This is a genomic window from Antarctobacter sp., from assembly GCF_048262615.1.
Lineage (GTDB): Bacteria > Pseudomonadota > Alphaproteobacteria > Rhodobacterales > Rhodobacteraceae > Antarctobacter.
In genome coordinates this window covers 56,904-112,721 of the sequence record NZ_JBLXFB010000007.1, presented here as the reverse complement: position 1 = coordinate 112,721, position 55,818 = coordinate 56,904, and the positions used below count along the sequence as shown (strand labels likewise).

The following is a 55,818-nucleotide window of genomic DNA, read 5'->3' as shown; positions in this document are numbered from 1 at the left end:
TGGCGGCAGGTCGAGGAATTGCGGGCCAATGTCGCCCATCAGGACCACCGGCCATTCGACCAGCCCGGCGACCTCTTGCAGCAGGCCGGGGTCTTCGACCACCTCCAGCCCCTGCGCAAAGGCCATGTTGGTGGCGTCGTGCCAGATCGCATCGGCGCGGGCCGCTGCCGAGAGGACAACCTTGGAGCGTTTCAGCCGGGTCTCGTAATCCTCAAAGCTGGTCACGTCAAAGGCGCCGTCGCCCATGAAGCGGTGGCCTTCGGTGGTCTGGCCCGCCGTGATCCCGTCGATGGTCAGGTCGACCGGGTGGTCGCCCGCCTCATCGGTCAGGAGGCACAGAATGCGGTGCAGCGGGCGCACCCAGCGCAAGCTGCCCGCGCCCCAGCGCATCGATTTGGGCCAGGGGAAGGTGCGCACGGTCTTTTCCAGCACCTCGGCCACAATCACGGCCGCCGGGCGGCCCGGTGTCACCACGGTGGCGTAGTAAAAGCTGCCCTTTTTCTCGGCCCGTTCTTCAAGCTGGTCGCGGGTCACACCCGCGCCGCGCATAAAGCCCTCCAGCGCCTTGTCCGGTGCGCCCACCTTGGGGCCGCGGCGTTCCTCGCGCTGGGTGGGGCTTTGCCCTGTCAGCCCGTGTACGGTCAGCGCAAGACGGCGCGGGGTCGAAAAGGCCTCGGCCCCGGCATAGGTCAGACCGGCCTCGACCAGACCGTCGGTCATCAGCTTCTTGAGGTCCTCGGCGGCCTTGGCCTGCATCCGGGCGGGGATCTCTTCGGAGAAGAGTTCGATCAGCAGATCGGGCATTTACTTGTCCTTCTCGAAACTGGCGCGGTCCGGGCAGTCATCGCCCAGGGGCGTCCCGTCATAGGCCTTGTCGCCGCAGTCGTTGATCTCGTGCCAGACGTATCCCTGGCCGCCTTCGGTGATCGCGACGACGCGGTCGATACCGTAGTCGATGTTGCGCTGGCCGACAAAGACGCGCGTGGTGCCCGCGTCGATGCCGTCGGCGATGGCCTCGGCGTCGAAACAGTCGAACCAGCCGGGGGCGACTCTGGGATCAGCTTTGTCATAGGGTTCAAAGGTTGTCCCGGCCTCTGCCGGGGCGATGTCGGTGGTGAAACAGGCGCGGTAGCGGATGGGTGAGCTGTTGGCGTCGATGGCGCGGAAATCCCCGTGGGGCAGGGGGGTGCGGTCGCCGTCCAGTGTTGTCACCATCACGTCACGGGGGCCGGTGGCGGGGATCTCTTTGTAGAAGTGATAGACCTGAAGGTAGTACATCGACACCCCTGCGATCAGGCCGCAGAGCACGATCAGTCCCACCATGAGTTTGCCAGCGGTCACGCGGCACCCCCGGCTTCGGTCATGACAAAGGCGTCGGCGCACATCTTGGCCAGCGCCCGCACGCGTCCGATATAGGCCTGTCGTTCGGTGACAGAGATCACGCCGCGCGCGTCCAGCAGGTTGAAGACATGGCTGGCCTTGATGCACTGGTCATAGGCGGGATGCGCCATGACGATGCGCTTGCCGGTCTTGGGATCGTCGCGGGGGGCGTCCAGAATGCGGGCGCATTCGGCCTCTGCCTCTTCAAAGTGGCGCAGCAGAACAGCCGTGTCGGCCACGTCGAAGTTCCAGCGCGAGTATTCCTCTTCCGTCTGGCGGAAAACGTCGCCGTATTTCAGCGCGATGGGCGATTGCGGGTCGTTGAACGGCATGTCCATGACGTGATCGACACCCAGCACGTACATCGCCAGACGCTCCAACCCGTAGGTCAGTTCGCCGGACACCGGCGTGCAATCGTGCCCGCCGACCTGCTGGAAATAGGTGAACTGCGACACTTCCATACCGTCGCACCAGACCTCCCAGCCCAGACCCCAGGCCCCCAGCGTCGGGCTTTCCCAGTCGTCCTCGACAAAGCGCACGTCGTGCAGGGCCATGTCGATGCCGATGGCCCGCAGCGAGCCGAGGTAGAGATCCTGAAGGTCGGGCGGCGAGGGTTTGATCAGCACCTGATACTGGTAGTAATGTTGCAGCCGGTTGGGATTCTCGCCGTAGCGGCCATCGGTGGGACGGCGCGACGGCTGCACATAGGCGGCGGCCCAGGGTTTCGACCCCAGCGCGCGCAGGGTGGTGGCCGGGTGAAAGGTGCCGGCGCCGACCTCCATGTCGTAGGGTTGCAGGATCGCACAGCCCTTGGCCGCCCAATAGGTCTGAAGGCGCAGGATGATTTCCTGAAAACTGCGTGGCTTTTGCAGGCTTTCGGCCATGTCAGCGCTCCCTTTTCTCGGCTGGCGTCTGATTAGGCCGGTGCGCCGACAGGGTCAATCTGATACGAGGGCCGCGCCTCACGCCCTTTTTGCGTGCATGTGCCGGGTCTTCTGATAAGACTCGGTCGGTGGATAAGGTTGAGATTGTAAACCCAAGGGGTCCATAACACCCATGATACAAAGACTTTTTTCGGTTCTCTTCGTGCTGGTTCTGAGTGCGGCGGGGGCTATGGCTCAGGATGATCCGGCGTCACAGGCGGCGGGTGGTATCGTCTACATTCAGGTTGAGGCGCGCACTTCGTTGGCCAGCGCTCAGATCAGCGTGCGTGAGTATGCCGATCGGGTGGACGATGTGAACGGCTTTTCGCTGGGCGGCGGATGGTACGGTGTGGCGCTTGGCCCCTACACGCGGCCACAGGCGCAGGCCAAGCTGACAGAGCTGTTGCAGGCGCGGCGCATCCCGGTGGACAGCTATATCGAGGCACGTGAAGCCTATGGGCAGCAGTTCTGGCCGGTGGGCGCGCGCAACGATGGCGCGCCGGTGGTGCCGGTGCCGCAGGACCCGACGCCCGCGCCGGTTGTCCCGGAGGCGGTTGTGACGGCCCCTGTGGCCACGCCCGATCCGGCCCCCGTGCCTGACCCGGAACCGCAGCCGGTGCCAGAGGAGACCCTGCAACAGGCGCGGCAGTCCGAGGCGCAACTGACGCGGGACGAACGCGACGCCTTGCAGATCGCGCTCAAATGGGCCGGGTTCTACGATGGTGGCATCGACGGTGCCTTTGGCCCCGGCACCCGTGCGTCGATGTCGCGCTGGCAGGAGGCGAACAATTTCGACCCGACCGGCGTGCTGACCACCGGGCAGCGGGCGGAACTGCAACGCCAGTACAATGCCGTACTGGAGGGCATGGACCTCCAGATGGTCGAGGACGCGCGCGCCGGTATCGCCATGCAACTGCCGCTGGGCGTGGTCGAACTGGACCGCTACGAGTCGCCTTTTGCGATCTACAAACCCAAGACGGATCTGGGCGCGCGGGTGATCCTTGTCAGTCAGCCGGGCGATGAGACCAGCCTTGCCGGTCTGTATGAGATCATGCAGACGCTGGAGATTATCCCGGTCGAGGGGGAGCGCGCACGCGACCGGCGCGGGTTCAACATCATCGGAGAGAACAACCGCATCGTCGCCCATTTCGAGGTCGGCCTGCAAAACGGCGAGATCAAGGGCTTTGGCCTGATCTGGCCCGCCGGGGATGAGGAACGCCGCAGCCGCGTGCTCAAGATCATGCAGGACAGCTATCGCCGGATCGACGGCATGTTGGACCCCGCGCTGGTCAGCGATGACGGGCAGGCGATCGACCTTGTGTCCGGCCTCAAGGTGCGCACCGCCAAGGCCAGCGCAACCGGCTTTTTCATCGAGGCGCGCGGCACGGTCCTGACCTCGGCCTCGCTGGTGGCGGGATGTGAGCGTGTCACCCTGAACGGGGTGCATGACGCGCGGGTTCTGGCCACGGATGCGGCGCTGGGCGTTGCGGTGCTCAGCCCGGTGGAGCGGCTGGCCCCGCGCCGGGTGGCGCAGTTCCGCTCCGGTGAGTTGCGGTTGCAGTCCGAGGTGGCGGTGGCGGGCTTTTCCTTTGGCGGGGTGCTGACCGCGCCGACGCTGACCTTTGGCACGCTTGAGGATCTGCGCGGGCTCAACGGTGAGGACGGGGTCAAGCGGCTGGCGCTGTCGGCGCTGCCCGGTGATGCGGGCGGGCCTGTCTTTGACAGTGGCGGCACGGTACTGGGCATGCTGTTGCCCAAGGATCAGCCGGGCGGTCGCGTGCTGCCCGAGCAGGTCAGCTTTGCCACCAAGGGAGAGCGTATCCTTGATTTCCTGCGCAACAACGGCATTCAGCCGGTGGCGCGCGGCGGGCTGGAGCCGCTGGCACCCGAAGACCTGACGGCGCAGGCCGCCGAGATGACGGTGCTGGTAAGCTGCTGGTAAACATGGGCTCTACGCAGCCGAAACGCCGCCCCGGTCAGATCGACCGGGGCGGTTTTTTTGTGCCTTGCCCATTGGGGCCATGTAAGGCCGGCGGCCGCCGGAAACGGATCACCTGCGCCGGGGTGCCAATCCCGGCCCTTGGGGGCGTCTGACGCCCCATACTGCGCAGATCGAACGGACCCCGAGAGGGTGGGGTGCTGATCCGGTTTCATGGTCGACCGCCACGGGTTTTGCCGCAGCAGGGTTAACAGCACCCTGCGGCGGCGCACGGTGCCTTACTCGCGCAGGCGGTGGTGCAGCAGGATCGGCACCACCAGATCCTCTTCGTCGGTGAGGTGCCGGTTCAGGAAACCGCCCAGCGTTTCGGCCATGTCGCGCACGGGGCGGGCCTCTTCGCCCATCTGGCGCGGGTCCAGTGTGGCCAGTTGCACGGTCCGGTTGGCGGCCCGCGTGAACCGGTCCAGCAGATCGTCCAGCGCCACGTGATCGCTTTCCAGCATCTCCAGCCCATCGGCAAAGCGCGGGTCGGCGCCTTCGAGTTCGGGAAAGAACTTGCGGTCTTCCCACGTGTGATGGCCGTGCAGGTTGCGCACCAGCAGGTTGCCGAAATGCGCCAGCCGCCCGGCGTAGGCCTGATCCTCGGTCTGGCCGTCCAGAAAGGATTCGGTGTCTTCCAACACGATCTGTCCCAACTGGCGGAACCCCTGATGGGCGCGCATCCAGTTGCGGGTGCTGTCGGCGAGATGCGGATGCCTGTGCCAGCCATCGCGTGGCAAGGTCCGCAGCAGCAGCTGCATGTCTTCGGGCAGACCGCTGCGGGTTTCAATGTCGTAAGTCATGCGGAAAAGATGGGGGAGGTGTTATGCTATAACAGTCCGCAGGCCCGCACAGCAAGGGCGCGGGGGCGCACCGCCCCCGCGCCCGGCGTGTCACAAAACGAAGTCGTCCGCCGTCAGGCCGGTCACGCCCGCGACGCGAATTTCCGCGTCGATGGTGCCGTCACCGTTGTTGTCGATCTGCACGATGGTCGACCCGGTGGCGGTTTCGTTCAGGCGCAGTTCCGGGTTGCCGGAGGGATCAAAGGCCGCCGTGCCCCGGAACTCGAACACCCCCGGTGACAGGCCCGCGACCACAATCAGATCCACGCCCTGTTCGAAATCAAGGATCTGGTCGCGGTTGGCCCCGATGCCCGCATCCGCAATGCTGCGGAACACAAAGCTGTCTGCGCCCTGACCCCCGGTCAGGAAATCACGGCCCTCACCGCCCGCCAGTTCGTCCTCGCCATTGCGACCGCGCAGGATGTCGTTGCCGGTGCCGCCTTCCAGAATGTCATCGCCATTTCCGCCGTCAAGGGTGTCATTGTCGGCGCCGCCGTCCAGCGTATCGGACCCGTCCTGACCCACCAGGATGTCATTGCCTGCGTCGCCGAACAGTTCATCATCGCCCGCGTTGGCGTTCAGCGTGTCGTTGTCCGTGCCACCTTCGAGCAGGTCATTGCCCGCGCCACCAAGCAGCACGTCATTGCCGGTGCCGCCGGACAGGTCATCATCGCCACCGCGTCCGACCAGCAGGTCATCGTCACTTCCGCCGTCCAGAATGTCGGCCGCATCGCCACCGGCCAAGGTGTCATTGTCAGCCTCGCCAAAGACCGTGCCGATGGCCAGACCGCCGCTGGCCTCATAAGTGTCGGTGCCCGCCCCGAGACGGGTATTCCCCAGGATCGTACCGGAGTTCCGGATCAGGTCATTCCCGCCTTCGAAATTTATGGCATCGCCAAATGTGCCGTTGTGTTCGATCAGGCCAGAGTTGTTGAGCAGCACGTCGGTGGCACGGTTGGTAGAAAGAGCGGCAACCCAGCCGCTGATTGTGCCGGAATTGGTGATCTGTGCGCCGCCAGTGTCACCAAAGTTGAAGAGGACTGCGGTAGACGCCAAGCTTTTGATCTTGCCGGAGTTTATGAGGACATGGTTTGAGGAGTCGGATATGTCGTTTGCTAGGGAAAGGGCGTTGCCTTCGCCGACGATTTCGCCAGAGTTTGAGATGTACATATAGCCGGTGCCCGTATCTACATCGACCGTGTTGCTATCCTGAGACGTGATGCTGCCCGAGTTGGTCAGCTGGAAATTGGCACCGCCATCAGAGTCGAGGAAGTCGATAGCATTGCCGTTCGACGAATAGATGGTCCCGTGATTGACGATCTGACCCAGTGTGGACAAATTCATGTCGATGGTGCCGGAGGAGGGGTTTTCGGCGCTGATTACGCCGTCCGGGCCGTTCAGCAGTTCGAACACGCCGCCATCGGCGTTGATGGCCGCATTGCCGCTGTTATAGGTGTAGATATAGCCGTCATTGGTCAGCCAGTTGGTGCCGGAGGTGGCGGTGACCGCCGCCGTGGTATCCGAGTAAATTCCGCCAAGACGGGTGATCAGTCCAGACTCGCTGCCGTTCAGTGTCTGGGCAGTGGTTGTGACGCTGGTGCGTAGAAAGTCAGCCATTCTATTGGTGTCCTTGTGATGTCATTGGATCGAAAATCTGTTGATGCGGGCAGTCTTTGCCTGCGTTGCCCGCGCGGGTTAACTTTTCATTAATAGATTTTGTCGGTCAATGGTTGTGATTTGCCCCGTGAGGCAGGTGGTCACGGGGCAGGGAGGTTACAGCACGAAATCATCCGCCGTCAGGCCTGTGACTCCGCCCACGCGGATCTCGGCATCGGCAATGCCGTCTCCGTCTGCGTCGATCTGCACGATGGTTGATCCGGTCGCTGTTTCGTTCAGGCGCAATTCGGGGTTGCCGGAGGGATCAAAGGCTGTGGTGCCCCGGAACTCGAACACACCCGGCGACAGGCCCGCCACGACGATCAGGTCCAGACCCTGCTCGAAATCGAGGATCTGGTCGCGGTTCGCGCCGACCTCGGTTTCCGCCAGCGCGCGAAAGACAAAGGTGTCCGCGCCGGTGCCGCCGGTCAGGAAATCGCGCCCCAGCCCACCGGCAAGATCATCCTCGCCATTGCGACCGCGCAGGATGTCGTTGCCGCTGCCGCCTTCAAGGATGTCGTCGCCATTGCCGCCGTCGATGGTGTCGTTGTCCTCGCCGCCTTCCAGTAGGTCGCTGCCGTCCTGGCCGACCATCAGGTCGTTGCCCGCGCCGCCCAGCAAGGTGTCGTCGCCCGCGTTGCCGTTCAGCGTGTCGTTGTCCGCGCCGCCTTCGAGCCGGTCATTGCCGTCGCCGCCCAGCAGCGTGTCCAGACCATTGTTGCCGAACAGGCTGTCGTCGCCGCCGCGGCCAATCAGCAGGTCGTTGTCGTTGCCGCCCCGGAACACATCGGTCGCGGCGCCGCCTGCGGCCGTGTCATTGCCGTTGCCCGCAAAGAATTCGCCGCGCAACACGCCGGGGCCTTCGTACCGGTCATCGCCCGCCCCGGTGAAAATGTTGCCATCCATGATCCCGGAGTTGAAAATGAGGTCACGTCCTGTGCCGGTGCCCGAGGTGAACGCACCCACCTGGCCCAAAATGATCCCGGTGTTGTTCAGGTAGGTCGTTCCCGAAGACGCCGTGTCCATCCAGTTGGACCAAATCGCGTAACTCGTCGCCTGGATCGTGCCGGAGTTCGAAATGTACTGGTTCGCAATGCCGCCATCGACCCGAATGCCATCAAACCCGGCAACAATCTTGCCGCTGTTGACCAGTTGGTTGCTGCCGCTGCCTTCGGCCACGCGCACATCGATGGCGTCCTCGTACGCCATGACGGTGCCAGCGTTCACCAGCCGAAAGGTGCCGGTGCCCCGGATGTCGAATGCGTCGTCTTCCAGCGAGGTGACAGTGCCTGTCGGCCCGACAAAGGCATAAAAGTTTACACCGGTGTGATCGACGGCATTGCCGTTGCCGCTTGTGCGCGCCACGATCGAGCCGTTCACGTACAGGTGGTTGGTCCCCGACGTCGAAGAAACCGCGTCGCCATTGACGACAAGGTTCGCATCCTGATCGGTCAGGATGCCGGTTTCGGCCCCGGTCAGGGTCTGCGCCGTGGTCGAGGCACCGGTAAGTGTGAAATTGGCCATCGGAAGTGTCCTTTCAGTTCAATCTATTGATCCGAAACAAGACACAACGAGGATAATTCGGAAAACGATCCGCTGAAAGGCGGATGAACAAAAGACCAGCTTTTGCAAGCACGGTCATGTTTCGGACGGCGTACCCCACCATTAGCATATGTGCAGACGGGTGACGAAACCCGTGTCTGTGGCGCGACCGGTTTAAGACACGACATCATCCGCCGTCAGGCCGGTCACGCCGCCGACACGGATCTCGGCATCGGCAATGCCGTCACCGTCGGCGTCGCTCTGCACGATGGTCGACCCGGTCGCGGTTTCGTTCAGGCGCAGTTCGGGGGTGCCGGACGGGGCAAAACCGGCGGTGCCGATGAACGCGAACACACCCGGTGACAGACCCGCCACGACGATCAGGTCCAGACCCTGCTCGAAATCGAGGATCTGGTCGCGGTTCGCGCCGACCTCGGTTTCCGCCAGCGCGCGGAACACAAAGGTGTCCGCGCCGATGCCGCCGATCAGCCTGTCATCGCCGCCGCACCCGAAGGCCCCGCCGGTGGTGGCGCTGTCGCCGGTTGCGGCATGGGTGACGTCTTGCTGCCCTTCGGCTCAGGTGGTCGTTTTGAGGCTCCGCTGTGCAAACCGCAAAACCGGACCGGCGCAGGGACGCCGATCCGGCCTCTGGAGGGGGGGGGCAGGCCGACGGTTGCCGGCCTGCATCACATTTGCAGGGTCACGCACATATGTTCTGATCACCGCCCACGGCGGTCAGAGCACAAAATCGCTGGCCAACAGTCCGGTGACATCTGCCACCCGGATTTCCGCGTCGATCACACCGTCGCCGTTGTTGTCGATCTGCACGATGGTCGAGCCGGTGGCGGTTTCGTTCAGGCGCAGTTCCGGGTTGCCGGAGGGGGCAAAGGCGGCGGTGCCGCGGAACTCGAACACACCCGGTGACAGGCCCGCCACCACGATGGTGTCCACACCCTGCTCAAAGTCGAGGATCTGGTCGCGTGTCGCGCCGATGCCCGCGTCGGCGGTGCTGCGGAAGACGAAGTTGTCCGCGCCCGATCCGCCGGTCAGATAGTCCAGCCCCTCGCCACCGGCCAGATCGTCCTCCCCGGCGCGGCCGCGCAGGATGTCGTTGCCGGTGCCGCCTTCCAGCGTGTCGTCGCCGTTGCCGCCGTCCATCGTGTCGTTGTCCGTGCCACCGTCAAGGTAATCGCTGCCGTCCTGACCGACCAGCAGGTCGTTGCCCGCGCCGCCCAGGATCTCGTCCGATCCGGCGTTGCCGTTCAGCGTGTCCGCATCGGCCCCGCCGTCCAGCGTGTCGTTGCCGTCGCCGCCCAGCAGCGTGTCCAGACCGCTGTCACCAACCAGCAGATCGCTGCCGCCGCGCCCGACCAGCAGGTCGTCGTCGCTGCCGCCCTCCATATCGTCCGCCAGATCGCCGCCGACCAGCGTGTCGTCGCCCGCAGCGCCCAGAACCTGACCGGTCACAACGCTCTGACCCTGACCGAAATAGCTGTCCGCGCCGTCGCCCAACAGGACATCGCCGTCGATCAACCCGCTGTTGGAGACGATGTCGTCCCCGGTCTCAAGGATCAGATCGCCAAGGATGTCGGCGCTGTTGCCGATGGTGTCGGCATAGCGGCCGGTGTGGATGTTGCCAAAGATCTCACCCGAGTTCATGACATGCGCCCGGACATACGCGAGGGTGTCCAGATAGCCGTCCATTTCGATGGCCCATTGTCCGCCACCAACGCCTTCGTCGCGGTGCGCCCCGATCAAGGTCCCGGAATTGATGATGCGGATCGGGGCGTCCAACGCCGAATTGCCGTAGGAATAGGTGACGATCGCCGCATCGAATACGGAGATTCCGGTGCCTGTAATGGTGCCGGTGTTGTCTACGGTGGACCCCGGTGCACTGTACAAATAGACACCGCGCGCCCCGAAGATCTCACCGGCGTTCTGGATGGCGGCAAAGTCGGTATAGGTACTGATGCCGGAATTGCTTCCATAGGAGCCGATGACCCCCGTCGCGCCGTTGAACAGATTGAACCCGGTACTGACGTTATAGGAGATCGCGATCCCCGCCGAGGCGATGTAGCCGTGATTGGTCACGCGCAGACTGCCGCCGTCGCTGGTGGACCCGGATTGGGCTATGGCGGTCGATCCGTTTGTTGTGATCAATTCGACGCCCTGCCGGATCAGAAGGTTTTCGTCATTGGCCGCGACGGCGGAGTGGATGGTGGTGCCCTGTACGGCATCAGTCGAAAAAACAGTGTACGTTGTGGCCATAACGGCGGTCTCCTTGGACAATACTGTCCCGCCGTATGTGCGACGGGAGAAAAACATCTGCTCGCAAAAGAAAAGGTTAACGACCGTCTTGCGAAAAAGCGAGTTGGTTCGTTACAGGCGGCCCGGACGTGTGCCGGATCGCCGAAATCACTGTTGGGCGGCGCAGCCGTTTACAGCACGAAATCATCCGCCGTCAGGCCGGTGACCCCGCCGACGCGGATCTCGGCGTCGATGGTGCCGTTGCCGTCGGCGTCGATCTGCACGATGGTCGACCCGGTGGCGGTTTCGTTCAGGCGCAGTTCGGGGTTGCCGGAGGGATCAAAGGCTGTGGTGCCCCGGAACTCGAACACGCCCGGCGACAGACCGGCCACCACGATCACATCCACGCCCTGTTCAAAGTCGAGGATCTGGTCGCGGTTGGCGCCGACCACCGTTTCTGCCAGCGACCGGAAGACAAAGTTGTCGACGCCGGTGCCGCCGGTCAGGAAATCGCGCCCCAACCCGCCGGCAAGGTCATCCTCCCCGGCGCGACCGCGCAGGATGTCGTTGCCGTCGCCACCTTCAAGGATGTCATCGCCGTTGCCGCCATCCAGCGTGTCCTCGTTATTGCCTCCGTCCAGAAAGTCGCTGCCGTCCTGACCGACGAGAATGTCATTGCCAAGGTTGCCAAAGATGGTGTCGTCCCCGGCATTGCCGTTCAGCGTGTCGTGGTTGGTGCCGCCGTCGATGTCGTCATTGCCAGCGCCGCCAAGGATCATGTCATTGCCGGTGCCGCCGTCCAGCACGTCGTCGCCGCCGCGCCCGACCAGCAAATCGTCGTCGCCGCCGCCGTCCAGGGCGTCGGCATTTTCCCCGCCGGCTAGCGTGTCGTTGCCGCTTTCGCCAAAGACGGTGCCATTGACCACGCCGCCGGTGCCATCGAACAGGTCGTTGCCGGCACCCATGAAGACATTGCCAATGATTTGGCCGGCGTTTCGGATGACATCGGTGCCACCTTCGATATCGACCGCATTGCCCGTTCCGATGCTCTCCAGAATGCCCGTGTTCAGAATACGCACGGTGTTGTCGCGGATGGATTGGATCGCCTCTGACCAACCAGTGATCGTCCCGCTGTTGGTGATCTGCAGCGCCGCAGCTGTCGCGATCGCAAAACTCGCTGCGTCGTCGCCACTGCCACTGATGTGGCCATAGTTGATCAGGATATGGTTGCCGAAAGCCCCGATGTCCTGGTCGACATCAATCGTATGGCCTTCGGAGGCAATCAGACCGGAATTGACGATCCGAAAGGTGCCCGCTCCAACATTGAGATCCAGCGCAGTGACGGAGTTGGCGGTGATCTCGCCGGTATTGATCAGGCGAAAATTGGCACTGCCGTCGGACTCGGTAAATTCGATCGCATCCGTGTTCGACGAATGGATAACCCCATGGTTAACCAGCTGTGCATGGGTGCTCACGTCCAGGTCGATCGTGCCTTGGCTGGGGTTTTCGGCATCGATCACACCGTCCTTGCCGTTGATCAGTTCAAAGACGCTGCCGTCCACATCAATGGCTGCAAAACCGCCACCATAGGCATAGATAAAGCCGTGGTTGGACACCCAGTTTGTGCCAGTTGTCACTGTGATTGCGTCACTGCCTGTAACGTAAAGTGTGCCGTCACGATCAATAAAGCCGCTTTCGCTGCCGATCAGCGTTTGGGCTGTTGTCGAAAAAGAACCAAGTCCAAAATTTGCCATACCTATAACTCCTGACTGGATGTGCGTTTTGGTCGACGATTTTTGGACCGCCTGGTGAAGATGCCCCCAACGCGTTGTTTTCAATAAATTTGTGCGGGCTCAAACAAGCCCGCACACGTGCATCAAAGAAAACGTTAACTAAGATGACAAATCCGCGCAACTTTTAAATTTCCCCTTGACAGGTGCCGAATTGCGACAATTTCGGGCCGGTGATTTGTGCCTTCGATTTGTCTGAACGGTTCTTTCCTTCCAGTCCTGTCAGGTCAGAACGCGCGCATTGTCCGCCGCGCGCGGCATTGCCGCTGCGCTGTCCGACCCCTTGGCCGCAGCCAGACCCGCTGCGGTCACGTTTTCAGGCGTCGCTTCGCCTTGTGCGGCCCATCCGGGTCAGAGGACAAAGTCATCCGCTGTCAGGCCGGTCACATTGGCGACGCGGATTTCTGCGTCCTGCGTGCCGTCGCCGTTGTTGTCCAGCAAAACGATGGTCGAGCCGCTGGCCGTCTCCACCAGCCGCAGCTCGGGGTTGCCGGAGGGGGCAAAGGCGGCGGTGCCGCGGAATTCGAACACACCCGGTGACAGGCCCGCCACCACGATCAGGTCCACGCCCTGTTCAAAATCAAGGATCTGGTCGCGGTCGGCCCCGATGCCCGCATCCGCCAGACTGCGAAAGACAAAGTTGTCCGCACCTTGCCCGCCGGTCAGGAAATCTTTGCCCTCGCCCCCGGCAAGATCGTCTTCGCCATTGCGACCGCGCAGGATGTCGTTGCCGGTGCCGCCCTCAAGAACGTCATCGCCATTGCCGCCGTCCAAAGTGTCATTGTTGGCGCCGCCGTCCAACACGTCACTGCCGTCCTGACCGACAAGGAGATCGTTGCCCGCGTCTCCGTTCAGCGTGTCGTCGTCCGCATTGCCGTTCAACGTGTCATTGTCCGCGCCGCCTTCGATATAGTCGTTGCCGGTGCCGCCCTGGATAAAGTCATTCCCGGTGCCGCCATCCAGCGTGTCGTCGCCGCTGCGGCCCACCAGTTTGTCGTCGTCCTCTCCACCGACCAGATGATCGGCCAGATTGCCACCGGCCAGCGTGTCGTTGCCCGCATTGCCCTGAACCTCACCAGTGGTGACCCCGTTGCCGAAACCGTGATAGGCGTCCGCGCCGCCGCCGAGGGTGACGCTGCCAATCTGTCCCGTGTTGATGACTGTATCGGCGCCACCTTGGAAACTTACCTGTCCGAAAATGGATCCGGAGTTCCTGACAGTGTTATCGTCGGATTCGAACACAACGGTTCTGCCCTCAGCCGAGGAGATGGTGCCGCTGTTTACCAATACGGTACTGCGCGTCAAAATGGTTGCGTTGGCTGTAGTCTGTCCGACACCACTCATGATCCCTGTGTTCAGAATGTAGGAATTGGTGCCCGCATGGAATTCGATGGTGCCTTGGGAGCCGTTCGCTGTCATTGTCCCATGGTTTTCGATCCGCGTATTTGTGCCTCCTCGAACATAAATGGCCGATTCAGTCTCTCCGTGGATGGTGCCTTCATTGACGATGGAGTTGTTCGCGCCAACCTCCTGAGTGATCCCGGTGAAATAGCCGTAGATGCTCCCCTCGGGGCCGACCCGCACCCGGAGGTTGTTCACGGCATCCGGAGCGGCGGGTAGGTAATTGAAGGCATCCACGCCATTTGCGCCCGTAACAATCGTGCCCAGAATGTTCACAGTGGCTTCGGACGTAATGGCGGCGTTGAATTGAATCGCATTGCCCATTGTCGTCAGCGTGCCGCCCGGCAGCAGGGTAAAGATATCTGTGTCGTTGACGGTCTGGGTGCTGGTTTCGTTGGAGATAACGGTAAAGGCCATGTATCAATGCTCCGCGATAAGCGCCGCCTGTTGGTGGCTGGGGTTAAACTACCGTTAACCTTTGCGCAGTTGCCGGTAGGTCGCAACCGGCGCGGTTTGAAATGACACTCTGGTGTCGAAATGGTGGCCTTCGCAAAATACTGATGGGCCAAGGCCTGTGTCGTGGCCGATTTGGCCATGGCTATTGGGCGGCGGTGCCGTGCTGGGGCGGCGGCGAAGGCAGTCGTTTTGACCAAAAAACCGACCCCGGAAAAGAAAAGGGAACGCCCCGCAGGGGGCGCTCCCGTGATTTGTCAAAGCCGGTGTTCCGGCGGCTTGCCTTAGTTCTTGGACTTGTCGACCATCTTGCCGGCGGAAATCCACGGCATCATGGCGCGCAGCTTTTCGCCGGTCTCTTCGATCTGGTGTTCGTCGTTGATCTTGCGCGTCGCTTTGAACGAGGGCTGGCCAACGGCGTTTTCCAGCATGAAATCGCGCACGAACTTGCCGGTCTGGATGTCGGTCAGAACCGCCTTCATCCGGGCCTTGGTCTCGTCGTAGGGCAGGATACGCGGGCCAGAGACGTACTCGCCGTACTCGGCGGTGTTCGAGATCGAGTAGTTCATGTTGGCGATGCCGCCTTCATAGATCAGGTCCACGATCAGCTTCACCTCGTGCAGGCATTCGAAATAGGCCATTTCCGGCTCGTACCCGGCCTCGACGAGGGTCTCAAAGCCCATGCGGATCAGTTCGACCAGACCGCCACAGAGCACCGCCTGTTCGCCGAAGAGGTCGGTTTCGCACTCTTCGCGGAAGTTGGTTTCGATGATGCCCGAGCGGCCGCCACCGATGGCCGAGCAGTAGGACAGACCGATTTCCAGCGCCTTGCCCGAGGCGTCGTTGTGCACCGCCACAAGGCAGGGCACGCCGCCGCCCTTGGTGTATTCGCCGCGCACGGTGTGGCCGGGGCCCTTGGGGGCCATCATGATCACGTCGACACCCTTGGGGGCCTCGATCAAGCCGAAGTGGATGTTCAGACCGTGGGCAAAGGCAATCGCCGCGCCTTCGCGGATGTGGTCCTTGACGTAGCGGTTCCATGTGTCGGCCTGAAGCTCATCGGGCATGGTGAACATCAGCACGTCGCACCATGCGGCGGCCTCGGAGATGCCCATGGTTTTCAGGCCTTCGCCTTCGGCCTTGGCGATGGAGCCAGAGCCTTCGCGCAGGGCAACGACGACGTTCTTGGCACCGCTGTCGCGCAGGTTCAGCGCATGGGCGTGGCCCTGCGACCCGTAGCCGAGGATGGCAACTTTCTTGTCCTTGATCAGGTTCACATCGCAGTCGCGGTCATAATAAACGCGCATGGGGCAGTCCTTCCGTGTCTTTTTTGGGATCGTGGTGTTGTTGTGGCGGGCACCCTACCGCCCGCGCGGTGAGAGTGGTTGCGTTTTTCAAGTATTTTCCCCAATAAGAAGAGAAATCATTCTCTAATCTTCAGACAGGCGGTGAAATCATGCTTGATGACGCGGATCGGCGCATCCTGCGCCACATGATGGCAGAACCAGAGATGACCGGTGGCGCGCTGGCCGAACGGGCCGGGGTGACGGCCTCGACTCTGGCGCGGCGGCTGGAGCGGTTGCGGAGCGCGGGCATCCTGAACGGCGTGCGCGGGGTGATCGACTGGCGGGCGCTGGGCTATGAGGTCGAGGTGTCCCTGCGGGTGACCCTGGACAAGACCCAGAGCCGGGCGTTCGACGAATTCATCGCCGCCGCGCGCAAGGTGCCCGAGGTGCTGGAGATCCAGACCTTTCTGGGACAGGTCGATGTGCGCCTGTCGGTGATCGCCCGCGACATGGGCCATTACCAGCGGCTGTACCGCGAGCACCTGCTGACCCTGCCGCATATCGCCGACATCGAGGCGCTGATGCATGTGGCGCGCGTCAAGGAACAAGAGGCGCTGCCGCTGTGATCGCTCTGGATGACATCGACCATGCGCTGGTGCGGGCCCTGGCCGAGGATGCAACCGCCTCTGCGGGGGCTTTGGGCCGGGATCTGGGGCTGTCGCAACCGGCCTGCTGGCGGCGCATCCGGCGGCTGCGCGAGGCCGGGGTGTTTCGCGGCGCGCGGCTGGATCTGGACGCGCCGGCGCTGGGCTTTGGCGTGACGGTCTTTCTGGGCGTCAAGCTGGCCACCAAGGGCCGCGTCAGCCTTGAGGATTTCGAACGCGCGGTCTCTGCCATCCCCGAGGTGCAGACGGTGGAACATGTTCTGGGCGCTTATGACTACCGCCTGCGGGTGGTGGCGCGCGACATCGCCGATTTTGAGCGCGTGCTGCGGCGGCGGGTGATGACGCTGCCCGGTGTCGGAAACATCGACGCCAATGTGCTGCTGAGCGAGGAACGGCGGCCCGGTCCTTTGTAGGGCTGCGGCGGCCTGACACAGTCACATCGCTTGCACGCTGGCGTGGGCGCGATAACACGGGATGTGAAATCAGGAGGAACCGCCATGGCCTTGCGCGACGATATCGACCCCACAGGGATGGAAGAATTCTCGGTCGTCTTCACCGACCGCTCGCTCAACCACATGTCCGCCACCTTTCAGCAGGTGATGCGCGACATCTCCGGCATGCTGAAAGAGGTGTATAACGCCGATGCGGTGGCCGTGGTCCCCGGCGGCGGCACCTACGGGATGGAGGCGGTCGCCCGCCAGTTCGGGCGCGGCGCGGACGTGCTGGTGGTGCGCAACGGCTGGTTCTCGTTCCGCTGGTCGCAGATCTTTGATGCGGGCGGCTTTGGTGGGGAAACCACTGTGATGAAGGCCCGGCGCACGGGCAACGCGGTGGACGCGCCCTTTGCGCCCGCCCCGATCGAAGAGGTCGAGGCCAAGATTGCCGAGGTCAAACCGGACGTGGTCTTTGCCCCGCACGTGGAAACCTCTGCGGGTGTGATCCTGCCCGACGACTATGTGACCCGGCTGGCAAAGGCGGCGCATGACGTGGGCGCGCTGATGGTGCTCGACTGCATCGCCTCGGGCTGCATCTGGGTCGACATGAAGGCAACCGGCGTCGACGTGCTGATCTCTGCCCCGCAAAAAGGCTGGTCCGCGACCCCCTGTGCCGGTCTGGTGATGCTGTCCGACCGCGCGCTGGCGCGGCTGGAAGACACCACATCGGACAGCTTCGCCGTGGATCTGAAAAAGTGGCACCAGATCATGAAGGCCTATGAGGACGGCGGCCACGCCTATCACGCCACCATGCCCACCGACGGGCTGCGCGCCTTCCGCGACACGATGGTCGAGACCCGCGACTATGGTTTTGCCAAGCTGAAAGAGGCGCAATGGGCGCTGGGCAGCGCCGTGCGCGCCATGTTCGCCGATAAGGGCGTAAACTCCGTCGCCGCCGAGGGGTTTGGCGCGCCGGGTGTGGTGGTCTGCTACACCGCCGATCCCGAAATCAAGACCGGCAAGGCCTTTGCCGCGAAAGGCATGCAGATCGCCGCAGGCGTGCCGCTGCAATGCGATGAACCGCCGGAATTCTCGACTTTCCGGATCGGGCTGTTCGGTCTGGACAAGCTCTATGACGTCGATGGCACCGTGGCGCGGTTGCGGAAGGTCGTGGACGAGGTTCTTTGAGGCGACCGGGCTGGGGGCGCTGCCCCCGGCTTCCGCTGGAAGCCTCCCCCGGGTGTATTTTGACAGAGAAGAAGCCACATCGTTCCGCGTTTCTTCTCTGTCCAAATACACCCGGGGGTGAATGCGCCAAAGGCGCAGAGGGGGCAGCGCCCCCTTTTCTTTGCTATCCGCGTGCGCCCAGACCAAGACGCATAAGCGAGGTGCGCACCGGTTTGAGGCTGTAGAGCGCGTCCAGACCCTTGGCGCGGATATCGCGCAGCGGTTCTGTCGAGAGTTGTGAGATCCGGTTGAGCGCGGTGATTCCGGCCACGCGGGCGCGGATATCGGCGATGCGGGCGCGGTGATAGGCGTCCAGCATCTGTCGGTCGCCCAGTCCCTCGGGGCGGTCCATCGCCAGATCGCGCAGCGCGGTCAGATCTTTCAGGCTCATGTTCAGGCCCTGCGCGCCGATCGGCGGGACAACATGGGCCGCTTCGGCGATCAGCGCGAGCCGTTGAGAGGTCAGCCGTTCGGCCTCTTGCGCGATGATTGGCCAGATCGTCCGGCGCGAGGCCAGTTTCAGCGGGCCGAAAAGCGTGCAGGAGCGGGCGGACATTTCCGCCTCAAAAGCGGTTTGATCCAGCGCGTAGAGACGTTCCGCCTTGGGTCCGTCCTCCATCCAGACCACCGCTGAGCAGGGTTGCCCGTCCAGATCGGGCAAGGGGACAAGGGTGAACGGGCCGCCGGTGCGGTGAACCTCTGTCGAGACGTTGCAATGCGGGATCGGATGGGTGACCGCAAAGGCCAGCGCCTTTTGCCCGAACCGCGTGGTCTTGACCCCGATCCCCGCCGCTTGCCGCATCGGAGAGCCGCGCCCGTCCGCCGCCACCACCAGCCGCGTGCGCAGCTTGCTGCCGTCGGACAGCGTCACGCGGGCCTCGCCCTCGCGGGTGAACAGGGCTGTCGTGGCAGTGCCGGTGCGGAAATCGACCTTGGCCAGTTCACCCAGCCGCGTGGCCATTTCGCGCCGGAGCAGCCAGTTGGGCAGGTTCCAGCCAAAGGGTTTGCCCGAGATGTCGGTGGAGTCGAAATCCTTGGTCACGCGGGGTTCGGCCACTGGCCCGCCCGCATCGACAATGCGCATGACCTGCAATGGCATGGCGTGGTCGGCCAGCCGGGGCCAGAGGCCGATCTCCTCCAGAAAGGCCTGGGCCGGTTGCAGAAAGGCCGTGGTGCGCAGGTCCGCGCCGTCGCCGTCGCGGGTTGTCACCGGCGGGGTCGGGTCCACACACAGGGTCGAGAACCCGGCAGATGCAAAGGCGGCGGTTGCGGTCAGTCCCGCGATGCCGCCGCCGGAAATGACAATGTCGTAGTCCATGCCCATGCCTCCGTTTTCCCGCAATCTAGGGTGCGACAGGGGCCGAGACCATGCGGCTTACTTGCCGATGCTGATGGCGATGAGCAGGATAAAGACCACCGGAACCAGCGCCAGCGCCGTCATGGCAAGGCCGGGCAGGCCCAAGAGCAGCGTCATGCCGGCGCCCACGGCGACCAAGGCCAGGGCGATCAGGAAATAGACCTTTTCGCCCGACAGTGGCGTTTTCGCGGTGTCGGCTGTGACAGGGGTCTCGACTGTTGACATATTCGCAACTCCTGATTTGTCGTGGCGTGGACATAGCATTTCAGCGCCGTGCGAACAGGCGCGAAATGCCGCATCTCAGCGGGCGCCTTGATGGGTCAGGTCCCGGCGCATCAGCGCAGCCGCCGCAGGAATCCCGCCAGGTCGTCGGTGTGGTGTTGGATATGCGGGGCGGGGGTGGCTTCGGGCGCGACATGGACCGTGCGCATCCCCAGGGCATGCGGGGCGGCGAGGTTTCGCGGGTCATCCTCGAACATCGCGGCCTCTGTCGGGTCCAGCCCGTCGAGGGCAAAGATCCGGTCATACGCCTCGGCGCGGGGCTTTGGCGTGTAGTCGGCGTGTTCGACGCCATAGATCGCGTCAAAGGCGGCCTCCAGCCCGCGCGCCTTCAGCACCTGCGCCGCATAGGGCGCGCTGCCGTTGGTGTAGACAATGCGACGGCCGGGCAGGGTGGCGATCAGTTCCGCCAGATGCGGGTCGGGGGTGAGCGCATCGAAAGAGATGTCATGCACGTCGATCAGGTAGTCCACCGGATCGACTTCGTGATGCGTCATCAGTCCGGCCAGCGTGGTGCCATACCGGGCCCAGTAGTCGCGGCGCAGGTGGGCGGCGTCCTCCTTGGCCAGGCCGGTGACGCGCGAGACATAAGCGTTCATCCGCGCCTCGATCTGGTCGAAAAGCCGGACGGCCGGGGAATACAGCGTGTTGTCCAGGTCAAAGACCCAGGCCCGTACGTGGGCAAATCTGTCCTTGGTCATGAAACCTAGCTAGGGTGATTCAGGGCGCGCGGCAATCCGCCCAGCTTGAACCGGCGGGGCCGGAGGCGCTATCGTGGCGCGGTGGACGCAGGGAGGGTTCGGATGCACGAGGTCAAATCGGCACAAAAAGATGCCTACACGATGATCCTCGAGGCGATCGATTCAGGCATTTACCGGCCCGGCGACCGTCTTGTGGAGAGCGAACTGGCAGAGCGTTTCGGGGTGTCGCGCACGCCGATCCGTGAGGCGTTGCAGCGGCTGGAGACGCAGTCTTTGCTGGCGCGGGACGGGCGGTCGCTGATCGTGGCCTCATTGGATCACAACCAGATGGCCGAATTATACGCCGTGCGATCCGAGCTGGAGGGGTTGGCGGCGCGGCTGGCGGCGCGGCATGCGACCGAGGAAGAGGTCATGGTGCTGCGCGACATGATCGAGGAGGATCGCGCGCTGCTGGCCGATCCGGCGGCGATGGCGCGGGCCAACCGGCGGTTCCACCGGATGATTCACCTTGCCTCGCACAATCGCTATCTGGTGCAGCAACTGGACCTTGTCTATCGGTCGATGGCCCTGATGGCGACGACCTCATTGGCGGCGGAGGGGCGGGGGGAGATCGCCTTGGCCGAACACGGCGCGATTGTCGATGCCATCTCGACCCGCGATGAAGAGGCGGCCTATCGGGCGCTGCGGGATCATATCTCTGTCGCCTTCATCACCCGGCTGAAACAGGACAATGCAGAGCATATGTCGGTCTGATCCAAAGGGCCTGTCCACGCGTGGACAGGCCGCGGCCTTATACAAATCAATGGGTTACAGAGACGTTTTTACCTGGCCTTAACCTTTGCCCCGGTCAGGTGTCGGGCGGCAGGTCCGCGCCCGGACGGTCGGGGGCAGAGCGGCCGTGCTGGGTCTTGTCCCAGTAGAACGGGTTCTTGATCGTCTCCCACAGGGCCTTGTAGATCGCCACCGTCCCCAGCGGGAAATAGGCAAAGAGCGTTGGCACCCATGGCATCAGAAAGCGGTGCGGGCTGCGCGCCAGCGCGGCCAGACCCACAAGGATCGACACCGCCTCGGCGCTGAGGAACACGGTGGTGAGGCCAAGGATCACCGGGCGGGTCAGATGCGCGTCCAAGGGATGCGGCAGGCCCATCAGGATCAGCCAGAAGGACCACAGCACCGGCGCAAGGGCGAACTGGACCAGCGTGGTCAGGAACAATAGCTGTATCCCGGCAAAGCGTTTTGGCCCCAGATCGCGCCACAACCGGCGCGGCTGGCGGGTGTGGACCCACCACGTGATCCCGTACCCCTTGAGCCAGCGCGACCGTTGCTTGATCCACGGCCAGAATCGGTTGTTGGCCTCTTCGCGCGTCACCGAGGGCATCAGGTGGGTGCGAAAGCCGTGGCGGGCCAGACGAACGCCCAGATCCGCATCCTCTGTCACGTTATGCGCATCCCAGCCGCAGACCTTTTCCAGCACCTCGCGGCGGAAAAAAACCGTGGTGCCGCCAAGGGGCACCACCAGCCCCAGACGCGACAGGCCGGGCAAAAGCACGCGGAACCAACTGGCGTATTCGATGGTGAAACAACGCGACAACCAATTGGCGCGCGGGTTGTAGTAATCCAGTATCCCTTGCAGACAGCCGACATCCGCAGGGGCCTCATGGAACTGGGCCACCACGCGGTCGATCTGATCCGGCGCGGGCGCGTCCTCGGCATCGTAGATGCCAACAATCTCACCCCGCGTGAAACGGTAGGCGTAGTTGAGCGCCCGCGGCTTGGTGGTGACACGGCCCGGCGGCACGGTGATGGTGCGCATCCACGGCGGCAATTCCGTGCGCGACAGTGTTTCGCGCGTCAGCCGGTCCTCGGCCTCCAGCACCAGAACCACGTCCAGCAGCGCCTTGGGATAGGTCAGCCGCGACAGCCGCGCGACCAGCGTATGGGCGATGTCCTGTTCGTGAAACAGCGGCACGAGGATCGACACCAGCGGCGGGTTTTCCGGCAGCCGCGCGGGGGCGGGGGACATGCGGCGGGGCAGGGCGGCAAGGGCGGCCAGCTTCATCAGTTGCGACAGGACCAGCGACCCAAGCGCCAGCGCCAGCGCGGTGCCGAACAAAAGCTGCGGCGCAAAGACCAGCAGCAGCAGGCAGATCGCGGCGGCGGCAAAGGCAAACAGCCGTCCGCGTGGCGTTGTCCGGTTCAGGTCGCGGCAACTGTCCTGCGCGGGCACCCATGTCTCTGCCGCCTTGGCCAGTCGCGCCCCGGCGCGGGCCGAGATCAACTGGTGAATATCCGCCTCCAGCGCCAAGGCCATGACCACCGGCCCGGTGTCGGGGGGCAGAAGCGGCAGCAATGCGGGAAATTCATCGGGACGCGCGGTGGCCAGCAACAGCGTGTCGCCCACCCGCATCCACGGCAGCACCCCGTATTCGAGGCAAAATTCCGGCGGCAGCAGGTCCATGACGGCGGGGTCGGGGGGGCTGTCGCCGCGTTTCAGCACCAGCGCGCCGAAATGTTGGGCCTGCGCGTCCAGCACATCCTCGCGCGAGGCGATGGCCTCGGCCACCACCACCTGCGGCACCGGCTGGCCGATGCGCGAGGCCTCTGCCATGGCGCCCAGCATGTCGGTCGGGGCAACGCTGCCCTCTTCCATCAGGATATGGCTGATGGGCTGACCACGGCGGGCCTTTGCCTGCGCCAGTTTGGCGGCGGCGAGATGGAGGCGTTGCTCCGACATACCCCTGTCCGAAAAACACAGTTAACAGAAGGTTTGCACAGAGATGGTAAACGAAGTCTTAACCGCGCTTGCGGGGGTGGCCGACTGTGGCGGCCAAACCCTTAACCGGGCGGGATTTTCCGGTCGACGGCGCGGTCAGGCCGCGGCCATGGAGGCGGCGAAGCGTTCAAACAGGTAAAAGCTGTCCTGCGGGCCGGGGCTGGCCTCGGGGTGGTGCTGGACGCTGAACACCGGGCGGTCGGCCATGCGCAGGCCGCAGTTGGAGCCGTCAAAGAGCGAGACATGGGTTTCCAGCACACCCTCGGGCAGGGACTGGCTGTCGACCGCAAAGCCGTGGTTCATCGAGGTGATTTCGACCTTGCCGGTCTCGACCTCCTTGACGGGGTGGTTTGCGCCGTGGTGGCCATGGTTCATCTTGATGGTCTTGGCCCCCAGCGCCAGCGCCAGCATCTGGTGGCCAAGGCAGATGCCGAAGACCGGCAGTTTCGCCTCATTCAACAGCCGCTGGATCATCGGCACCGCATAGGCGCCGGTGGCCGCCGGGTCGCCGGGGCCGTTGGACAGGAACACGCCGTCGGGCTGGTGCGCCATGACCTCATCATAGGTGGCGGTGGCGGGCAGCACGGTCACCTCACAGCCCGCCGAGGCGAGGCAGCGCAGGATATTGCGTTTCGCGCCGTAGTCGACGGCGACCACCTTGTGACGCGCCTCTGTCTGGCGCTGATAACCCTCGGGCCAGGCCCAGCGCATCTCATCCCAGCGATAGCTTTGCGCGCAGGTGACATCCAGCGCGAGGTCCAGCCCTTCGAGGCCGGGAAAGCCGCGCGCCGCCGCGACCAGCGCGTCGGTGTCGAAATTGCCGTCCGGGTCATGGGCCAGCGCCACATGCGGCGCGCCCAACTGCCGGATGGCGCGGGTCAGGCGGCGGGTGTCGATGCCACCGATGGCGATGCGGCCGCGCGCCGCCAGCCAGTCGCCCAGTTCCTGCGCGGCGCGCCAGTTCGAGCTTTGGGTCGGCATCCATTTCACGACCATCCCGGCGGCGACCGGATCGTTGGTCTCATCGTCGTCTGGATTCACGCCGGTGTTGCCGATGTGCGGGAAGGTGAAGGTGACGATCTGACCGGCATAGGACGGGTCGGTCATGATCTCCTGATAGCCGGACATGGCGGTGTTGAAACACAGCTCCGCCGTGGTCTGGCCGGTGGCCCCGAACCCGGTGCCATAGAAGAGCGTGCCATCGGCAAGGGCAAGGCAGGCGGTCGGGCGTGCGGAAGCAGCGGGCATGAGCAGATCCTCGATGGCGGCAAATTTGCCGGAACGTATTGCGCGGGGCTGCGCGGGTCAAGTGCTTGAGTAAAAACATAAATCGTTTGGTATCAGGGGGTTGGCGGAAATTGCTGCGCTTGCAACACCGCTGGGCATGATGTAGCCTGCCGCATTCGGAGACCAGAACTGGGGATGGGGCTCATGGAATTGCGTGAAAGAGTGAACGCGGCGGTGAAACAGGCGATGCGGGACAAGGCGCGAGACCGCCTGTCGACCCTTCGGCTGATCAACGCGGCGATCAAGGACCGGGACATCGCGGTCCGGGCCGAAGGCAACGAACAGGGTGTCGACGAGGCCGGTGTGCTGGCGATCCTTGGCAAGATGGTCAAGCAACGGCGCGAAAGCGCAAAGAGCTATGAAGAGGCCAGCCGGCTGGACCTTGCGGAACGCGAACTGGCCGAGATCGAGGTGATCGAGGAATTCCTGCCGCGCGCGCTGACCGACAAGGAAGTCGCGGCGGCCATCGACGCGGCCATGACCGAGGTTGGCGCGGACTCGATCCGCGACATGGGCCGCGTCATGGGCGTGCTGAAGTCGAAATACACCGGCCAGATGGATTTCGGCGCGGTTGGCCCTCAGGTCAAGGACCGGCTGTCGGCCTGACAGGTCGCAAGAGGGGGCGCTGCCCCCCGCCGCCTTTGGCGGCTCCCCCCGGGGCATTTATCGCAAAGAAGAAGCGCAGGATCGCGCCATTTTTTGGGGCGGTGACTTACCTCGGGGGAATGCCCCGCAGGGGCGAGGGGCCGCGCGCCCTTGGTTGTCTTGGGCGCGGGTCAGGCAGGCGCTTGCGGCATCTCGTCGTCGCTGGCATCGGGGCTGGCATCGGGCACCGGAAAGCCGTCGGCGATGGCCGAGAGTTCTTCGGCGTCGTCGATGCGAAAGCGTTCGACGAAGCGGGTCTTGAAACTGACCCGCCCGCGCCGCGCGCCGAAATTCTCGCCGTGGTTCAGCACGTAGAGCACCGAGGGTTCGGACAGCGGCGACAGCTTGCGCCCCGCAAGCGCGGCCAGATAGGGGAACATCCGGTGTTCGTGCTGCGTCATCGCCTGAAGAAAGGCGGCGCTTTGCGGCAGGTCCGGGTCGTGCCCCAGTGCCGCACAGGAACCACAGAGCTTCCAGAACGGTTTGCGCAGCGGCTGCCGCAGGGTGGGCACATCGGCCAGCGCGATGGTGCCCGCCGCCTCATCCATCACATAACCGGACTGCACCAGATAGCCGCCGGGGGCCTGACGGCGCAGCATCTCACGGACGCTGCCCTGCCGCAGCAGGTCGTCGGCGTCAAAGCTCATGACATAGCAGGGCGGCAGGTCCATCTTGTCCAGATGGGCGGTCAGCGCGGCCAGTTTCATCCATTTGTCATTGCCGGGCGTCGGCGCGGTGTAGGGCAGGTACGTGATACGCGGATCGTCGGGCAGGGGCGGGCGGTCCTGACAGCAGATCACCGCCTGCCAATGCGGATCGTTCTGCGCGATGAAACAGTCCAGCGTCGCGGAGAGGCGCGCGGTCACCGCTTCCCAGTCGCCGACGCTGTCGGGGCCGACCAGCGGGATCAGAAACACCACCTGTTTGCGCAATGGAGGCACGCGGGTTTCCAGCGCGTCGCGCAGGCGCAGCGCCGCCGCCTCGCTGGGCGCGGGCGTCAGCCGGTCGATCCAGCCTTCGCGGTCCAGCGCCACCGAGAGCCGCAGCGCGGCGCGGTGCCATTTCGGCGTTGCGGGAACCTGTGCCATACCGCGCGCCCTAAGGATGCGCCGCGCGGCGGACCGCGTCGGTGAGGTCGGAAAACAGCGCCTTGCGTTCGTCCTCGCTCAGGAAAGAGCCGATCTCGACCTCGCGGCCCTCGCCCTTCAGCGTGACGTAATAGGGCACCGGGCCGCCGGACTCATGGCAGGCGACCTTGACCCAATAGGTGTTGCTTTCCCAATCCTGCCGGTCGCCCTTGGGGTTGGTCCGGATCAGGCGTGTGGTGTCGGGTGTGACGGTCAGATCCTCCAGAATGCGGCGGTCCCGCTGGTTGCGCCGCAGCGCATAATACAGCGCCGCCGTGGCGGCCAGCATGAAAGGCAGCAATCCCCACAGCACAGCGGTGCCGATCACCCCGTAGAGGGGCAATGACGCAAACAGGAAGAAGCCAAGGATCATCGCGGCAAAACCCTCTGGCGACAGCGAGTTATGCGGCCAGAGTTGCAGATGCTGGGTGACTTCACGCTTTGGGGTTTTCCATTGGTAGGGCATTGCGCTGTCGAATTCCATTTGCCGGGGGGCAACGGCCCGCCGACGCTATCTGATTGGATATACCTCAGAAATGCGATGCGTCAAAGCGGTGGCACGTCGCGCCTGATGCGGGGCCCCGCCGGAGCCGCCCGGCGGGGGCCGTCCGCAAATGAAAAGGCCCCGACAGGTGTCGGGGCCTTTGCTGTCTGTCGGGTCTGGACGGCGCTTAGTGCGCGTGGCCCTTGTCCCAGTCTTCCTGCTTTGGCAGCTGCTCGAACGTGTGTTCGGGCGGCGGCGAGGGCAGGGTCCATTCCAGCGTATCGGCGTATTCGTTCCACGGGTTGGCCTGCGTCGCGCGGGCCCCACGGGTCAGTGCGTGGAACATGACGTAGAAGAAGAATACGAAAGACGCGAAGGACAGGAAAGCGCCCATGGATGAGACATAGTTCCAGGTGGCAAAGGCCTCATGGTAGTCGATGTAACGGCGCGGCATGCCCTGACGGCCCAGGAAGTGCTGGGGGAAGAAGGTCAGGTTGGCCCCGATGAACATCGCCCAGAAGTGGATCTTGCCCATGGTTTCGTTGTACATCCGGCCGGTCATCTTGGGGAAGTAGAAGTAGATCCCCGCGAAGATCGCGAACACGGCCCCCAAGCTCATCACATAGTGGAAGTGCGCCACGACGTAGTAGGTGTCGTGATAGGCGCGGTCGATGCCCGCCTGGCTGAGCACGATACCGGTCACGCCCCCTGCGGTGAACAGGAACAGGAAGCCGAAGGCCCAGAGCATCGGTGTCTTGAACTCGATCGAGCCGCCCCACATGGTCGCGATCCACGAGAAGATCTTGACCCCTGTGGGGACCGCGATGACCATGGTCGCCAGCATGAAGTAGCTTTGCTGGGTCAGCGACATGCCCACGGTGTACATGTGGTGCGCCCAGACCACAAAGCCCAGCGCGCCGATGGCGATCAGCGCCCAGACCATCGGCAGGTAGCCGAAGATCGGCTTGCGCGCGAAGGTCGCGATGACATGGCTGATGATGCCAAAGCCGGGCAGGATCACGATGTACACTTCGGGGTGACCGAAGAACCACAGGATGTGCTGGTACAGGATCGGGTCGCCGCCACCGGCAGGATCAAAGAAGGTCGTGCCAAAGTTGCGGTCGGTCAGCAGCATGGTGATGGCGCCAGCCAGAACCGGCAGCGACAGCAGGATCAGCCACGAGGTGACAAAGATCGACCATGAGAACAGCGGCACCTTGAACAGGGTCATGCCGGGGGCACGCATGTTCAGGAAAGTGGTGATCATGTTGATCGCGCCAAGGATCGACGAGGCCCCCGAGACGTGCACCGCGAAGATCGCCAGATCCATCGAGAAGCCGGCCTCATTGGTGGACAGCGGCGGGTAAAGCACCCAGCCCACGCCAGAGCCAAGCTGGCCGTTGCCGCCCGGCGAAAACACCGAACAGACCGCCAGCGTGGTGCCCGCGACATACATCCAGAACGACAGGTTGTTCATGCGCGGGAACGCCATGTCCGGCGCGCCGATCTGCAACGGCATGAAATAGTTGCCAAAACCGCCAAAGAGCGCCGGAATGACCACGAAGAACATCATCAGGATGCCGTGGCCGGTGATCAGCACGTTCCAGAGGTGTCCGTTTGGCGTACAATCGGCAATCGCCGCTGCGGAAAGGCGCATGCCTTCCATACACATGTACTGAACGCCCGGCTCCATGAGCTCGAGCCGCATGTAGACGGTGAAAGCCACCGAGATGAAGCCTGCGAATGCCGAGACGACGAGATAGAGAATCCCGATGTCCTTGTGGTTCGTCGACATGAACCAGCGGGTAAAGAACCCCCGGTTGTCTTCATGCTCGTGGCCGTGAATGGCGGCGTCTGCCATTGTTTGCCTCCTGCTGATCCCAATGCATAGGGTACGGATCGGGAATCCGCCCGCGCCCAATGTTCCTTTCACGTTTTAGAATGTGACCCTAGGGGCGGCAATGGCCGGATTTGACGCAGATCAAATCTTTTTGTCGCACCTCGGATGGCCTTGGGCGGGGCGGCACGGGGGAGGGGATGCCACAAAGGTGTTGATCGCTCGCCGCCATCTGCGCAAGGGTTTGGCGTGGCTGTCGAAACGACCACAGGAGACCGCAGATGCGCCGATGGAGACTTGCGCTTGCCTTGGCCGGGGTGGTGTCGGGCACCCCGGTTCTGCCCGCGCCGGTGGCGCAGGTCTGCTCTTGCGATCCCGCCCCCGAGGGGGTGCATGGGACCGTGCCCTCGGCGACCGGACCGGCAAGTTGCCTGCTGGTGTCAAAGCTGGACGGGCAGGGCTGCCGGATCCTGGTGGACGCGCCGCATGGATCGGCTGACCACGATGCGATGGTTCTGGCGCTGTTTCCAAGGCTTGGGGGGCTGCGGTCCGAAGGGGCCATGCCCTCTGTCCGCGATTACAGTTGGGTGCTGGATGTCGCCAGTCCGGGGGCGGCTGCCGCGCCGCGCGCCGCGGAGCGGCGTCTGGCGCGCCGCGAGGGTCTTGCCGACCTGCTGGCGCAACGGACCTCGGCGCTGCTGCACGATGCGGGCGACGCCGTGCCGGGGGCCTTTCGGTCCGGGGTGATGACGGCGGCCCCGGCGGTCGAGGTCTGTCGCGCACGGACGCTGCACGATTTTCTGGGCGGCGGGCCGTTGATCCTGGATCTGCCGCCCTACACCGTCGAGCTGGAGCAGGGCTTTGGGTGTTACAAGGCGCAGTTCGGCGGTTACCTGAGCTTTGCGGTGGTCGTGGAGGACAGGCTGTACCGCTACATGATGTCCATGCGCTGGCCGCCGCGCCCCTGACCGCCGCCCGCCCGCCGCCAAAAGCAGGTCCGGAATACCTTACGGTCAGGGTTTCCCGACTGTCGGCGCGGGGCCGGATTTCCTAGTTTGAGATCAACGCAGCGACACCAGATCCTGCACCAGATCGACAAGGGGAAATCATCATGGCCTATCTCGACAGCAGCTTTGTTTCCAACCGCGCCAGCCTGCGCCAGCGTGTTGCCCGGTTCTTTGAGACGCCGTTTGATCGCCGCTATCGCCAGCGCACCGCCCGGATCGCGGCGCTGCGCGCCCTGTCGGACGCCGATCTGGCCGCCCGCGGGATCGCCCGCGAGGATATCCTGCTGCATGTCTTCGCCGGTAAGGCCTGACCGTCACGGGCCCCAGCGTCATTGGCCCCAGCGTCACAGGCGCCGCCCGGCGGCGTCGAGAGTTTTTAGAACCAAACCCTTTAAGGGCCTCGTGCCCCACGATTTTTTCAATGATTGCAAGAGGGGGCGTTGTGAGTGCGCCCCCTCTCTTTTTGACGTCCTCCCCCCAGGAACAGCGATTTTGGCCCGCGCAGGTCCGGTATTCCGGACCGTCCGGGTTTCCTGACTGATGCGGGCGCGGCCAAGGGCGTACATTGAGACCATCTGCTGAATACGACATCCCGACACGCATCCCACTGGGGGGAGATCAAGATGGCCTATTTCGACAACAGCTTTGTGAGCAGCCGCGCCACCCTTCGCCAGCGTATGGCCCGTCTGTTCGAGACGCCCTTTGACCGCCGCTACCGCCAGCGCACCGCGCGGGTCGAGGCGCTGCGCGCCATGTCAGACGCCGAGCTTGTCACCCGTGGCATCGCCCGTGAGGACATTCTGTTCCACGTCTTCACCGGCAAGCTCTGAGATTTGCGGCGCGGCCCGCTGTCCGGGGCCGCGCCGCACCGGACGATTTGCAAGCACCAAGAGATTTAAGACAGACGCGGGGTCATTTTTCTGCCCCGACCAAGGAGGGGCCGCGCGGATGCACGGCCCCTCGCCTTTGGCGGGCGAGGCGATGCCCGTCAGCGTCCCAGCATCACCTGATCGAATTGCGTCCGCAGCGCCACGTCCAGATCGGCCATCGTGACCGGCAGGCCCAGATCCACAAGGCTGGTGACGCCGTAGTCGGTGATGCCACAGGGCACGATGCCGTCAAAATGGCTCAGGTCCGGTTCGACGTTGATCGACACCCCGTGAAAGCTCACCCATTTGCGCAGGCGGATGCCGATGGCGGCGATCTTGTCCTCGGCCATGGCCCCGGACGGCAGGCGCGGGCGGTCCGGCCGTTCGATCCAGACGCCGACGCGGCCGTCGCGGATATGGCCGGTCAGGTTGAATTCGGCCAGAGTGGCGATCACCCAGTTTTCAAGATCCTGAACGAAACAGCGAATGTCTCGCCCGCGCTTGTTGAGGTCCATCATGACATAGACCACCCGCTGTCCCGGCCCGTGATAGGTATACTGCCCGCCGCGTTTGGAGGGATGCACGGGAAAGCGGTCGGGGTCTTTGAGGTCTTCGATGCGGGCAGAGGTGCCAGCGGTATACAGCGGCGGATGTTCCAGCAGCCAGATGCAATCCTCGGCCCGGCCTTCGGCAATCGCGGTGGCGCGATCCTCCATAAAGGCCAGCGCCTCATCATAGGGGGTCAGACCCTCGGTGATCTTCCATTCCATACGCTGTCCGGGGGTGCCGCCCCGCCTCCGTTTTGCCGCCGACGGGGATGGCACGGCATCGGGGGACTTGTCCAGCGGGCGGTGCCGCGCGCCGCGCCAGAGCGACTGTGCAAGAAACCCGCCGAACAGGGTTTTTCCCTCTTCACAACCTTGCGCGGCTCCGTTAGAGACCCCTCCACCAAGTCAAGACAGTGCGGTCGTGGCGGAATTGGTAGACGCGCAGCGTTGAGGTCGCTGTGGGGTAACACCCGTGGAGGTTCGAGTCCTCTCGACCGCACCAAATTTTCTCAGGAAATCGTTGATTTTGCGAGCAGGCAGCCGACAGGCTTCCTGTCGCTTTGCCGTTGGGCATGGCCGCCGGGCAGGCATTTGCCGACCAGTAAAGGGTGTCTGATGTCCGGGGGAATGGGCGGGTCGCCTCCCTGTGCCGCGCGCCCTGCGGGGGGCTGCGACACAACGCAGACCCCTGACAGCCAAGCGGCCTAAAGAAAATCGTCGGGCACCGCGACCAGAAGTTGCCCGGCATTCAGGCTGAGCACGTCGACGTCCCGCAGCACCATCCTGTCGCCAGAGGCCAGCCTGATTTCGGCGTCGTCCTCGCCGTAGGGCAGGATCATCAGCGTTTCGATCTGCGCGGGGTCCACAAGGATTCGGTCCTCTCCGACGACGTAATCGTAGACGACGTTCAGCCCCGATCCTTCGCGGAAGACAAACACATCCGCGCCGCCGCCGCCGTACAGCCTGTCGGTGCCGCCCAGACCCTCTATCAACTCGTCCAGCGCGGTGCCGTGCAGGATGTCGCTGCCTTCGGTTCCGGTCAGAAACCCGACCGTCTGCGGCGCGTCGATCAGGGTCAGTTGATTGGCCTCGAACAGGGACACATTGCGCAGGATCAGGCGGTCGCCGTCAGGCGTGCGCAGTTCCAGATCGGTGTCCTTGTAGGGGCGGAACGTCAGGTCAGAGGCATCCACACCGACAAGCTGGATGCTGTCCCGCGTGGTGTCGAAATCATAGACGACATTGGTGTCGTAGCCGCCGCCGAACATCACCACATCGGCACCGTCGACCGTGGTGATCCGGTCGGTGCCCGCGCCACTGTCGATGGTGTCATTGCCGCTCAGGGCAAAGATCCGGTCGTCCCCTTTGTGGCCGGTCAGGGTATTGGCGGCGTCGCTGCCCAACGTGTGAAAGACGATGCGATCCGCGTCGTCCAGCGCGATCCCTTGCAGCAGGATATGTTGGCCTTGCACGGTGACAACCTCCAGCCCGTCGGCCTGCATGACATAGCTCACATCGGCGGCGGAGGTGCCCGGCAGGCCGATTGCGTCCTGTGTGAGGTCAAAATCCACCACCGTGTCGAGGCGGCCATCCGCGCCCAGGACAAAGGTGTCCTTTCCATCGCCGCCGATCAGCAGATCGCGGCCCCAGCCGCCGATGAGGGTGTCATGGCCCGCGTTCCCGATCAGGGTATCGTCGCCCGACAGGCCGGTCAGGCGTTCGCTGCGCGCATCGCTTTGGATGTGCAGGCCGGTGGCGCGCTCCTCGACCGTCAGGCGTGAGGGGGCCACGGTCAGTGAGAACGGCAGCACCGGGACCGTGGCGTGTGGCCCGGTGGCAAAGACAAAATCCTCGGTCGACATCAGATAGCTGTCGGAGGCCGCGCCATAGGACACCGTCGGGTTGGCAACGGCGGTCTCTGTCACGATCCGCAACAGCCCGGAGCTGCTGATCGTGGCCGAGGTGATCGGGACCTCGGTGCCGTTGTCCGAAAATGTCAGGCTGCCCGGATCAAGGAGCGTCGAGACGGTTTGTCCCGGTGCCAGATCCAGTTGCAGCAGGAGGACGGTGTCCGTGACCAGCATTGCCTGACCGGGGGTGGGCGACACCTCCCCGGTCGAGATGGCGATGGCCATGCGGCGGGCGGCGGTCTCATAGCCCGCGTCGGTCAGGTGAACGCTGTCGCGCAGGTCCAGATCATGGATCGCGGTGGCAAGGGTGATCGCGTCGTTGCCCTCTGCAATGGCCTGTTGGGCGGCGCGAATGGCCTCTGTCCCGCCATGCAGGCTAGGGGAGTAGAACGCCCGGTCGCCAAGCGACTGTATCCAGACGCGGGGCGCGCCGCTGGCCTCCATAAGGTGATTGAGCACAAACGAAAGGCCGTCTGCATAGGCCGCCGCGCCATGCGCGCCGACATAGGTGGTATCCGCCTCGCCCTGCGCCCAGATCACCCCCAGAAACACGGTCCCCGAGGCGACCTCGGCCCGCAGCCGGTCGGTGAACAGCGTCAGGTTTGGCCCCGCCGTGCCATTGGTTTCGTCGTACCAGTGGTTTTCGCTGATCCGGGTATGCAGGTCGGGATCGTCGGGGGCGCGGCTGTCCGCGTATTGCGATGCGGACCCGGCCAGCATCGCGGACCCGCCGCGCGCCGCATCAAAGAACTGCACGTCGGTGTAGTGCGGATTGAGCGCCAGAAAGGTCTCGCGGAACGAATCGAGGGCGCTGCCGTCCCCGGCGCTGAACCATTGATCAATATTGGATTGGCCCGCGAGGACGAAATAGGCAATCATGGCATCCCAATCCCGAGAATAATTCCCGAAATCCTAGACGATTCGTGCCGTCATGTCACCGAAACCTGCCCGCGTGGGGCAGGTTCGGCCCCCCGTCGCCTCAGGTCTTTTTCTTCATGGCGGCCTGAAGGGCCGCGCCCAGAGCGCCTGTATCGTTGCCCTGTCTGGGGGGCTGCGGGCTTTTGGGTTTGCCGCCGTGGTTGCCGCCGTGTTTTCCACGGTCCGCCTTGGGCGCGGCGCGGTTTGGACGGGCGTCGGGCTGCGGGCCGTCGCTGGTCTGTTTGCGCATGGACAGGCCGATGCGCTTGCGCGGCAGATCGACCTCCAGCACCCGGACCTTGACCACATCGCCCGCCTTGACCACTTCATGCGGATCTTTGACAAACCGGTCTGCCAGTTGGCTGACGTGGACCAGCCCGTCCTGATGCACGCCGATATCGACGAAGGCCCCAAAGGCGGCGACATTGGTCACCGTGCCCTCCAGCAACATGCCGGGTTTGAGGTCTTTCATCTCTTCGACGCCATCGGCAAAGGACGCAGTCTTGAACCCCGGTCTAGGATCACGGCCCGGCTTTTCCAACTCGACAAGGATGTCCCGCACCGTGGGCAGACCAAAGCGGTCGTCCACAAAATCCTCTGCGCGCAGGCGTTGCAGCGCCGCCCCGTCACCCATGATCGCGCGCAGATCGCGCCCGCAGGCCTTGACGATGCGCCGGGCGACGCCATAGGCCTCTGGATGGACAGAGGAGGCGTCCAGCGGCTCATCCCCGTCGCGAATCCGCAGGAAGCCGGCGGATTGCTCAAACGCCTTCGGGCCCAGCCCCGGCACCTTCAGCAGCATCTTGCGGGAGGCAAAAGCCCCTTCCGCGTCGCGTTGCGCCACGATTGCCTCTGCCAGACGTGGTCCCAGCCCGGACACCCGCGCCAGCAGCGCCGCCGAAGAGGTGTTCAGATCCACCCCAACGGCGTTCACCGCATCCTCGACCACCGCTTCGAGCGCTTGGCCAAGATGGCGCTGGTCGACGTCGTGCTGGTACTGGCCGACACCGATGGACTTCGGCTCGATCTTGACCAGTTCGGCCAAGGGGTCCTGCAAGCGCCGCGCGATGGACACCGCGCCGCGCAGCGACACGTCCAGATCGGGAAACTCGCGCGCCGCCAGTTCCGAGGCCGAATAGACAGAGGCGCCGGCCTCTGACACCACAACCTTGGTGGGGCGCGGCGCGCCGTCGGGCAAAAGCCGCAGGGTATCGGCGACCACACGTTCGGTTTCGCGGCTGGCGGTGCCATTGCCAATGGCGATCAGGTCCACGCCATGACGTTTGATCATCTCGATGATCTTGGCCTCTGTCCCGCGCACGTCCATGCGCGGCTGGTGGGGGTAGAGCGTGGCCGTCTCCAGCACCTTGCCGGTGGCATCGACCACCGCCGCCTTGACGCCGGTCCGCAGGCCGGGGTCCAGACCCAGGGTGGGCCGCGCCCCCGCCGGGGCGGCCAGCAGCAGCGCGCGCAGGTTGCGGGCAAAGACGCTGATGGCCTCTTCGTGGGCGCGTTTGCGCAATTCGCCCAGCAGATCGACATACATCGACAGGCTCAGCTTGACCTTCCACGCCCATGTTGCCGCCTTGCGCAGCCACAGGTCGCCCGGTGCGTCGCCGGGAATGCCGATTTCCAGCGCGATCATGCCGATGGCGCGGTCGATGCCGGCCTCTGGTTCCGGCGCGATTTCGACGGTCAGAATGTCCTCTTTCGCAGCGCGCAGGATGGCCAGCGCCCGGTGCGCGGCGATGTTGGCCCATGCCTCGTCATGGTCGAAATAGTCCGAGTATTTCGCGCCGTCCTGTTCCTTGCCCGGCACCACCATAGAGGTGATGCGTGCCTCGGCCCGCATGAAGCCGCGCAACCGGCCCAGGAGAACGGCATTTTCGGCCAGTTCCTCGACCAGAATATCGCGCGCGCCGTTCAGAGCGGCCTTGGTGTCGGCCACCTGATCGGACAGATACGCGCCCGCCAGCGCCTCTGGATCGGCGCGGCGGTCGGACAGGATTGCGCGCAACAGCGGCTCCAGCCCGTTTTCGCGGGCAATCATCGCCTTGGTGCGGCGCTTGGGTTTGTAGGGCAGGTAGATGTCTTCCAGCGTGGCCTTGGTTTCGGCCTTGGCGATGGACAGCGCCAGCGCATCGGTCAGCTTGCCCTGATCGCGGATCGAGCCAAGGATCGTCTCGCGCCGAGCTTCCAGTTCACGCAGATAGTCCAGACGTTCCGCCAAGGTCCGCAGTTGCGTGTCGTCCAGCCCGCCGGTCGCCTCTTTGCGGTAGCGGGCGACAAAGGGCACGGTCGCCCCGCCGTCGAGCAGATCGACCGTGGCGGACACCTGTCCCGGTGCTGCGCCGATTTCCGTCGCGATCTGGCGGTAAATGCGGTCCTGGGCTGTGGTCAAGGCAAGGCTCCCTGAATGATGTGGACCGCCTTGTTAGCCGCTGGATGGAGAACTGCCAACAGATTGCGTAGGCGGGCGGCCACCCTCCGCCGGAAATTTCTCAGGCCAGAAACCGGCGCGGGGAATGCCGTTGCGTCGGGCTGCGGCATTGACTTGGGTCAATCCCATCCCGCATCCCATTCCCCAGGGGACGTCCGGCAAGAGCGCGGCGATGCGGGCCATTCGAGGCCATGCGGCGCGACGGGCGGCGGACACAGGCAAGAGGCATCGGGCGATGAAGATTGAGAACCGGACTTTCGACGAACTGCACGTGGGAGAGACCGCCACTTTGCGCCGGTTGTGTACGCAGGACGATCTGCTGGTCTTTGCCAATGTGTCGGGCAACCACAACCCGATGCACGTCTTTGACGCCGATGGCGACGGTGACGGCGTGAATGAGGCGGTGGCACCGGGGATGTTTGTCGGCTCGTTGATTTCCGCCGTCTTGGGCAACCTGCTGCCGGGGGCGGGGACGCTGTACCGCGCGCAGAGTCTGGTGTTTCACAATCGCGCCCATGCGGGGGATGAACTGGAAAGCCGCGTGACGGTGACGGACCGCAATGAAAAGGCGTGTACCGTGACGCTGGCGACAGAGGTTACGCGCCCCGCCGATGGTGCGTTGATCCTCTCCGGCGTGGCCGAGGTCGAGGCCCCGCGCCGCAAGCTGAGCTATGACAGCCATGACCTGCCGGGCCTGATCGTCCAGCGGCACCGGCATTTCGAAAAGCTGTTGGTGCGGGCGGCGCCTTTGCCGCCGCTGGTGACGGCGGTGATCGCGCCGGAAGAGCCCAATTCGCTGGGCGGCGCGCTGCTGGCGCGCGACCACACGCTGATCACGCCGATCCTTGTGGGCTGTCCCGACAAGATCGCCAGCACCGCCGCGGAACTGGGCCGCAGTCTGGACGGGATCGAGATTGTGCCAGAGCCGGATCACGCAGAGGCCGCGCGTGCGGCGGTGGCGCTGGTGGCGGCGGGACGGGCGGGCGCGCTGATGAAGGGGCATCTGCACACCGATGTGGTGCTGCGCGCCGCGCTGGACAAACAGGCCGGGCTGCGCGCCGGGCGGCGGTTCACCCATGTCTTTGTGATGGACGTGCCGGGTCTGTCGCATCCGCTGATCGTCACCGATGCGGCGATCAACATCGCGCCGGACCTGAAAACCAAGATGGATATCGTGCAGAACGCCATCGACATCGCCATCAGCATCGGGATCGCGGTGCCCAAGGTCGGGGTGCTGTCGGCGGTGGAGACGGTGAACCCGGACATTCCGTCGTCGGTCGATGCGGCGCTCTTGTCCAAGATGGCAGAGCGCAAGCAGATCACCGGCGGGCTGGTGGACGGGCCTTTGGCGATGGACAATGCCGTCGATCTGGCCGCCGCCCGGACCAAGGGCCTGTCGTCGCCGGTGGCCGGTCAGGCAGAGGTGCTGGTGGTGCCCAACATCGACGCGGGCAACATGCTAGCCAAGCAGTTGACCTATATCAGCCACGCCGAAAGCGCCGGGCTGGTGCTGGGCGCGCGGGTGCCGATCATCCTGAACTCGCGGTCTGATGATGACATGTCGCGGCTGGCCTCCTGCGCGGTGGCCGCGCTGCATGACGCCCGCATCACGGCGGGCCGGGGATGACCTTTGCGCTGGTTCTGAACGCCGGGTCGTCGTCGCTGAAGTTCGGTCTGTTTCAGGGGCGGCATCCGGGGTTGATCGTGGGCGGTCAGGTCGAAAAGATCGGCGGGGCGGCGGTGTTGCACCTGCGGGACGCGAAAGGCACGTCGCTGGTCGATACCGCCTTGCCGCCGCACGCGGCGGGCGATCACGCGGGCGCGCTGACGGCGGTGCTGCAAGAGATCACCGGCCGCTTTCCCGACGCGCGGATCAGCGCCGTGGGGCACCGGGTTGTGCATGGCGGCATGGACTATGCCGCGCCCACGGTCATCACGCCCAGGGTGCTGCACGATCTGGAACAGTTGGAGCCGTTTGCCCCGCTGCACCAGCCGCATAACCTTGCCGGTATTCGGGCGGCCTTGGCGGCATTCCCCGACGCGCGGCAGGTGGCTTGTTTCGATACGGCCTTTCACCGCAACCACCCGTTTGTGAATGACACCTTCGCGCTGCCGCGCAGCTACTATGACAAGGGCGTGCGGCGCTACGGGTTCCACGGGTTGAGCTATGACTACATCTCTGGCGCGTTGGCCGAGACTGCGCCGACCCTGCACGCGGGCCGGGTGGTGGTGGCGCATCTGGGCAATGGCGCGTCGATGTGCGGGTTGCTTGGCGGGCGGTCCATTGCCTCATCCATGGGGTTCTCGGCGCTGGACGGTCTGCCGATGGGCACCCGGTCGGGGCAGCTTGATCCCGGTGTGGTGCTGTACCTGATGGCCACAGAGGGGATGGACGCGGCGGCGATCTCTGACCTGTTGTATCGCAAATCCGGGTTGCTGGGCCTGTCCGGTGTCAGCAGCGACATGCGAACGCTTTTGGACTCGGACGCGCCGGGTGCGCGGGAGGCGGTGGCGTATTTCTGTTTCCGCATCCGGCGCGAGTTGGGTGGCCTTGCGGCGGCGCTGGAGGGGCTGGATGCGGTGGTCTTTACCGGCGGCATTGGTGAGAACGCCGCCCCGGTGCGGGCGCAGGTTTGCCGGGGGCTGCGCTGGCTGGGGATCGAACTGGATGAGGACCGCAATACGCGCAATGACAGCGTGATCAGCACGGATCTGTCACGGGTGCGGGTTCTGGTCATGCCGACCAATGAGGAAATCGTCATCGCCCGCGCCGCGATGGCGCTGGGCTGAGGCGGGTCAGATCGGCACCAGATGGTTGTCCCATTGCAGCGCGTGGGCGGCGGTCCAGCCCAGCGCCTCGCTGGTGATGTCGCCGGTGCCGGAGGTCAGCAGAAAGCCCTGCGCCGTGGCCGCCACGCCGCAGACATCCGCCATGTCAAAGCTGCGCTTCAGCGCGCCGGTCGCGGTGTCAAAGACCTGCGCCAGCCCTCCGCGCGGCGAGGTGATGGCGACCTCTTTGCGGTCAGACAACAGCGCCACGCTGCCCGCGTAGCCCATCATCCTTTTCGCCTCTGCCGCAGGGGGCGTGACCAGCAGCGGCGTGCCGCCTTGGCGCGTCAGGCCCAACAGCGGCGGGTCGTCGGACAAATCACCCTGCCACTGCATCGCAAAGCCGACCAAGCCGTCCGGCGCGACAGCAAGGTGCCGGATCGAGTTCTTGTGCAGGGCGCGGTCCAGTTCCTGCTGATCCAGCAACGCGCCATCGAGGTCGAAAAAGCTGAGGTTCGGGGCCATCAGCGGGATGTTCAGCTTGGTCCGGCCTGCGTCGGGATGCGTCTCGATCCCGCCATTGGCCACCACCAGCGTCTGGCCGTCGGGCATCAGCTTGATGTCATGCGGGCCGACGCCGCCCGATGCGAACTCTGTCAGGCGTTTGCCCGATCCCAGCGACCAGACCCCGATCACGCCGCGCGCGGCGTCATAGTCATTTTCACTGGTGAACAGATGCGCGCCATCGGGGGAAAACGCGCCGTGGCCGTAGAAATGCCGCCCCTCGGGGGCCTCCAGCCGGGCGGTTTCCTGACCCGTGACGCAGTCCAGCACCACGGCAAAGCGGCCGGGGCGGCGGGCGAAGCCCACCGCCAGCGGCTGGTTCGGGTGGGCGGCGGCGGCATGGCCCCGGTCGGGCAGCGGCAGGGCAAAGGCAAGGTCGCCAGAGGCCCGCAGCCCGCAGAGCAGATAGCGCCCGTCAGAGGCCCGCGCCGCCGACAGGAACGCAGGTGCGCCCGCCTCGGCCCATGTGGGGCGCGGACAGGCCCCTGCGGCCAGCAACCCGGCCAGAAATCCCCGGCGACCTGTCATCTCAATCCCCATCCAGTGAGTTGAACCCGGCGGCGATGCCCAGCCGGGGGCCAAGGTCATTGCTCACAATCTCGCGGATCTCGGCGATGCGCTGTTGCAGGGTCTCGATGCGCAACCGCCCCTGCGGGTCGCTGACCCCGGCAAAAACCGGATCGTCCAGGATAGCGGCCCGCTGCAAGGCGCGCTCAAACGCGGCGTCCAGTTTGGCGTCGCCATCCGACAGCCGTGCGCCAAGGTCGCGCAGCGCCTGTAGCGACAGGACAACATGGTGTAGAGACCGTTCAGAGCGACGCGCCTCGGCCCGGTTGGGGCGGGGTTGTTCGAAACTGCCCAAGGGGCGGCCCAGACGGGTGTCGGCGGTGAACTCCAGCCCGGTGGACAGGGCGGTGAACAGCTGCTTGGCGGCCTCGTCGGGGGTGCGGTAGGTGTCGTTTCCGGCCTGTCGCATCAGGTCGGCATATCCGTTCTCCCACCCGGCAAGGATGTCGGCGGAAATGTCGGCAATATCCGCCGCCATGACCTGCACCAGCGAGCAGCGATAGCCCGCAACCCCCGCCGTGGCGAATTGCGGATCGTAAAGCATGAACTCCATCGCGTAAAAGCCGCGCGCGGCGATGGACACGGACTGGAAGGTCTCAAGGCTGTTTATCACCGGGTCTTCGCCGCCGATCAGGCGGCCAAGCGCCTTGGGCGTCGCGCCCCGGCTGTCCGGCCAGAAGGCCAGCGCAAAGGCGCGGTCGCCATGTTCAGAGGGGCCAAAGCGCAAGTGGCTGACGGCGACCCAGGCATCAAAGGCGGTGCCGTAGGCGGCCCGCAACTGGGCGCTGTCCGGGGAACAGTCTGCGGCGGCGGCCCCCGCAAGCGCGGCGGTTTCAGAGGCAAGTGTCCGGTAATGGGGCAGGACATGGCCATCGACGATTGCGTCCACATCGGGTGTCGCCCCCCATGCGGGCAGGGCGGCAAACATCAGGGCAAAGAGGGGACGGCGCATCAAAGGCTCTCCAGAAAGGCGATCAGGGCGGCACGGTCGGGCACGGGCAATGCCGCCACACTGTCGCGATGCGGCTGCGCCTCACCGCCGTGCCAGAGGATCGCCTCCAGCAACGACCGCGCGCGGCCATCGTGCAGGAACTGGGTATGCCCTGACACCTGTCGCGTCAATCCGATCCCCCAGAGCGGTGGCGTGCGCCATTCGGTGCCGGTGGCGCGGGCCTCGGGGCGGTGATCGGCCAGACCCTCACCCATGTCGTGCAGCAGCATGTCGGTATAGGGCCAGATCAGTTGAAAGCTGTGCTCTGCGCGGTCTTGCAGCCGGTGGGTGACAAAGGCGGGCTGGTGACAGTCGGTGCAGCCGGTGGCGTAGAAGATTTCCTTGCCGCGCAGGACCTGCGGGTCTTCCACGTTGCGGCGCGCGGGCACGCCTAGGTTGCGGCTGTAGAAGGTCACAAGGTCCAGCCCCTCGGCGTCGACCTCGAACACCCGGTCATCGCCGTCGCCATGCGGGGCTGTGCGGCAATCGGCCTCTGCCTCTGTGCATTCGCCCCAGCCCGCCGGGAACAGCGGGGTCGAGATGCCGATATCGCCGGAAAAGGCGGCGGCGCTTTGGTGGCGGATGGTGGGCGCGCCCGCCTTGAGACCAAAACGCCCCAGCATCGGCATGTCGTATTCGGCGGACCAGACCACATTGGCGCGGCCGGATATGCCGTCGCCGTTGGCGTCATCCGGATCGGCAAGCGCAAGGATGTCCGCCGCGGGCACCGCCTCCAGCAGGCCAAGGCCGATCATCTGGGGGGCGACCCGCGGGCTGAGCATGGCATCGGGGTGCAGGGGGCCATAGCCAAGGTCGGCGGCGGTATAGGTCGGCTTGCGCAGCGACGCGACCTCACCACCCGCAAGCGGCACGGCAATCTCTTCGTAATCGACCTGTAGCCGGTATTCGGCGGCATGGCCGGGCAGGCTGAAATCCTGCATTTGCAGGCCATAGGTCGGGTCGGGGGCGGTGGCGATATAGTCCTCGATCTGGGGGATCATGTCGGCGGGGCCGCCGGGCACCGAGACACGCAGGAACATCGACACGGCATCGTCCTGCGGGTCCGCCGGGGCATGGCCGCGCCCGTCCTTGATGTGACACCGCTGGCAAGAGCGCGCGTTGTACAGCGGCCCCAGCCCGTCAGAGGCCAGTGTCGACGAAGGCGACGACACCCACAGTTTGCGAAAGAGGCCGTTGCCGACCTTGAAGTTCAGCTCTCCCTCGAAATCGAGGCTGGCGGAAGGCAGGGAAAAGGCGTTGGCGTCCGGGGTCACACGCACGGTGGCGGCTCCGGCGGGCTTGTCCTCGAACCGTTGCGGCGTATCGAAAGAGGGGGGCGGGGCCAGCACGCGGGCGATGCGCGCGGATTCCTCGGCCGTGCGGGGGATGATGTTCAGGTGGGGTTCGTCCAAGGGGCCCGCCGCTGCGGCGGACCCAAGGAAAGCTGCGATCAGCGCAAGGTTACTCGGCTTCATCCATCTTCGATGCGTTGAGGTGGGCATAATTCTCGGCACCGACACGATCGTGCAGGCTGATCTGGGTTTCGAGAAAGTCGATGTGCCCTTCTTCATCGCCCAGCAGGACGTCGAACAGCTCTTTGGTGACGTGGTCGCCGACCTCATGGCAATACTCGCGGGCCTCTTTGTACAGGGCGCGCGCCTCCTGTTCCGCCGCCAGATCGCATTCCAGCGTTTCCTTGGGCGTCTGGCCGATGCGCAGCGGGTCCAGCTTTTGCAGGTTCGGGTGCCCTTCGAGAAAGATGATCCGCTCGATCAGCTTGTCCGCGTGGTTCATCTCTTCGATGCTTTCCTCGCGGCTTTTCTTGGCCATGTGGCCAAGGCCCCAGTCTTCCTGAAGCTTGTAGTGCACCCAGTACTGGCTGATGGCCGTCAGTTCGCTGCGCAATGCGCGGTTCAGGTAGTCGATGACTTTGGTATCGCCTTGCATATGTCAGATCCTTCTGTGGATGTGGCTGGCTTGAGCATGGGCTCTGGCTTGCGCAGGTTGGGAACCAACACGGTTTTATGCGCTTTCAGTGTGTCAAGGAAGAGCGGCATACAGCCGCCACAGTCAGCCGATTTTCCCAGCGCGCGGTAGACCTTGCGCGGGGTGATGAGGGTTTCGGGGTCCGCCGCCCGCATCCATTCCATTGCGGAACGGATGTCGTGATCGGTGATATTCATGCAGTGGCAAACGATCATGGCGGCGAACCTGTTCAGAAAGTTACTGGAAGACGGCCTCGGGGTCGTCGAGGCTGTCGGAGCCTTCAAAGGCGATGGCGTCCACACCCAGCGTCACCACCACACGTTCGATGCTGCGGGTCTGGTCGATCAGACCGTTGACGCCGCCCATGACCAGCGCCTCACCGGCGGTCGAGTCGCGATCCAGCATCATATCGTAGCTGAACCCGGCCTCTGCGGCGCTTTTGATCCGGCCCAGCGCCATCATGGTGCCTGCCAGCTTGGTCTTCATCTCGGTGTCGAGGGCGGCGTCTTTTTCCGCCACAAGGTCGGACAGGGACGGGCCGGTGACCAGCGTGCCGTCGATGCGCACGTATTCGCCCAGATAGACGTTCTGCACGCCCAGACCGTCGTAGTAGTGGCTGTTGTGCGTGTTGTCGGAGAAGCAGTCATGCTCTTCCTCGGGGTCGTTCAGCATCAGGCCAAGGCGCATCCGTTCGCCCGCCTGTTCGCCGTAGGACAGCGATCCCATGCCGGTCAGCATCGCGGTGATGCCTGCGGCCTCATTGCCCATGACCTCGGCGCGCGCGGCACCGCCCTCGGCCCATTGCGCGGCCATCCATTTAAGGTCCGAGACCAGCAGATCGGTCGCGGCCTTGAGGTAATCGCCCCGGCGGTCGCAGTTGTCGTTGGTGCAGGCGTCGCCCTGCGCGTAATCGGTCCAGGGACGGTTGCCCGCGCCCGCCGCGTGGCCGTTCAGATCCTGACCCCAGAGCAGGAATTCGATGGCGTGATAGCCGGTGGCCACGTTCGCCTCGATGCCCTCGGCCTCGTGCAGGGTGTCGGACAGCAGGGCGGGGGTGATGTCGGTGGCGTCCACGGTGGCACCCGACAGGGGCAGTTCCGGCGAGGCGACAACGTTCAGCGCGGCAAAGGCGTTTTCATCGGTCGGGCCGCCATAGGACAGGTCGACATAGTCGATCAGACCCTCATCCAGCGGCCATGCGTTCACCTTGCCCTCCCAGTCGTCGACAATCGCATTGCCGAAGCGGAACACCTCGCTTTGCTGGTAGGGCACGCGCGCGGCAAGCCATTCCGCCTTGGCCGCTTGCAGCGCCTCGGCCGACGGCGTGGCGATCAGCGCGTCAACCGCCGCTTGCAGGCGCTGGGCGGCGATCAGGCTGTCACCATAGGTGGCCTCGGCGATGTCGGCGTAGGTGTTCAGAACCTCCGCCTTGGCGGTCTCGGCGGTTGCGGCAGAGCCGAAACCTGCGGCAAGGGTCAGCGCGCTGGCGGCGGTCAGGGTATTCAGGCGTTTCACTGTAAGGTGTCCTCTTTGGCGTTCGCTAGTGAAGGGTTTGGTGTCTTGTCGTTGTCGGTGGTGTCTTTGGGGCCGTGATGGTCATGCGCCGCAGGGCAAGGCCGAAATCCTCGGCCAGTCCGGCAAGCACCGTGGCCATGTCCGGGCGCACCAGCGTCATGGCCATTTGCAGCGCGTCCTCGCGCAGGCCCTCGCTGGCGTAGCCGATGAAGGTGGCGAAACAGGATTCGTCCGCGCCAAGGCATTTGCAGGTTACGTGATGGCGCATCAGCGGGCGGCGACCGTGCCGCGCGCAGAGATCGCACAGAGTTTCAAACGACCCAAGCGCGTGACGCCCCTGCGCCGGTCCCAGATGGCGGGCGAAGTCGTTCCAGACCTGACTGCGCGCCTCGGCGCTTTCGCACCACAGCCGCAGGTACAGCACGGCGCCCGCCTCGACCGGGGCCAGTTCGGACAGGTAGCCCACCGGCGCGCCGCCTCTGTTTGCGGTGTCACTCATTTGGTGAGGATCAGCTTGCCCGCGCGGGTGATGCGCAGGGTATACAACTGGTCGGCCAGCCGGATGCGGGCAAGATCGCCGCCTTCGGTCAGATCGCGGGCATCGTAGACCGGCAGGGTCTCGAAGACGGTGCCTTTGGTGGACGGGGTGGACATCAGGCCCATGGCGCGCCCCTCCGGGTGTCCTCGGCCCGGAAAAACAGGCGCAGAGCGGCAAAAAGAGGGGGCAGGCCAAAGTCAAAAAGCGTCAGGTCCACGGGGCCTGTCGCGGGTCCGGGCGTCCGGTGGTGTTCTGCGTGATCGCTGGCAAACAGCATTTTGGGTCTCCGCGTGCCGGATTGCAGGGTTGGCTTGGCCCGGATTCGGGGGGCTGGCTGGTGTGGTGCAAAGCTGACTATTTTGGTATGCTTTGTCAATCCGACAAATTTAGTCGGTTAACGCGACGTTCTGTAACACCCCAAGAGCGTTGGAAAAATTCCGGTTTTTAGGACGGGGAGGGGCAGGGCCCGAAGGGGCAGGACGGCGCAGGGCGAGGGGGTGTCAGGCGGCGGGCAGCCAGACCCGGAACAGCGCACCGCCTTCGGGGCCATTGGCGGCGGTGATCAGCCCGCCGGCGCGCTGCACAAGGGTCTGCGAGATCGACAGGCCCAGCCCGGTGCCCTCGCCGTGTTTGGTGGTAAAGAACGGGTCAAAGACCGCCTCCGCCATGTCGTCGGGCAGGCCCGGACCGCTGTCCTGCACGCTCAGACAGGCCCCGTCCTGTCCGTTTCGCGCCTCTGTCGACAGGCTCAGGGTCAGCCGTCCGTTTGTGCCCATCGCCTGCAAGGCGTTCATGATCAGGTTGATGATCACCTGCTGCATCTCGCCCGGATCGGCCCGCACGTCCGGCGCCGCCTGCATCGCGGTTTCCACCGTGATCGCGCTTTTGGACAGGACGTGTTCGACCAGCAGCAGGCAATCCTCGACCAGCGGTGTCAGCGAGACGGCGTCGTCATAAGCGTGAAATTCGCCCGGTCGGGCGAATTGCAGCAGCTTGCCCACCATCGCGTCGATCCGCGCCACCTGCCGGTCGACCAGATCCAGTTCGGTTTTCACCGGCAGCGCCTTGTCGCCCAATGTCTCGCGGATCACGTCGACATTGCCCTGAATCACCGCGACGGGGTTGTTGATCTCATGTGCGACCCCGGCGGTGATTTCGCCGATCGAGGCCAGCTTTTCGTTCATCACAAGCTGGCGATAGGTTTCCTCCAGCTTGGCGTTGGCCTCGCGCAGTTCGGCGGTGCGCTCCTCGACCCGCTGGTTCAGCTCATTGCCCCAGGCGCGCAGGCGGGCGTCGCGGTCCTGCACCTGTCCCAACAGGTCATCCAGATGCGCCGCCACCTGTCCGATCTCATCGCGCGCGCCGACATCGCCGTAGCGCGCCGACAGATCGCCCGCGCCGACCCGCTGCATGGTCCGTGTCATCCGCTCCAGCGGCGCAAAGATCCCCCGCGCCAGCGTCAGGAACAGCGGCACCGACAGGACAAGAACCCCGACAAAGGCCGCCAGCATCCACAGCACCGCACGCCGCTTGGCCGCCGTAAAGGGCGCTTCGAGAAAGCCGACATACAGCATCCCCACACGGTCGCCAAAGCTGTCGGTTACTGGCAGATAGGCCGAAATATACCAGTCGTTGACCACAAAGGCGCGGTCGAGCCATGTCTGCCCGTCGCCCAGAACCCCTTGCCGCACGACCGCAGAGACGCGGGTGCCAAGGGCACGCACATCCTCGAACAGGCGCACATTTGTCGAGATGCGCACATCCTCAAGAAACAGCGTCGCGGTGCCCTGCCGTTCGCCGCCGGTCACGGCGTTGAGGTAGACCAGCGCGTTGATTGTGTCGATGAATTGCAGGTTGCGGTTCAACAGGATGCCGCCGACCAGCACGCCGGTATGGCCGTCCAGCGCCACCGGGGCGGCGGAATGCACCACCATGCCACGATCCTCGACGGTTCGGTCGGTGGGCACGGCGGCCTCTGTCTCGATCAGCGGGATACGGGCGCGGACGTCCAGTTGACCGGGAAAGGCGGCAAGGTCCGCGCCGGTGAAAATGTCGATTTCCGTGGCGGGCCGACCATTCAACCCGGAGACGATCACCGGCCAGCGAGGCGGCGCGCCAAGGGTGTCCGCCTCTGGCAGGTAATACAGGAAATCCAGCGCCAGCGCCGCGCGCTTTTCGGCAAGGTAGCTGTCAAAGGCCAGCCCGTTGTCCGCCAGCACGCGGGCAAATTCGGCGCTTTCGGCGACGCCGGTCAGCTCGTCCCCCGTCGTCGTCATGATCCGGGCAAGATACTGTTCCGCGATGCGCAGGTCTGAATCGACATTGGCGATCAGCAGCGCGTCATAGTCGCTGGTCCAGCGCGTCATGCCGAGGATCAGCAACAGCGGCATCAGCACGGTCAGCGGCGCCAGCGCCAGCACCAACAGGCGCAGGCGGACCGAGGACGCGCGCCCCAGCGCGCGCCGGGGGCGGTCAGTCGTCGAGCGATCCATGGATGGCAAACTGGTCCAGCCCGGCGGCCTGCGCCTCGATCATGCGGAACGCCTCACGTACGCCCGACGGGGTCAGTTCCCGCGCCACCGTCAGCAGGGTGTTGGCGTCGTGATCCTCACACAGGTCTGCCATGTGGGCGATTTCATCGGCCGCCACGGGGCGCGCCGCCGCGACCGAGGGCGCGCCGTAGTAGGTCACGAAATGCTGCGCCAGCAGGGTTGTCAGGGTCTCGACCTCTGCCGGTTCCACCGCCGTCACCGCGACAAAGGTCACGCGCCCGCCGGTTTCCAGCCCGAACCAGCCGTTGGCAAAGGCCTGCCGGGCCTTGCCGCTCAGGTCGCCCTCTGTCCAGTTGGAAAACTCGAACCCGCCAGAGACGCACCATTCGCCGGTGCGCGCCGGGCTGGCGAAGACGTTCATGTCGCTTTCATCGAAATGGATGGCACGGGCGAGTTTCATGGGGCGTCCTCCAGCAGGCTGGTCAAGGGGATCAGATGCGTGGTCTCTGCATCGCGGAGCAGCATCCCGAAATGTTCATCGACGCCAAGGAAGGTGCCGGGACGGCCATCCTGTACAACCGTCTCTCCCATGCCATGCGCCAGCCCGCGCCATTCCGCGTGCAGCGGCTTGGTGCCCATGTCCTCCCAGCGGGCGATCCAGTTCAGCGCGTGCCGCGCCCAGGATTCCACCAGCGCACCGGGGGCCACATCGGCGCAGCCTTCTTCATACAGGGCCGTCTGGTCGGGGACGTCGCCGGGAATGGCCGACAGGATCAGCGGCAGGTCGAACCCCACCACCAGCCAGTCGGGCACGGCGTCGGGGTCCTGAGTCGCGGCGCAGACCCGGAACGCCCCGCAGGAGGCCCCGTTGATCAGGATGCCCCCCGCCCATGCCAGATGCACCGCCACCTCTGGCGGGGCCAGCGCACCCAGCGCGTTCTGCAACCCGACCCCGCAGAGCGGCAGCATGGCCATCGCCTCTGACAGGGGCACCTCGGGGGCAAAGACCAGCGCCGCGCCCATACGGTCCGCGGCCGTGCGGTAGCACACCAGCCCTGCGTCGCAGCCCCGGACGGCGCGCATCACCGCGCCATCAAAGGGATCGCCGCCGACCTCCTCGCCGCTCATGGCGGGGGGAAAGGTCAACGGCTCTGCCGGGGCGCTCATGCCACGCCCTTGGCGACCAGCGCCTTGGCGATGGCGTGGAAGGCTTGCGCCTGCGGGCTGTCGGGCTGGCTGACCACGATGGGCGCGCCGCCGTCCGACGCCAGCCGGATTTGCAGGTCCAAAGGCACCTCGGCCAGCAGCGGCACGCCCAGCTTGGCCGCCTCGGCGGCGACACCGCCATGGCCAAAGACATGCTCCTCATGGCCGCAGTTGGAACAGATATGCGTGCTCATGTTTTCCACCATACCAAGGATCGGCACCTTGAGCTGGTTAAACATGTCGATCCCCTTGCGGGCATCCAGCAGCGCCACGTCCTGCGGCGTGCTGACAATCACCGCCCCGTCCACCTGCGCCTTTTGGCTGAGGGTCATCTGCACGTCGCCAGTGCCGGGCGGCAGATCGACCAGCAGAACGTCCAAAGCGCCCCACTGCACCTGCATCAGCATCTGTTGCAGCGCGCCCATCAGCATCGGCCCACGCCAGACCACGGCCTGATCCTCATTGGTCATCAGGCCAATCGACATCATGGTGACGCCGTGGTTGCGCAGCGGCAGGATGGTCTTGCCATCGGGCGAGGCGGGGCGACCGGAGACGCCCAGCATCCGGGGTTGCGACGGGCCGTAGACATCCGCGTCCAGCAGGCCCACGCGCCGCCCCTGTGCGGCCAGCGCACAGGCAAGGTTCGACGACACCGTCGATTTGCCCACGCCGCCCTTGCCAGAGGCAATGGCGATGATGTGGTCGACGCCGGGGATCTTCTGCGGGCCGGTGGGATCGGCCTTTTTCTTCAGGCCCAGATCGGGCGGCGGGGCCTTTTCCGAATGGCCGGTCAGCACGATGGCGACCTTGTCCACGCCGTCCAGCGCGCCCAGTTTGGCCTCTGCTTCGGCCTTGACCGCCTCATAGGCCTTGGCGTGCTGCGGCGCGATCTCCATCACAAAGCGCACGGTGCCGTCCTCGACGTTCAGCGCGCGCATCACCCCGCTGGCGACGATATCGCTGCCCGCAACCGGGTCTGTGATGCCTTTGAGTACCTCAAGGACGGCGTCGCGCCCCAATGCCACGTCGGTCATTCCTGCCCCTTGATCTCGCCCGTGACCTCATGGGTCAGGCCCAGTTCGGGGATGGTGATGACCGCCTTGACCGGGAACGTCTTGCCGCCGGTGTCGGCGTCGCGCATCGCCTCTTCGATGGCCTGCTGCGAGGTCACGCCGACCTGCTTGAGGAATTTGCGCATCGACATGTTGAAATCTTCGCTCATCTTTTCATCTCTCCTGTTTCATTTGACGCAACAAGGGGCAGGGGCCTAGCATATCCCCATGAGCTCCGGTGTTGCCTATTCCCTTCGCGGACTGGTCCTTTGCCTGTCCATCGTTCCAATGCCGCTCGCCGCGCAGGAAAACCGCCCCGTGCGGCTGCACGCGCCGCCCGCGCTGGTCGAGAGTGGTCTGATCCAACATATCCTGCCACGCTTCACGCTCAAGACGCGGGTGCGTGTCGAATTGGTCGATGACCCGGCGGCGGCGGATATTGCGCTGGGCGACAGCGGCGCACCGCTGTTTGCCGGGCTGGATGCGGTCTGGCACCTGCGGGTGACCGGGGGCGATCACGACGGGACCGCGCGGTTTGCCGAATGGCTGGCGTCCGAGGTTGGCGCAAACACCGTGGCCAGCTTTGCCCCCGGTGGCACGGCGCTGTTCGGCCCGCCCCCCGACGCCGCCGACATCGACGTGGTCGTGACCTATGACGGCGACGCCAAGCTGGGCCATCAGGTCAGCCGCGCCAAATGCACCCGTTGCCATGTGATCGACGAGGCGACGCGGGGCTTTGGCATCGGGTCGACGCCCAGTTTCATGGTGCTGCGCACGCTGCGTGACTGGGACGAACGGTTCTACGCCTTTTACACGCTGAACCCGCACCCGGCCTTTACCGTGGTCGAGGGGCTGACCCTGCCGTTTCCCAAGAACCGGCCATCGCCCATCGCCCCGGTCACGCTGACGGTCGAAGAGGTCGACGCGATTGTCGCCTATGTCGCCGCCTTGCAGGCCGCCGATCTGGGGGCACCGCTGATCCATCAGTGATCCCGGCGTTTTGACAGGTAGTCGTCAGTTGTGCGGGGGCGGGGCCGTTCGGCCCCGGCCAAAGGGTTGTCCTGCGCGTTCATCTGCGACTTGACCCGGCAATCGTCACACATCTGGATCATCCGCAGCTTTTCCGGGCTTTGGAACATCGCGTGACCGGACAGCTTTTCGGTGATCCGGTCGATGGCGGATTTCGATCCGAACAGCGATCCGCATTCGACGCAGGCAAAGGGTTCTTCCTCGTTCAGTACCTCTTGGCGCAGCGCCGCCTCACTCAGGTCAAGGCGCGGCTCCAGCGTGATGGCCTTTTCCGGGCAGATCGTCGCGCATATACCGCATTGCAGGCAGGCGTCCTCCTGAAAGCGCAACTGCGGCTTGTCGGGGTTGTCGCCCAGTGCGCCAGAGGGGCACAGCGACACGCAGGACAGGCAGAGCGTGCAGGCATCGGTGTCCACCAGCACCGCCCCATAGGGCGCACCCTCTGGCAGCGGCAGGGCGATGGTGGTGTCGGCATGCAGCGCCCGCGCCGCCTGCCGGGTGATCTGCCGCCGGGTGCCCATGGGGCGCACCGGATCGGTGACGGGGGCAGGGGTCACGGCCTCATACAGAGCATCGCTCATCATGTCGGGGTCGGGCGTGTCCAGAATGCCAATGCGCGCCTCTCCGGCGATGGCGGTGGCCAGCGCGATCTGAGGGGCCAGCGCGGCGCGGTCGGTGCCCGGTCCCGGCAGCAACGTGACAGAGGCAAACCCGGCGGCCAAGGCGGCCAGTGCCTCGGCATGGCCAAAGGCCCCCAGCGCGGGCAGTTCCAGCGGCACCACGTCGGCAGGCAACCCGCGTCCATGGCGCGCGGACAGGCGGATCATCTCGGCCCCGTGGGTGTCATGCACCAGCAGGCGCGGGGCGGTGCCGCCCGCGTCCAGATAGGCCTTGGCCGAGGTTTGCACCCGACGCATGGTCAGGTCCACCGGCGGGGCCTCATAGCTGATCGCGCCAGAGGGGCAGACCGCCGAACAGGCGCCACAGCCCGCGCAGATCATCGGATCGACGGTCACATGGTCGCCATCCGGGGTGATCGCCCCCGTCGGGCACAGGTCCAGACAGCGGGTACAGCCGGTCTGACCGGCCCGCGCATGGGCGCAGAGCAGCGCCTCAGTGCGGACGTAAAGCGGCTTTTCAAAGGTGCCGACCAGATGCGAGGCGGCCAGAACAGCAGCCGCCACGGCGGGCGCATGACCGGGATCGGCCCGCAGATAGCCCTCACGTTTTTCATGCGCCGGAAACAGAGGTGTCTCACCGCGCAGGTCCAGCAGGATGTCGCAGTCAGATCCGCCGCCGTCGCGCGGCTCTGACAGTGAAAACCCACCGCGCCCGCCCGGTTCGATCTGGCGCAGTGCGTCGATCACCACCTCGAACTGTCCAAGCGCGCCTTTGGCCTGCCGCAGACGTCCGGTGATCACGTCGAAGGCGCGGCTGTCCGGCACCTCTGCGCCCTCCGGCAACAGCACTGTGACGCCCAGATGCGGGGCCAGTTGTTCGGCGGCGGACAGCGCCACCTCGGGTGCGCCGATGATCAGGCACAGCCCCTCGGAGATCACGTCCAATGTCCGGTCCGGGGCGGCGGGCAGCAGCGCCTCGGCGATCAGCGCGGACATTTTGGGTAGTGTCGGCCCGGTATCGGCGGTCCAACCGGCCCGGTCGCGCAGGTCCAGCACCGGGGGGGCAGGCACACCCATCTCTTCCGCGAGACCCTCAAAAACCCGTGCTTCCTGCGTACAGCAAAAAATTGTGTCGCCCCCCTCCAGCGCCGCTGCCGCGCGGTCGATCTGGGTGGTGCAGAGGGCGGAACAGGGGCGGCGGACCTCAAGGCCGGTGCTGCGCGCCAGCGCCTCGGCGTCCAACGCCATGGTGCCTTGGCAGTCGCATGTTATCAATGACTTGACCATTGTTTTCCCCTTCGTTCAGAGCCCGCTTGACGGGTCCGAATTTACCTCGCCCGGCCAGAGCCTAGCCATGATTCGATCCCCGCCACAACCGTTTATCCGGCGCGCGCGGGGGGCCGCGCCGCCCGATCCGGCGATGCTGCGGCGCGGCTGATTCGTGCTGTCTCGCAGCACCGATTTCCCGAGAGAAAACGTCGGGTTGGACAATTCGTCCAGAGTCGCGCGGTGGCCATGTCAAGGCTGCCCAAAATGACCGGAAGCAGGTCGGAATACCGGGGTGCGCAGGATTTCGCTTTCACAGGGGGCGCTTGGTGGCGCTTACTCTGAGCGGGGAGGACAAACGTGATCCACAATCCGAATGCTTATCGGACCATTCCGCTTGGGATCGTGCTGCGGCGCGCGCCCGGCGTGACACGTTGGGCAAAATGGGTCTGGACCGCCGTTGCGGTGCTGCCGGGTGCCGGGGCCGCCGATTGGCGTGAACTGCGGCGCGAGGGCGACACGGTGGAATACCACGCCGCGACCCTGACGCTGGAGCTGCACGGGGCCGACACCGACGCCTATCTGCATGAGCTCGGCGCCCAGACGCCCAGCGTGTATGTCATCCTGCGCGAAGAAGGCGAAGGCGATTGCCCGCTGAATGCGCTGCTGGTCACCGCCTCGCCGTTCGAGGCGCAGGACTATGCCGACAGCGGTGAGGAAATCATCGAAAAGGTGCCGATGCCGCCCGCGTTCTTTGCCTGGGTGGCCGAGTTCGTCGAGGAATTCCACGAGGAAGAGGTCTTTATCAAACGCAAGCGCGACAAGCAGCGGATCGACCTGAATCAGGACGGTGTCGGCGATCCGCGTATCGGGTCGCTTGAGGATGTCTATGCCTCGCCCGCGCTGCAACGGAGACGGATGCAATGAGCGCCGCGCCGGGAGATTTCTGGTCGCGCCGCCGGGCGCAGGTCGCCGCCGAAGAGGTGGCAGAGGCCCGCGCGCAGGAGGCAGAGGCGCGCGCCGTTCAGGAGGCGCGGCTTGAAGAGCGCCCCGACGCCGACATCCTTGCCGAACTGGACCTGCCCGCGCCCGAAGAGATGCAGAGCACGGAACAGGTGCAGGACTTGCTGAGGGCCGCCGTGCCGCAGCGGCTCAAGACCCGCGCGCTGCGGCGGTTGTGGCGGTTGAACCCGGTTCTGGCCAATGTCGATGGCTTGGTGGATTACGGCGGTGATTTCACCGACGCCGCCACGGTGATCGAGAACATGCAGACGGTCTATCAGGTCGGCAAAGGCATGTTCGACAAGGCGGTCGAGGCTGCCGAGGCAGAGGCGCGGGCAGAAGCAAAGGCTGAAGCCAAGCAAGCAGAGATTGACGAGGCCCCGGATCAGGTCCGGGGCGATGACGCGCCCGAGGCGGCGTTGACCGCAGAGATCGATAGCGACCTCGTCCCGGCCCCCGAACCGGAACTGCAACAGATGACTGATAACGAAGACGCCCCCGCCGCGCAGACCCCGCGCCGGATGCGCTTTCGTTTCGAGACCGCCACATGACGGACAAGGACCAGATGACCCAAACCGCCGAAACCGCCCAGGCCCCCCGGATCGCCGATGAGGACCGCCTGCGTGCCGATCTGTATAACTACCTTGGCCTGATGCTGGCCGGACCGCCGGACGAGATGCTGCTGGCGCAGACGGCGGGTCTTAGCGGCGACGACACTGAAATGGGGCAGGCCATCGGCACACTGGCCAAGCTGGCGAAAGTGTCCAAGCCCAAGGCCGTCACGTCCGAATACAACAAGCTGTTCATCGGGCTGGGGCGCGGCGAATTGCTGCCCTATGCCTCGTACTATCTGACCGGCTTTCTGAACGAAAAGCCGCTGGCGCTGCTGCGGCAGGACATGACGCGGCTGGGCCTTGAGCGGGCCGACAGCGTGTTCGAGCCTGAGGACAATATCGCCAGCCTGATGGAAATGATGGGCGCGATGATTGTCGGTCGCTTTGGTCCGCCGTCCGCGATCGAGGCGCAGCGCGCCTTTTTCAACAAGCACATCGGCCCTTGGGCCGCGCATTTCTTCGGCGATCTCGAAACCGCCAAGAACTCGGTGTTTTACACGCCCGTCGGCACTGTCGGGCGGCTGTTCATGCTGATCGAGGCCGAGGCCTTTCGGATGAGCGGCACATGAGCCTTTGAACCGGGGCACAGGCCCTTATCGAGCGGCAGACACCTGCCGGAACCCATGAGAGACCACCAAAAAGGAGACCCTTTCATGACCCAGGAGACCACGGCCTCGCGCCGGAATTTCCTCAAGCTGGCAAGCGTTTCGGCCCCTGCGGCCGCTGTCGCCCTCGCCAGTGGCACCGTGGCCGAGGCCGGACCGGCAGAGCCGGATCTGACATCGGACAAGATGCAGGACACCGCGCACACCCGCGCCTACTACGAATCCGCGCGCTTCTGATCAGCGCGTCCCGCATCGCCCGGCATCCGCCCGGACGACGCTCAACGGCCAAAGGCGACTGGTTGCGTGACGCCCGACTGCCAAAGGCCACTGTCGTAGCCAAGCAAGCTGCGCCTCGGGCAATGACCCGCATGGGCAACGCGAGTTAGGGAGAGAGAAACATGCTTAGGAAAAAGACCAACGGGGTTGCGCGACGCCCCCAGCGGACTTCGATCCTGTCCGAGGCCGCCAACGCCTCGGTTGACCGCCGCGCCTTTTTGCGCGGCTCGGGTCTGGCCATCGGCGGGATTGCCGCCATCGCCGCGACCGGCGGCACCGTCCAGCAGGCCAGCGCCGCAAGCGCCGCCGCCCTTGGCGCGGTGGAACTGAAGAAATCCGTCTGCACGCACTGTTCTGTCGGCTGTACCGTTGTGGCCGAGGTCAGCGACGGCGTCTGGGTCGGGCAGGAACCCGGCTGGGACAGCCCCTTCAACCTCGGCGCGCATTGCGCCAAGGGGGCCGCGGTCCGCGAACACGCCCACGGCGAGCGCCGCCTGAAGTACCCGATGAAGAAAGAGAACGGCGAATGGGTCCGGATCTCTTGGGAGCAGGCGATCGAAGAGATCGGCGACGGCATGATGAAGATCCGCGAAGAAAGCGGACCTGACAGCGTCTATTGGCTGGGCTCTGCCAAACACAACAACGAACAGTCCTACCTGTTCCAGAAATTCGCCCGCTACTGGGGCACCAACAACGTCGACCATCAGGCGCGGATCTGCC

52 protein-coding genes, 1 tRNA gene and 1 pseudogene (2 of these 54 running past the window's edge) are annotated in these 55,818 nt (G+C 64.8%); 18 read left to right on the top strand and 36 right to left on the bottom strand.

Annotation, left to right across the window (positions count from 1 at the left end):
* The 3 genes in view from glyS to ACN0S5_RS09925 are tightly spaced (each overlapping or abutting the next) and all read right to left on the bottom strand, a layout consistent with a single transcriptional unit that may run on beyond the window.
* Positions 1-804: the start of a glycine--tRNA ligase subunit beta gene (gene glyS / locus ACN0S5_RS09935; protein ID WP_417208025.1), read on the bottom strand. It extends 1,419 nt beyond the left edge of the window; 804 of the gene's 2,223 nt are visible here — the first part of the coding sequence; its start codon is at positions 802-804; its stop codon lies off the left edge, out of view.
* Positions 805-1,341 carry a DUF6446 family protein gene (locus ACN0S5_RS09930; protein WP_417208024.1) on the bottom strand — a complete coding sequence of 179 codons (537 nt, stop codon included), beginning with the start codon at positions 1,339-1,341 and terminating at the stop codon, positions 805-807.
* Positions 1,338-2,264, bottom strand: a complete 927-nt coding sequence (locus tag ACN0S5_RS09925) for a glycine--tRNA ligase subunit alpha (protein WP_417208023.1) — start codon at positions 2,262-2,264, stop codon at positions 1,338-1,340. The genes ACN0S5_RS09930 and ACN0S5_RS09925 overlap by 4 nt, the downstream gene beginning before the upstream one ends.
* A gap of 172 nt (positions 2,265-2,436) precedes the next feature.
* Between ACN0S5_RS09925 and ACN0S5_RS09920 the strand changes: the two genes are divergently transcribed.
* A complete protein-coding gene (locus ACN0S5_RS09920; protein WP_417208022.1) occupies positions 2,437-4,245 on the top strand; it encodes a trypsin-like peptidase domain-containing protein in 1,809 nt (602 codons plus the stop codon).
* A 275-nt stretch (positions 4,246-4,520) separates the two neighbouring features.
* Here the strand turns inward: ACN0S5_RS09920 and ACN0S5_RS09915 are convergent, their stop codons facing one another.
* The 8 genes and pseudogenes from ACN0S5_RS09915 to ilvC all read right to left on the bottom strand — a co-directional run bounded on the left by ACN0S5_RS09915 (position 4,521) and on the right by ilvC (position 15,519).
* A complete protein-coding gene (locus tag ACN0S5_RS09915; protein ID WP_417208021.1) occupies positions 4,521-5,084 on the bottom strand; it encodes a hemerythrin domain-containing protein in 564 nt (187 codons plus the stop codon).
* Positions 5,085-5,174: 90 nt separating this feature from the next.
* Entirely contained in the window at positions 5,175-6,740 is a 1,566-nt protein-coding gene (locus ACN0S5_RS09910; RefSeq protein ID WP_417208020.1) for a calcium-binding protein, read from the bottom strand.
* Positions 6,741-6,896: 156 nt separating this feature from the next.
* Positions 6,897-8,303, bottom strand: a complete 1,407-nt coding sequence (locus ACN0S5_RS09905; RefSeq protein ID WP_417208019.1) for a calcium-binding protein — start codon at positions 8,301-8,303, stop codon at positions 6,897-6,899.
* Between the two features lie 192 nt (positions 8,304-8,495).
* Positions 8,496-8,837 (bottom strand): annotated as a pseudogene (locus ACN0S5_RS09900) (M10 family metallopeptidase C-terminal domain-containing protein); the annotation flags it as partial.
* Positions 8,838-9,056: 219 nt separating this feature from the next.
* A complete protein-coding gene (locus ACN0S5_RS09895) occupies positions 9,057-10,589 on the bottom strand; it encodes a calcium-binding protein (protein ID WP_417208018.1) in 1,533 nt (510 codons plus the stop codon).
* Between the two features lie 170 nt (positions 10,590-10,759).
* On the bottom strand, positions 10,760-12,322 hold the full coding sequence (locus tag ACN0S5_RS09890; RefSeq protein WP_417208017.1) for a calcium-binding protein: 1,563 nt from the start codon (positions 12,320-12,322) through the stop codon (positions 10,760-10,762).
* A 387-nt stretch (positions 12,323-12,709) separates the two neighbouring features.
* Positions 12,710-14,176: a calcium-binding protein gene (locus ACN0S5_RS09885; protein ID WP_417208016.1), complete on the bottom strand. Its 1,467-nt coding sequence runs from the start codon at positions 14,174-14,176 to the stop codon at positions 12,710-12,712.
* A 320-nt stretch (positions 14,177-14,496) separates the two neighbouring features.
* Positions 14,497-15,519 (bottom strand): ketol-acid reductoisomerase, encoded by a 1,023-nt coding sequence (gene ilvC, locus ACN0S5_RS09880; protein ID WP_417208015.1) that lies wholly within the window; start codon positions 15,517-15,519, stop codon positions 14,497-14,499.
* Between the two features lie 149 nt (positions 15,520-15,668).
* Between ilvC and ACN0S5_RS09875 the strand changes: the two genes are divergently transcribed.
* The 3 genes from ACN0S5_RS09875 (at position 15,669) to ACN0S5_RS09865 (ending at position 17,785) form a co-directional block, all read left to right on the top strand.
* Positions 15,669-16,124, top strand: a complete 456-nt coding sequence (locus ACN0S5_RS09875) for an Lrp/AsnC family transcriptional regulator (protein WP_417208014.1) — start codon at positions 15,669-15,671, stop codon at positions 16,122-16,124.
* Complete coding sequence (locus tag ACN0S5_RS09870) at positions 16,121-16,576, top strand: Lrp/AsnC family transcriptional regulator (protein WP_417208013.1); 456 nt, start codon at positions 16,121-16,123, stop codon at positions 16,574-16,576. The genes ACN0S5_RS09875 and ACN0S5_RS09870 overlap by 4 nt, the downstream gene beginning before the upstream one ends.
* An 84-nt stretch (positions 16,577-16,660) precedes the next feature.
* Entirely contained in the window at positions 16,661-17,785 is a 1,125-nt protein-coding gene (locus ACN0S5_RS09865) for an aminotransferase class V-fold PLP-dependent enzyme (RefSeq protein WP_417208012.1), read from the top strand.
* A 163-nt stretch (positions 17,786-17,948) separates the two neighbouring features.
* On the opposite strand, the gene ACN0S5_RS09860 is transcribed toward ACN0S5_RS09865, so the two are convergent.
* The 3 genes from ACN0S5_RS09860 to ACN0S5_RS09850 form a co-directional block, all read right to left on the bottom strand.
* The gene (locus tag ACN0S5_RS09860) at positions 17,949-19,142 is read right to left on the bottom strand and encodes a UbiH/UbiF family hydroxylase (protein ID WP_417208011.1); all 1,194 of its coding nucleotides are present in this window, start codon (positions 19,140-19,142) and stop codon (positions 17,949-17,951) included.
* A gap of 57 nt (positions 19,143-19,199) precedes the next feature.
* Entirely contained in the window at positions 19,200-19,406 is a 207-nt protein-coding gene (locus tag ACN0S5_RS09855) for a hypothetical protein (RefSeq protein ID WP_417208010.1), read from the bottom strand.
* Positions 19,407-19,516: 110 nt separating this feature from the next.
* Positions 19,517-20,161 (bottom strand): pyrimidine 5'-nucleotidase, encoded by a 645-nt coding sequence (locus tag ACN0S5_RS09850; protein WP_417208009.1) that lies wholly within the window; start codon positions 20,159-20,161, stop codon positions 19,517-19,519.
* Between the two features lie 102 nt (positions 20,162-20,263).
* On the opposite strand from ACN0S5_RS09850, the gene ACN0S5_RS09845 reads away from it, so the two are divergent.
* Positions 20,264-20,914, top strand: coding sequence for a GntR family transcriptional regulator (locus ACN0S5_RS09845; protein WP_417208008.1), 651 nt, complete (start codon positions 20,264-20,266; stop codon positions 20,912-20,914).
* A gap of 94 nt (positions 20,915-21,008) precedes the next feature.
* Here the strand turns inward: ACN0S5_RS09845 and ACN0S5_RS09840 are convergent, their stop codons facing one another.
* The gene (locus ACN0S5_RS09840; protein ID WP_417208007.1) at positions 21,009-22,895 is read right to left on the bottom strand and encodes a glycosyltransferase; all 1,887 of its coding nucleotides are present in this window, start codon (positions 22,893-22,895) and stop codon (positions 21,009-21,011) included.
* Between the two features lie 135 nt (positions 22,896-23,030).
* Complete coding sequence (carA, locus tag ACN0S5_RS09835; RefSeq protein ID WP_417208006.1) at positions 23,031-24,182, bottom strand: glutamine-hydrolyzing carbamoyl-phosphate synthase small subunit; 1,152 nt, start codon at positions 24,180-24,182, stop codon at positions 23,031-23,033.
* Positions 24,183-24,365: 183 nt separating this feature from the next.
* Here carA and ACN0S5_RS09830 point away from each other — a divergent pair, with 183 nt between their 5' ends.
* On the top strand, positions 24,366-24,827 hold the full coding sequence (locus ACN0S5_RS09830) for a GatB/YqeY domain-containing protein (protein WP_417208005.1): 462 nt from the start codon (positions 24,366-24,368) through the stop codon (positions 24,825-24,827).
* Positions 24,828-24,997: 170 nt separating this feature from the next.
* On the opposite strand, the gene ACN0S5_RS09825 is transcribed toward ACN0S5_RS09830, so the two are convergent.
* The 3 genes from ACN0S5_RS09825 to ctaD all read right to left on the bottom strand — a co-directional run bounded on the left by ACN0S5_RS09825 (position 24,998) and on the right by ctaD (position 28,338).
* On the bottom strand, positions 24,998-25,954 hold the full coding sequence (locus ACN0S5_RS09825) for a hypothetical protein (protein WP_417208004.1): 957 nt from the start codon (positions 25,952-25,954) through the stop codon (positions 24,998-25,000).
* A 10-nt stretch (positions 25,955-25,964) separates the two neighbouring features.
* Positions 25,965-26,459, bottom strand: coding sequence for a DUF2244 domain-containing protein (locus tag ACN0S5_RS09820; RefSeq protein WP_417208134.1), 495 nt, complete (start codon positions 26,457-26,459; stop codon positions 25,965-25,967).
* Positions 26,460-26,664: 205 nt separating this feature from the next.
* Positions 26,665-28,338, bottom strand: a complete 1,674-nt coding sequence (ctaD, locus tag ACN0S5_RS09815) for a cytochrome c oxidase subunit I (RefSeq protein ID WP_417208003.1) — start codon at positions 28,336-28,338, stop codon at positions 26,665-26,667.
* 257 nt (positions 28,339-28,595) lie between these two features.
* Here ctaD and ACN0S5_RS09810 point away from each other — a divergent pair, with 257 nt between their 5' ends.
* From ACN0S5_RS09810 to ACN0S5_RS09800, 3 genes are all read left to right on the top strand, one after another.
* Positions 28,596-29,282, top strand: a complete 687-nt coding sequence (locus ACN0S5_RS09810) for a hypothetical protein (RefSeq protein WP_417208002.1) — start codon at positions 28,596-28,598, stop codon at positions 29,280-29,282.
* Between the two features lie 143 nt (positions 29,283-29,425).
* Entirely contained in the window at positions 29,426-29,632 is a 207-nt protein-coding gene (locus tag ACN0S5_RS09805; protein ID WP_417208001.1) for a hypothetical protein, read from the top strand.
* 312 nt (positions 29,633-29,944) lie between these two features.
* Entirely contained in the window at positions 29,945-30,151 is a 207-nt protein-coding gene (locus ACN0S5_RS09800; RefSeq protein ID WP_417208000.1) for a hypothetical protein, read from the top strand.
* 158 nt (positions 30,152-30,309) lie between these two features.
* Here the strand turns inward: ACN0S5_RS09800 and lipB are convergent, their stop codons facing one another.
* Positions 30,310-30,960, bottom strand: coding sequence for a lipoyl(octanoyl) transferase LipB (lipB, locus tag ACN0S5_RS09795; RefSeq protein ID WP_417207999.1), 651 nt, complete (start codon positions 30,958-30,960; stop codon positions 30,310-30,312).
* A gap of 193 nt (positions 30,961-31,153) precedes the next feature.
* On the opposite strand from lipB, the gene ACN0S5_RS09790 reads away from it, so the two are divergent.
* Positions 31,154-31,240, top strand: a tRNA-Leu gene (locus ACN0S5_RS09790).
* A gap of 202 nt (positions 31,241-31,442) precedes the next feature.
* Here the strand turns inward: ACN0S5_RS09790 and ACN0S5_RS09785 are convergent.
* Positions 31,443-33,527, bottom strand: a complete 2,085-nt coding sequence (locus ACN0S5_RS09785) for a calcium-binding protein (protein ID WP_417207998.1) — start codon at positions 33,525-33,527, stop codon at positions 31,443-31,445.
* A gap of 100 nt (positions 33,528-33,627) precedes the next feature.
* Entirely contained in the window at positions 33,628-35,967 is a 2,340-nt protein-coding gene (locus ACN0S5_RS09780) for a Tex family protein (protein WP_417207997.1), read from the bottom strand.
* A gap of 274 nt (positions 35,968-36,241) precedes the next feature.
* Between ACN0S5_RS09780 and ACN0S5_RS09775 the strand changes: the two genes are divergently transcribed.
* Both ACN0S5_RS09775 and ACN0S5_RS09770 read left to right on the top strand, forming a co-directional pair.
* Positions 36,242-37,633, top strand: coding sequence for a bifunctional enoyl-CoA hydratase/phosphate acetyltransferase (locus tag ACN0S5_RS09775; RefSeq protein WP_417207996.1), 1,392 nt, complete (start codon positions 36,242-36,244; stop codon positions 37,631-37,633).
* Positions 37,630-38,796 (top strand): acetate/propionate family kinase, encoded by a 1,167-nt coding sequence (locus ACN0S5_RS09770; RefSeq protein WP_417207995.1) that lies wholly within the window; start codon positions 37,630-37,632, stop codon positions 38,794-38,796. Before ACN0S5_RS09775 ends, ACN0S5_RS09770 begins: the two co-directional genes overlap by 4 nt.
* Before the next feature lie 6 nt (positions 38,797-38,802).
* On the opposite strand, the gene ACN0S5_RS09765 is transcribed toward ACN0S5_RS09770, so the two are convergent.
* The 13 genes from ACN0S5_RS09765 to ACN0S5_RS09705 all read right to left on the bottom strand — a co-directional run bounded on the left by ACN0S5_RS09765 (position 38,803) and on the right by ACN0S5_RS09705 (position 49,856).
* Positions 38,803-39,867, bottom strand: coding sequence for a DUF1513 domain-containing protein (locus ACN0S5_RS09765; protein WP_417207994.1), 1,065 nt, complete (start codon positions 39,865-39,867; stop codon positions 38,803-38,805).
* Between the two features lies 1 nt (position 39,868).
* The gene (locus tag ACN0S5_RS09760) at positions 39,869-40,858 is read right to left on the bottom strand and encodes an imelysin family protein (protein ID WP_417207993.1); all 990 of its coding nucleotides are present in this window, start codon (positions 40,856-40,858) and stop codon (positions 39,869-39,871) included.
* Positions 40,858-42,372 (bottom strand): di-heme oxidoredictase family protein, encoded by a 1,515-nt coding sequence (locus ACN0S5_RS09755; RefSeq protein WP_417207992.1) that lies wholly within the window; start codon positions 42,370-42,372, stop codon positions 40,858-40,860. Before ACN0S5_RS09755 ends, ACN0S5_RS09760 begins: the two co-directional genes overlap by 1 nt.
* Entirely contained in the window at positions 42,359-42,844 is a 486-nt protein-coding gene (gene bfr / locus ACN0S5_RS09750) for a bacterioferritin (protein WP_417207991.1), read from the bottom strand. Before bfr ends, ACN0S5_RS09755 begins: the two co-directional genes overlap by 14 nt.
* Positions 42,811-43,098, bottom strand: a complete 288-nt coding sequence (locus ACN0S5_RS09745) for a (2Fe-2S)-binding protein (protein WP_417207990.1) — start codon at positions 43,096-43,098, stop codon at positions 42,811-42,813. The genes bfr and ACN0S5_RS09745 overlap by 34 nt, the downstream gene beginning before the upstream one ends.
* A 22-nt stretch (positions 43,099-43,120) precedes the next feature.
* Positions 43,121-44,398 (bottom strand): imelysin family protein, encoded by a 1,278-nt coding sequence (locus tag ACN0S5_RS09740; RefSeq protein ID WP_417207989.1) that lies wholly within the window; start codon positions 44,396-44,398, stop codon positions 43,121-43,123.
* Positions 44,399-44,423: 25 nt separating this feature from the next.
* A complete protein-coding gene (locus ACN0S5_RS09735; protein ID WP_417207988.1) occupies positions 44,424-44,897 on the bottom strand; it encodes a hypothetical protein in 474 nt (157 codons plus the stop codon).
* Positions 44,894-45,052, bottom strand: a complete 159-nt coding sequence (hemP, locus tag ACN0S5_RS09730; RefSeq protein ID WP_417208133.1) for a hemin uptake protein HemP — start codon at positions 45,050-45,052, stop codon at positions 44,894-44,896. The genes ACN0S5_RS09735 and hemP overlap by 4 nt, the downstream gene beginning before the upstream one ends.
* Before the next feature lie 384 nt (positions 45,053-45,436).
* Complete coding sequence (locus ACN0S5_RS09725; protein ID WP_417207987.1) at positions 45,437-47,428, bottom strand: cache domain-containing protein; 1,992 nt, start codon at positions 47,426-47,428, stop codon at positions 45,437-45,439.
* Positions 47,409-47,888, bottom strand: coding sequence for a DUF6505 family protein (locus tag ACN0S5_RS09720; protein WP_417207986.1), 480 nt, complete (start codon positions 47,886-47,888; stop codon positions 47,409-47,411). The genes ACN0S5_RS09725 and ACN0S5_RS09720 overlap by 20 nt, the downstream gene beginning before the upstream one ends.
* The gene (locus ACN0S5_RS09715) at positions 47,885-48,595 is read right to left on the bottom strand and encodes a DUF4444 domain-containing protein (protein ID WP_417207985.1); all 711 of its coding nucleotides are present in this window, start codon (positions 48,593-48,595) and stop codon (positions 47,885-47,887) included. The genes ACN0S5_RS09720 and ACN0S5_RS09715 overlap by 4 nt, the downstream gene beginning before the upstream one ends.
* On the bottom strand, positions 48,592-49,668 hold the full coding sequence (gene apbC / locus ACN0S5_RS09710) for an iron-sulfur cluster carrier protein ApbC (RefSeq protein WP_417207984.1): 1,077 nt from the start codon (positions 49,666-49,668) through the stop codon (positions 48,592-48,594). The genes ACN0S5_RS09715 and apbC overlap by 4 nt, the downstream gene beginning before the upstream one ends.
* Entirely contained in the window at positions 49,665-49,856 is a 192-nt protein-coding gene (locus ACN0S5_RS09705) for a DUF6494 family protein (protein ID WP_094036160.1), read from the bottom strand. The genes apbC and ACN0S5_RS09705 overlap by 4 nt, the downstream gene beginning before the upstream one ends.
* 58 nt (positions 49,857-49,914) lie before the next feature.
* Here ACN0S5_RS09705 and ACN0S5_RS09700 point away from each other — a divergent pair, with 58 nt between their 5' ends.
* Positions 49,915-50,676 (top strand): hypothetical protein, encoded by a 762-nt coding sequence (locus ACN0S5_RS09700; protein WP_417207983.1) that lies wholly within the window; start codon positions 49,915-49,917, stop codon positions 50,674-50,676.
* Here the strand turns inward: ACN0S5_RS09700 and ACN0S5_RS09695 are convergent.
* Positions 50,670-52,622: a 4Fe-4S binding protein gene (locus ACN0S5_RS09695; protein ID WP_417207982.1), complete on the bottom strand. Its 1,953-nt coding sequence runs from the start codon at positions 52,620-52,622 to the stop codon at positions 50,670-50,672. The genes ACN0S5_RS09700 and ACN0S5_RS09695 overlap by 7 nt on opposite strands.
* Positions 52,623-52,991: 369 nt before the next feature.
* Here ACN0S5_RS09695 and ACN0S5_RS09690 point away from each other — a divergent pair, with 369 nt between their 5' ends.
* The 5 genes from ACN0S5_RS09690 to ACN0S5_RS09670 form a co-directional block, all read left to right on the top strand.
* Positions 52,992-53,528, top strand: coding sequence for a DUF3305 domain-containing protein (locus tag ACN0S5_RS09690; RefSeq protein WP_417208132.1), 537 nt, complete (start codon positions 52,992-52,994; stop codon positions 53,526-53,528).
* Positions 53,525-54,154, top strand: coding sequence for a DUF3306 domain-containing protein (locus ACN0S5_RS09685; RefSeq protein ID WP_417207981.1), 630 nt, complete (start codon positions 53,525-53,527; stop codon positions 54,152-54,154). The genes ACN0S5_RS09690 and ACN0S5_RS09685 overlap by 4 nt, the downstream gene beginning before the upstream one ends.
* Positions 54,151-54,786, top strand: coding sequence for a TorD/DmsD family molecular chaperone (locus ACN0S5_RS09680; protein ID WP_417207980.1), 636 nt, complete (start codon positions 54,151-54,153; stop codon positions 54,784-54,786). Before ACN0S5_RS09685 ends, ACN0S5_RS09680 begins: the two co-directional genes overlap by 4 nt.
* Before the next feature lie 84 nt (positions 54,787-54,870).
* The gene (locus tag ACN0S5_RS09675) at positions 54,871-55,059 is read left to right on the top strand and encodes a twin-arginine translocation pathway signal protein (RefSeq protein ID WP_417207979.1); all 189 of its coding nucleotides are present in this window, start codon (positions 54,871-54,873) and stop codon (positions 55,057-55,059) included.
* A gap of 161 nt (positions 55,060-55,220) precedes the next feature.
* Positions 55,221-55,818: the 5' end (the start) of a formate dehydrogenase subunit alpha gene (locus tag ACN0S5_RS09670; protein WP_417207978.1), read on the top strand. Its footprint extends 2,303 nt past the window's final position; the window shows 598 of its 2,901 coding nt (coding positions 1-598); it begins with the start codon at positions 55,221-55,223; its stop codon lies off the right edge, out of view.

Excerpts from the sequence above, each read along its gene's own strand:
- ACN0S5_RS09925 (WP_417208023.1), bottom strand. The coding sequence starts at position 2,264 with ATGGCCGAAAGCCTGCAAAAGCCACGCAGTTTTCAGGAAATCATCCTG.
- ACN0S5_RS09920 (WP_417208022.1), top strand. The coding sequence starts at position 2,437 with ATGATACAAAGACTTTTTTCGGTTCTCTTCGTGCTGGTTCTGAGTGCG.
- ACN0S5_RS09915 (WP_417208021.1), bottom strand. The coding sequence starts at position 5,084 with ATGACTTACGACATTGAAACCCGCAGCGGTCTGCCCGAAGACATGCAG.
- ACN0S5_RS09910 (WP_417208020.1), bottom strand. The coding sequence starts at position 6,740 with ATGGCTGACTTTCTACGCACCAGCGTCACAACCACTGCCCAGACACTG.
- ACN0S5_RS09905 (WP_417208019.1), bottom strand. The coding sequence starts at position 8,303 with ATGGCCAATTTCACACTTACCGGTGCCTCGACCACGGCGCAGACCCTG.
- ACN0S5_RS09895 (WP_417208018.1), bottom strand. The coding sequence starts at position 10,589 with ATGGCCACAACGTACACTGTTTTTTCGACTGATGCCGTACAGGGCACC.
- ACN0S5_RS09890 (WP_417208017.1), bottom strand. The coding sequence starts at position 12,322 with ATGGCAAATTTTGGACTTGGTTCTTTTTCGACAACAGCCCAAACGCTG.
- ACN0S5_RS09885 (WP_417208016.1), bottom strand. The coding sequence starts at position 14,176 with ATGGCCTTTACCGTTATCTCCAACGAAACCAGCACCCAGACCGTCAAC.
- ilvC (WP_417208015.1), bottom strand. The coding sequence starts at position 15,519 with ATGCGCGTTTATTATGACCGCGACTGCGATGTGAACCTGATCAAGGAC.
- ACN0S5_RS09875 (WP_417208014.1), top strand. The coding sequence starts at position 15,669 with ATGCTTGATGACGCGGATCGGCGCATCCTGCGCCACATGATGGCAGAA.
- ACN0S5_RS09865 (WP_417208012.1), top strand. The coding sequence starts at position 16,661 with ATGGCCTTGCGCGACGATATCGACCCCACAGGGATGGAAGAATTCTCG.
- ACN0S5_RS09860 (WP_417208011.1), bottom strand. The coding sequence starts at position 19,142 with ATGGACTACGACATTGTCATTTCCGGCGGCGGCATCGCGGGACTGACC.
- ACN0S5_RS09855 (WP_417208010.1), bottom strand. The coding sequence starts at position 19,406 with ATGTCAACAGTCGAGACCCCTGTCACAGCCGACACCGCGAAAACGCCA.
- ACN0S5_RS09850 (WP_417208009.1), bottom strand. The coding sequence starts at position 20,161 with ATGACCAAGGACAGATTTGCCCACGTACGGGCCTGGGTCTTTGACCTG.
- ACN0S5_RS09845 (WP_417208008.1), top strand. The coding sequence starts at position 20,264 with ATGCACGAGGTCAAATCGGCACAAAAAGATGCCTACACGATGATCCTC.
- ACN0S5_RS09840 (WP_417208007.1), bottom strand. The coding sequence starts at position 22,895 with ATGTCGGAGCAACGCCTCCATCTCGCCGCCGCCAAACTGGCGCAGGCA.
- carA (WP_417208006.1), bottom strand. The coding sequence starts at position 24,182 with ATGCCCGCTGCTTCCGCACGCCCGACCGCCTGCCTTGCCCTTGCCGAT.
- ACN0S5_RS09830 (WP_417208005.1), top strand. The coding sequence starts at position 24,366 with ATGGAATTGCGTGAAAGAGTGAACGCGGCGGTGAAACAGGCGATGCGG.
- ACN0S5_RS09825 (WP_417208004.1), bottom strand. The coding sequence starts at position 25,954 with ATGGCACAGGTTCCCGCAACGCCGAAATGGCACCGCGCCGCGCTGCGG.
- ACN0S5_RS09820 (WP_417208134.1), bottom strand. The coding sequence starts at position 26,459 with ATGCCCTACCAATGGAAAACCCCAAAGCGTGAAGTCACCCAGCATCTG.
- ctaD (WP_417208003.1), bottom strand. The coding sequence starts at position 28,338 with ATGGCAGACGCCGCCATTCACGGCCACGAGCATGAAGACAACCGGGGG.
- ACN0S5_RS09810 (WP_417208002.1), top strand. The coding sequence starts at position 28,596 with ATGCGCCGATGGAGACTTGCGCTTGCCTTGGCCGGGGTGGTGTCGGGC.
- ACN0S5_RS09805 (WP_417208001.1), top strand. The coding sequence starts at position 29,426 with ATGGCCTATCTCGACAGCAGCTTTGTTTCCAACCGCGCCAGCCTGCGC.
- ACN0S5_RS09800 (WP_417208000.1), top strand. The coding sequence starts at position 29,945 with ATGGCCTATTTCGACAACAGCTTTGTGAGCAGCCGCGCCACCCTTCGC.
- lipB (WP_417207999.1), bottom strand. The coding sequence starts at position 30,960 with ATGGAATGGAAGATCACCGAGGGTCTGACCCCCTATGATGAGGCGCTG.
- ACN0S5_RS09785 (WP_417207998.1), bottom strand. The coding sequence starts at position 33,527 with ATGATTGCCTATTTCGTCCTCGCGGGCCAATCCAATATTGATCAATGG.
- ACN0S5_RS09775 (WP_417207996.1), top strand. The coding sequence starts at position 36,242 with ATGAAGATTGAGAACCGGACTTTCGACGAACTGCACGTGGGAGAGACC.
- ACN0S5_RS09770 (WP_417207995.1), top strand. The coding sequence starts at position 37,630 with ATGACCTTTGCGCTGGTTCTGAACGCCGGGTCGTCGTCGCTGAAGTTC.
- ACN0S5_RS09765 (WP_417207994.1), bottom strand. The coding sequence starts at position 39,867 with ATGACAGGTCGCCGGGGATTTCTGGCCGGGTTGCTGGCCGCAGGGGCC.
- ACN0S5_RS09760 (WP_417207993.1), bottom strand. The coding sequence starts at position 40,858 with ATGCGCCGTCCCCTCTTTGCCCTGATGTTTGCCGCCCTGCCCGCATGG.
- ACN0S5_RS09755 (WP_417207992.1), bottom strand. The coding sequence starts at position 42,372 with ATGAAGCCGAGTAACCTTGCGCTGATCGCAGCTTTCCTTGGGTCCGCC.
- bfr (WP_417207991.1), bottom strand. The coding sequence starts at position 42,844 with ATGCAAGGCGATACCAAAGTCATCGACTACCTGAACCGCGCATTGCGC.
- ACN0S5_RS09745 (WP_417207990.1), bottom strand. The coding sequence starts at position 43,098 with ATGATCGTTTGCCACTGCATGAATATCACCGATCACGACATCCGTTCC.
- ACN0S5_RS09735 (WP_417207988.1), bottom strand. The coding sequence starts at position 44,897 with ATGAGTGACACCGCAAACAGAGGCGGCGCGCCGGTGGGCTACCTGTCC.
- hemP (WP_417208133.1), bottom strand. The coding sequence starts at position 45,052 with ATGTCCACCCCGTCCACCAAAGGCACCGTCTTCGAGACCCTGCCGGTC.
- ACN0S5_RS09725 (WP_417207987.1), bottom strand. The coding sequence starts at position 47,428 with ATGGATCGCTCGACGACTGACCGCCCCCGGCGCGCGCTGGGGCGCGCG.
- ACN0S5_RS09720 (WP_417207986.1), bottom strand. The coding sequence starts at position 47,888 with ATGAAACTCGCCCGTGCCATCCATTTCGATGAAAGCGACATGAACGTC.
- ACN0S5_RS09715 (WP_417207985.1), bottom strand. The coding sequence starts at position 48,595 with ATGAGCGCCCCGGCAGAGCCGTTGACCTTTCCCCCCGCCATGAGCGGC.
- apbC (WP_417207984.1), bottom strand. The coding sequence starts at position 49,668 with ATGACCGACGTGGCATTGGGGCGCGACGCCGTCCTTGAGGTACTCAAA.
- ACN0S5_RS09705 (WP_094036160.1), bottom strand. The coding sequence starts at position 49,856 with ATGAGCGAAGATTTCAACATGTCGATGCGCAAATTCCTCAAGCAGGTC.
- ACN0S5_RS09700 (WP_417207983.1), top strand. The coding sequence starts at position 49,915 with ATGAGCTCCGGTGTTGCCTATTCCCTTCGCGGACTGGTCCTTTGCCTG.
- ACN0S5_RS09695 (WP_417207982.1), bottom strand. The coding sequence starts at position 52,622 with ATGGTCAAGTCATTGATAACATGCGACTGCCAAGGCACCATGGCGTTG.
- ACN0S5_RS09685 (WP_417207981.1), top strand. The coding sequence starts at position 53,525 with ATGAGCGCCGCGCCGGGAGATTTCTGGTCGCGCCGCCGGGCGCAGGTC.
- ACN0S5_RS09680 (WP_417207980.1), top strand. The coding sequence starts at position 54,151 with ATGACGGACAAGGACCAGATGACCCAAACCGCCGAAACCGCCCAGGCC.
- ACN0S5_RS09675 (WP_417207979.1), top strand. The coding sequence starts at position 54,871 with ATGACCCAGGAGACCACGGCCTCGCGCCGGAATTTCCTCAAGCTGGCA.